General features: G+C 42.1%; 48 protein-coding genes, 2 tRNA genes and 2 pseudogenes. 20 read left to right on the forward strand and 32 right to left on the reverse strand.

What is annotated here, in order from left to right:
• The 5 genes from V7K25_RS01555 to V7K25_RS01575 form a co-directional block, all read right to left on the reverse strand.
• Positions 1 to 2877 (reverse strand): Hpt domain-containing protein (locus V7K25_RS01555; protein ID WP_335154453.1); only part of this gene is annotated, 2877 nt, incomplete at its 3' end.
• A 92-nt stretch (positions 2878 to 2969) separates the two neighbouring features.
• Positions 2970 to 5906: a methyl-accepting chemotaxis protein gene (locus V7K25_RS01560; protein ID WP_335154455.1), complete on the reverse strand. Its 2937-nt coding sequence runs from the start codon at positions 5904 to 5906 to the stop codon at positions 2970 to 2972.
• A 14-nt stretch (positions 5907 to 5920) separates the two neighbouring features.
• Positions 5921 to 6451 (reverse strand): chemotaxis protein CheW, encoded by a 531-nt coding sequence (locus V7K25_RS01565; RefSeq protein WP_335154457.1) that lies wholly within the window; start codon positions 6449 to 6451, stop codon positions 5921 to 5923.
• A 13-nt stretch (positions 6452 to 6464) separates the two neighbouring features.
• Entirely contained in the window at positions 6465 to 6830 is a 366-nt protein-coding gene (locus tag V7K25_RS01570; RefSeq protein ID WP_012412195.1) for a response regulator transcription factor, read from the reverse strand.
• 335 nt (positions 6831 to 7165) lie between these two features.
• A complete protein-coding gene (locus V7K25_RS01575) occupies positions 7166 to 8344 on the reverse strand; it encodes a response regulator (protein WP_335154459.1) in 1179 nt (392 codons plus the stop codon).
• Positions 8345 to 8705: 361 nt separating this feature from the next.
• On the opposite strand from V7K25_RS01575, the gene hmpF reads away from it, so the two are divergent.
• Together hmpF and V7K25_RS01585 are read left to right on the forward strand one after the other, a co-directional pair.
• A complete protein-coding gene (gene hmpF, locus V7K25_RS01580) occupies positions 8706 to 10466 on the forward strand; it encodes a pilus motility taxis protein HmpF (RefSeq protein WP_335154461.1) in 1761 nt (586 codons plus the stop codon).
• A 165-nt stretch (positions 10467 to 10631) separates the two neighbouring features.
• Complete coding sequence (locus V7K25_RS01585; protein WP_335154463.1) at positions 10632 to 11276, forward strand: hypothetical protein; 645 nt, start codon at positions 10632 to 10634, stop codon at positions 11274 to 11276.
• Positions 11277 to 11297: 21 nt separating this feature from the next.
• Here the strand turns inward: V7K25_RS01585 and tilS are convergent, their stop codons facing one another.
• The 8 genes and pseudogenes from tilS to V7K25_RS01625 form a co-directional block, all read right to left on the reverse strand.
• On the reverse strand, positions 11298 to 12311 hold the full coding sequence (gene tilS, locus V7K25_RS01590; RefSeq protein ID WP_335154465.1) for a tRNA lysidine(34) synthetase TilS: 1014 nt from the start codon (positions 12309 to 12311) through the stop codon (positions 11298 to 11300).
• Positions 12312 to 12568: 257 nt separating this feature from the next.
• Positions 12569 to 12664 (reverse strand): annotated as a pseudogene (locus tag V7K25_RS01595) (DUF4277 domain-containing protein); the annotation flags it as partial.
• A gap of 229 nt (positions 12665 to 12893) precedes the next feature.
• Positions 12894 to 13202 (reverse strand): KGK domain-containing protein, encoded by a 309-nt coding sequence (locus V7K25_RS01600; RefSeq protein ID WP_322648220.1) that lies wholly within the window; start codon positions 13200 to 13202, stop codon positions 12894 to 12896.
• Between the two features lie 317 nt (positions 13203 to 13519).
• The gene (ccsB, locus tag V7K25_RS01605; RefSeq protein ID WP_335154467.1) at positions 13520 to 14623 is read right to left on the reverse strand and encodes a c-type cytochrome biogenesis protein CcsB; all 1104 of its coding nucleotides are present in this window, start codon (positions 14621 to 14623) and stop codon (positions 13520 to 13522) included.
• A gap of 308 nt (positions 14624 to 14931) precedes the next feature.
• A complete protein-coding gene (locus V7K25_RS01610) occupies positions 14932 to 16719 on the reverse strand; it encodes a DUF3352 domain-containing protein (RefSeq protein WP_335154469.1) in 1788 nt (595 codons plus the stop codon).
• Positions 16720 to 17147: 428 nt separating this feature from the next.
• On the reverse strand, positions 17148 to 17711 hold the full coding sequence (locus V7K25_RS01615) for a Uma2 family endonuclease (protein ID WP_335154471.1): 564 nt from the start codon (positions 17709 to 17711) through the stop codon (positions 17148 to 17150).
• 182 nt (positions 17712 to 17893) lie between these two features.
• Positions 17894 to 18514 (reverse strand): chorismate lyase, encoded by a 621-nt coding sequence (locus V7K25_RS01620; protein WP_335154473.1) that lies wholly within the window; start codon positions 18512 to 18514, stop codon positions 17894 to 17896.
• Between the two features lie 126 nt (positions 18515 to 18640).
• Positions 18641 to 18721 (reverse strand) — tRNA-Leu (locus V7K25_RS01625).
• Positions 18722 to 18920: 199 nt separating this feature from the next.
• On the opposite strand from V7K25_RS01625, the gene V7K25_RS01630 reads away from it, so the two are divergent.
• Entirely contained in the window at positions 18921 to 19115 is a 195-nt protein-coding gene (locus tag V7K25_RS01630) for a hypothetical protein (RefSeq protein WP_335154475.1), read from the forward strand.
• Positions 19116 to 19191: 76 nt separating this feature from the next.
• Entirely contained in the window at positions 19192 to 20535 is a 1344-nt protein-coding gene (gene accC, locus V7K25_RS01635; RefSeq protein WP_335154477.1) for an acetyl-CoA carboxylase biotin carboxylase subunit, read from the forward strand.
• A gap of 114 nt (positions 20536 to 20649) precedes the next feature.
• Here accC and V7K25_RS01640 read toward each other — a convergent pair whose 3' ends face one another.
• Positions 20650 to 20943 carry a YggT family protein gene (locus V7K25_RS01640; RefSeq protein ID WP_229552109.1) on the reverse strand — a complete coding sequence of 98 codons (294 nt, stop codon included), beginning with the start codon at positions 20941 to 20943 and terminating at the stop codon, positions 20650 to 20652.
• A 280-nt stretch (positions 20944 to 21223) separates the two neighbouring features.
• Between V7K25_RS01640 and psbX the strand changes: the two genes are divergently transcribed.
• The 4 genes from psbX (at position 21224) to V7K25_RS01660 (ending at position 23775) form a co-directional block, all read left to right on the forward strand.
• Entirely contained in the window at positions 21224 to 21343 is a 120-nt protein-coding gene (psbX, locus tag V7K25_RS01645; RefSeq protein ID WP_012412183.1) for a photosystem II reaction center X protein, read from the forward strand.
• Between the two features lie 245 nt (positions 21344 to 21588).
• On the forward strand, positions 21589 to 22509 hold the full coding sequence (locus tag V7K25_RS01650; protein ID WP_335154479.1) for a Ycf66 family protein: 921 nt from the start codon (positions 21589 to 21591) through the stop codon (positions 22507 to 22509).
• A gap of 47 nt (positions 22510 to 22556) precedes the next feature.
• Positions 22557 to 23117 (forward strand): TolB family protein, encoded by a 561-nt coding sequence (locus V7K25_RS01655; protein ID WP_335154481.1) that lies wholly within the window; start codon positions 22557 to 22559, stop codon positions 23115 to 23117.
• Positions 23118 to 23250: 133 nt separating this feature from the next.
• Entirely contained in the window at positions 23251 to 23775 is a 525-nt protein-coding gene (locus tag V7K25_RS01660) for a TolB family protein (protein ID WP_335154483.1), read from the forward strand.
• 56 nt (positions 23776 to 23831) lie between these two features.
• Here V7K25_RS01660 and V7K25_RS01665 read toward each other — a convergent pair whose 3' ends face one another.
• Positions 23832 to 24839, reverse strand: a complete 1008-nt coding sequence (locus V7K25_RS01665; protein ID WP_335154531.1) for a succinate dehydrogenase/fumarate reductase iron-sulfur subunit — start codon at positions 24837 to 24839, stop codon at positions 23832 to 23834.
• A gap of 1453 nt (positions 24840 to 26292) precedes the next feature.
• Here V7K25_RS01665 and V7K25_RS01670 point away from each other — a divergent pair.
• Together V7K25_RS01670 and V7K25_RS01675 are read left to right on the forward strand one after the other, a co-directional pair.
• Positions 26293 to 26730: an AbrB family transcriptional regulator gene (locus V7K25_RS01670; RefSeq protein WP_335154485.1), complete on the forward strand. Its 438-nt coding sequence runs from the start codon at positions 26293 to 26295 to the stop codon at positions 26728 to 26730.
• 285 nt (positions 26731 to 27015) lie between these two features.
• Positions 27016 to 27885, forward strand: coding sequence for a CPBP family intramembrane glutamic endopeptidase (locus V7K25_RS01675; protein WP_335154487.1), 870 nt, complete (start codon positions 27016 to 27018; stop codon positions 27883 to 27885).
• 131 nt (positions 27886 to 28016) lie between these two features.
• On the opposite strand, the gene V7K25_RS01680 is transcribed toward V7K25_RS01675, so the two are convergent.
• The 4 genes from V7K25_RS01680 to V7K25_RS01695 all read right to left on the reverse strand — a co-directional run bounded on the left by V7K25_RS01680 (position 28017) and on the right by V7K25_RS01695 (position 31165).
• Positions 28017 to 29138 carry a geranylgeranyl reductase family protein gene (locus tag V7K25_RS01680; RefSeq protein WP_335154489.1) on the reverse strand — a complete coding sequence of 374 codons (1122 nt, stop codon included), beginning with the start codon at positions 29136 to 29138 and terminating at the stop codon, positions 28017 to 28019.
• Positions 29139 to 29275: 137 nt separating this feature from the next.
• Positions 29276 to 29824, reverse strand: a complete 549-nt coding sequence (gene frr / locus V7K25_RS01685; RefSeq protein ID WP_335154491.1) for a ribosome recycling factor — start codon at positions 29822 to 29824, stop codon at positions 29276 to 29278.
• Complete coding sequence (gene pyrH / locus V7K25_RS01690; protein WP_100898733.1) at positions 29811 to 30539, reverse strand: UMP kinase; 729 nt, start codon at positions 30537 to 30539, stop codon at positions 29811 to 29813. The genes frr and pyrH overlap by 14 nt, the downstream gene beginning before the upstream one ends.
• A 71-nt stretch (positions 30540 to 30610) precedes the next feature.
• Entirely contained in the window at positions 30611 to 31165 is a 555-nt protein-coding gene (locus V7K25_RS01695; protein WP_335154493.1) for a thioredoxin family protein, read from the reverse strand.
• A 446-nt stretch (positions 31166 to 31611) separates the two neighbouring features.
• Here V7K25_RS01695 and V7K25_RS01700 point away from each other — a divergent pair, with 446 nt between their 5' ends.
• The gene (locus tag V7K25_RS01700; protein ID WP_335154496.1) at positions 31612 to 32511 is read left to right on the forward strand and encodes an alpha/beta fold hydrolase; all 900 of its coding nucleotides are present in this window, start codon (positions 31612 to 31614) and stop codon (positions 32509 to 32511) included.
• Positions 32512 to 32544: 33 nt separating this feature from the next.
• Here the strand turns inward: V7K25_RS01700 and V7K25_RS01705 are convergent, their stop codons facing one another.
• Complete coding sequence (locus V7K25_RS01705) at positions 32545 to 33249, reverse strand: diacylglycerol/polyprenol kinase family protein (RefSeq protein WP_335154498.1); 705 nt, start codon at positions 33247 to 33249, stop codon at positions 32545 to 32547.
• Between the two features lie 61 nt (positions 33250 to 33310).
• Here V7K25_RS01705 and yidD point away from each other — a divergent pair, with 61 nt between their 5' ends.
• From yidD to V7K25_RS01730, 5 genes are all read left to right on the forward strand, one after another.
• Positions 33311 to 33547 (forward strand): membrane protein insertion efficiency factor YidD, encoded by a 237-nt coding sequence (gene yidD, locus V7K25_RS01710; RefSeq protein ID WP_012412579.1) that lies wholly within the window; start codon positions 33311 to 33313, stop codon positions 33545 to 33547.
• A gap of 202 nt (positions 33548 to 33749) precedes the next feature.
• Positions 33750 to 33977 (forward strand): hypothetical protein, encoded by a 228-nt coding sequence (locus tag V7K25_RS01715; RefSeq protein ID WP_335154500.1) that lies wholly within the window; start codon positions 33750 to 33752, stop codon positions 33975 to 33977.
• Positions 33978 to 34022: 45 nt separating this feature from the next.
• Positions 34023 to 35114, forward strand: coding sequence for a redox-regulated ATPase YchF (gene ychF, locus V7K25_RS01720; RefSeq protein ID WP_335154502.1), 1092 nt, complete (start codon positions 34023 to 34025; stop codon positions 35112 to 35114).
• A 295-nt stretch (positions 35115 to 35409) separates the two neighbouring features.
• Positions 35410 to 35652: an AbrB/MazE/SpoVT family DNA-binding domain-containing protein gene (locus V7K25_RS01725; protein ID WP_335154504.1), complete on the forward strand. Its 243-nt coding sequence runs from the start codon at positions 35410 to 35412 to the stop codon at positions 35650 to 35652.
• Positions 35646 to 36089 carry a type II toxin-antitoxin system PemK/MazF family toxin gene (locus V7K25_RS01730; protein ID WP_335154506.1) on the forward strand — a complete coding sequence of 148 codons (444 nt, stop codon included), beginning with the start codon at positions 35646 to 35648 and terminating at the stop codon, positions 36087 to 36089. Before V7K25_RS01725 ends, V7K25_RS01730 begins: the two co-directional genes overlap by 7 nt.
• Positions 36090 to 36203: 114 nt before the next feature.
• Here V7K25_RS01730 and V7K25_RS01735 read toward each other — a convergent pair whose 3' ends face one another.
• The 5 genes from V7K25_RS01735 to hisG form a co-directional block, all read right to left on the reverse strand.
• A complete protein-coding gene (locus V7K25_RS01735) occupies positions 36204 to 38504 on the reverse strand; it encodes a hybrid sensor histidine kinase/response regulator (RefSeq protein ID WP_335154533.1) in 2301 nt (766 codons plus the stop codon).
• A 5-nt stretch (positions 38505 to 38509) separates the two neighbouring features.
• Complete coding sequence (locus V7K25_RS01740; protein ID WP_442948047.1) at positions 38510 to 38935, reverse strand: response regulator; 426 nt, start codon at positions 38933 to 38935, stop codon at positions 38510 to 38512.
• An 8-nt stretch (positions 38936 to 38943) separates the two neighbouring features.
• Positions 38944 to 41514: a GAF domain-containing protein gene (locus V7K25_RS01745; RefSeq protein WP_335154510.1), complete on the reverse strand. Its 2571-nt coding sequence runs from the start codon at positions 41512 to 41514 to the stop codon at positions 38944 to 38946.
• Between the two features lie 540 nt (positions 41515 to 42054).
• The gene (locus tag V7K25_RS01750) at positions 42055 to 42231 is read right to left on the reverse strand and encodes a hypothetical protein (protein ID WP_335154512.1); all 177 of its coding nucleotides are present in this window, start codon (positions 42229 to 42231) and stop codon (positions 42055 to 42057) included.
• A gap of 173 nt (positions 42232 to 42404) precedes the next feature.
• Positions 42405 to 43049 (reverse strand): ATP phosphoribosyltransferase, encoded by a 645-nt coding sequence (hisG, locus tag V7K25_RS01755; protein ID WP_335154513.1) that lies wholly within the window; start codon positions 43047 to 43049, stop codon positions 42405 to 42407.
• A gap of 75 nt (positions 43050 to 43124) precedes the next feature.
• On the opposite strand from hisG, the gene rppA reads away from it, so the two are divergent.
• Positions 43125 to 43823 (forward strand): two-component system response regulator RppA, encoded by a 699-nt coding sequence (gene rppA, locus V7K25_RS01760; protein ID WP_335154535.1) that lies wholly within the window; start codon positions 43125 to 43127, stop codon positions 43821 to 43823.
• Between the two features lie 200 nt (positions 43824 to 44023).
• On the opposite strand, the gene V7K25_RS01765 is transcribed toward rppA, so the two are convergent.
• The 6 genes from V7K25_RS01765 to V7K25_RS01790 form a co-directional block, all read right to left on the reverse strand.
• A tRNA-Lys gene (locus V7K25_RS01765) sits at positions 44024 to 44095 on the reverse strand.
• Between the two features lie 57 nt (positions 44096 to 44152).
• The gene (locus V7K25_RS01770; RefSeq protein ID WP_335154515.1) at positions 44153 to 46399 is read right to left on the reverse strand and encodes a GAF domain-containing protein; all 2247 of its coding nucleotides are present in this window, start codon (positions 46397 to 46399) and stop codon (positions 44153 to 44155) included.
• Between the two features lie 340 nt (positions 46400 to 46739).
• Positions 46740 to 47303, reverse strand: coding sequence for a hypothetical protein (locus V7K25_RS01775; protein WP_335154517.1), 564 nt, complete (start codon positions 47301 to 47303; stop codon positions 46740 to 46742).
• A complete protein-coding gene (locus V7K25_RS01780) occupies positions 47303 to 48559 on the reverse strand; it encodes a glycoside hydrolase family 10 protein (protein ID WP_335154519.1) in 1257 nt (418 codons plus the stop codon). The genes V7K25_RS01775 and V7K25_RS01780 overlap by 1 nt, the downstream gene beginning before the upstream one ends.
• A 261-nt stretch (positions 48560 to 48820) precedes the next feature.
• A complete protein-coding gene (gene glcD, locus V7K25_RS01785) occupies positions 48821 to 50293 on the reverse strand; it encodes a glycolate oxidase subunit GlcD (RefSeq protein WP_335154521.1) in 1473 nt (490 codons plus the stop codon).
• Positions 50294 to 50400: 107 nt separating this feature from the next.
• On the reverse strand, positions 50401 to 50985 hold the full coding sequence (locus tag V7K25_RS01790; protein WP_335154523.1) for a nucleotidyltransferase domain-containing protein: 585 nt from the start codon (positions 50983 to 50985) through the stop codon (positions 50401 to 50403).
• 107 nt (positions 50986 to 51092) lie between these two features.
• On the opposite strand from V7K25_RS01790, the pseudogene V7K25_RS01795 reads away from it, so the two are divergent.
• Both V7K25_RS01795 and V7K25_RS01800 read left to right on the forward strand, forming a co-directional pair.
• A pseudogene (locus V7K25_RS01795) lies at positions 51093 to 51275 on the forward strand (Uma2 family endonuclease); the annotation flags it as partial.
• A gap of 89 nt (positions 51276 to 51364) precedes the next feature.
• Positions 51365 to 51943, forward strand: a complete 579-nt coding sequence (locus V7K25_RS01800; protein ID WP_335154525.1) for a Uma2 family endonuclease — start codon at positions 51365 to 51367, stop codon at positions 51941 to 51943.
• A gap of 60 nt (positions 51944 to 52003) precedes the next feature.
• Here the strand turns inward: V7K25_RS01800 and miaA are convergent, their stop codons facing one another.
• Positions 52004 to 52906: a tRNA (adenosine(37)-N6)-dimethylallyltransferase MiaA gene (gene miaA, locus V7K25_RS01805; RefSeq protein WP_335154527.1), complete on the reverse strand. Its 903-nt coding sequence runs from the start codon at positions 52904 to 52906 to the stop codon at positions 52004 to 52006.
• A 204-nt stretch (positions 52907 to 53110) separates the two neighbouring features.
• On the opposite strand from miaA, the gene gyrB reads away from it, so the two are divergent.
• Entirely contained in the window at positions 53111 to 55048 is a 1938-nt protein-coding gene (gene gyrB / locus V7K25_RS01810; RefSeq protein WP_335154529.1) for a DNA topoisomerase (ATP-hydrolyzing) subunit B, read from the forward strand.
• Positions 55049 to 55426 lie beyond the last annotated feature (378 nt).

A 55426-nucleotide genomic window follows, 5' to 3' on the forward strand; every position in this document is an offset into this window, starting at 1 on the left:
AAACAGCAATTGCGGATTTTCATCGAAAGAGCCGAACAAATCATCTGGCTGTGCTGAAAGTAATTCTAAATCTTCTGAACTTTCTTCAAAACTGAGACTTTCTATAGCCGATAGTTCATCCACAGTCTTATCTGTGGTTTCTATCTGAATATAGGTGGATGTAGCGACATTCTCAAACAGCAATTGCGGATTTTCATCGAAAGAGCCGAACAAATCATCTGGCTGTGCTGAAAGTAATTCTAAATCTTCTGAACTTTCTTCAAAACTGAGACTTTCTATAGCCGATAGTTCATCCACAGTCTTATCTGTGGTTTCTATCTGAATATAGGTGGATGTAGCGATATCTTCAAACAGCAATTGCGGATTTTCATCGAAAGAGTTGAATGAATCAAGTTCCAGATCAACAGCAGATATCTCTGGTGGCTGATTGGTAAATTCTGGAACAAAATCTAAAGCTTCTGGTTGTTGCGATCGCTTGATAATTTCTTCCCCTAGATGCTGCGCTAACAAAGGCATTTCAGACACGGAAGGCTGTATGCGATCGTTGATTGCAGAGGAAATAGTTGAGTTACTCGGTACTAACTCATCAAAGAAATCATCTCCAGAATCTGATGATAATATCAAATCTAGCTGGTCTTGCTGCTGGAAATTGATATCAAAATCTTCTTCTATGTCAAAACTAGCTATAGGAGAAGGTATTGGCTGCTGAATGTCGGCAAAAATGTCATTACTTGCAGCAAACAAACTCTCCTCTAACGCCCTTTCCACATTTTGCTCAATTAAGGAATTGAATTCGTCCTGTTCCTCTGTGGTTTCCTGGTTCCAGAAGTTGCTCAGATCATTTTCTGATTGAGAAAACTCTGGTGCTGTTACTGGAGATGTATCAAATAAATCACCGAGTTCTGATTCGGTTGTAGGCAGTAGTGACTGTTCTTCCGTTTCAGCAAATAGGCTGTCTAGAGACAAGCCTGTTTCCTGGGGTAATTCTATGTAGTCACTAGGGGTAATTTCTTCTACCCAATTTGCATTTCTAGTTTCTAAGAATAAGTTATCAAAACTGTTTTGTTGGTTGGTGGATAGTTCCACAGAGGCGTTAGCCTCAGTTTCTGGTTGAGTTACTTCGCCTGTAGATAATAGTTCAGTATCATCTATTGCCAGCGTCAATAAATCTTCAACTACATCATTTTTGTTGACATCAGGAGGCAGGTTTGTATCACTAGTATCAATAAATTCTTGTAAATCCTGGGAAGAAGAGTCTAAATTTATATTAAGTACGTTAATGTCGCTTAACTCTAAAGTCGTAGCAGATGTTTGTTGATTTTGCGATTCTGAATTCTCTTTTTCTAGGAAATTTTCGCCAAATAATAGAGATAAATCTTCTGTCGTGGTTGTAGTTGTTGGCTGCTGCTGGTTACTTGTGTCTTCATCAAAAGAGAGGAAATCGGATAAATCGCTATTAGCATCCTCAGTGTCTGTGCTGTTGAAATCAATCCCAAAATCATCGGTGGCAGCAATATCTAAGATTTCTTCTTGATGCCAGCTTTCATCTAGTTCGGGAGTATTTCCGTCAAATAAATCGGCAAGGGTATTTAACTCAGCTATTCCTACCTCTGGCCCATTGTGGTCAAGATTGCTACTGATTGGATGTACTTCGTCATGTGTGGTAAAACTAAGACTAGTGTGAATAGTAGCGTTTAATTGTATCCCTTGTTGAACATAAGCGCGATCGCCCTTGACGTTGGCGTAGTCAGACGCTCCAAGATGAGCTAATGCTGCGCGATCGCTAGTATCCTCTTCTAGATTAAGTTCTTCACTTGTCTGAGCTAGGTTAGCTAGAACTAACGGCTCAGTGTTACCAGATAAAATTGCCTCTGACGCAGTTGATGATTCTGTCAAAGGCGCAGACTGTTCGTTAAACAAATCTGTGGTAACTTCTAGCAACTCAATTTCTGCAAAGTTCAAAAGTGCTTCTAATTGCTGACTAATTGTAATTTCAGCTTCCCTACCTTGCAGGACTAACTCTTGAGCTTGCTTGATTTCGGTAATGACAATTTTAGCTAACGTCAGATAAGTATTTTCCGGATTGCCGATCGCACTGGCTGCTGCTTGACACAAACCACACCACTTGGACAAGTTCCAAGTTTCACCAAGCCTGACTAACTGGTAACAGCATTCCTGAAGGTTTTGTCGAGTTGAAGGTGTTGTTGTTTGCTTAAACAATTGCAGCATTTCCCGCAGTCTTTGCAGCACCTGGGCTTGAAATTCGCCCCAATTGGCGGTAACTAGCGATCGCACCTCTTGGGCTGCTACTGAGAAGGATATTTCTGGAGATTCCTGATGGGTGTCTTCTGCCAAACTGGGAATATTTGGCCGCAGGAAAATTTCTGTAAGTATGGAGACATTCTCTACAGAGGTTGTCTGTTGTTCTCTTGTACTATCTACTTCATTTTTTGCTTGTTCTACAAGTAGTTCTAGATGCTGATACAGCCATTGAAAAACTGGCTCAGTTTCTGACATCAAAGTATTAGCCGCATCTTCAGAAAGACCATAAGGCCCGCTCAAATGCTCTAATAGTGATTTCAGGGTATCAGATACACCAAGAAATAAAGACTCTAACTTTTGGTCAATCTGAACCGGATTATCTTTGAGAACTTTAAAACAATCTTCCAAACGGTGAGAGGTATGCTGGATGCTAGTCAATCCAAGCATCGCCGCTCCTCCTTTGATGGAGTGAGCCGCCCGGAAGACTTCACTGATCATTTCCGGGTCGTTCAGAGTACCCTCTAAATTCAGCAAGCCCTGCTCAATAGTATTCAGGTGATCCCTGGCTTCTTCGATAAAGTAACCCAAAATCCGCTGTTGTTGTTCCGGCAGCATAGTTTTTTAGTCATTAGTCATTGGTCATTGGTCATTGGTCATTAGTCATTAGTCATTAGCAAATAAGAATTGGACTTTGGACAAATGACAATTTATCTTGTTTCTGTAGTTTCCACTCGGAAACGTTCAACGGAGGCGATCAAGTCACGGGATACACCTACTAAGTGTTGTAGGGCACCTGAAACTCGCTGTGCTTCCTGGGAAGTTTCTTGGGCGGTGAGTTCTACTGATTGCATTACATGAGCGACAGCGCGGGAAGTTTCAGTTTGTTCCACAGTGTCGCTGGTAATCGAACGTACAAGAATATCGATGCGATTCGCTACTTGAATAATGTTTTCGAGCGATCGCTTGGCTTCTTCTGCCAATTTTGTACCTTTAATTACTTGTTGTGTGCCTTCTTCCATCGCGGTCATTACAGAGCCTGTTTCGCTTTGGATTTGCATCACAATTTGTTCAATTTCCTTCAGGGATTTAGCAGATTTATCTGCTAACTGGCGCACTTCGTCTGCTACTATCGCAAACCCGCGTCCAGCTTCTCCTGCCCTTGCCGCCTCAATACTAGCATTGAGTGCCAGTAAGTTTGTTCTGGAAGCAATTTGGGAAATCAACGCCACAATTTTAGAAATTTCTTGAGAAGATTCCGCTAACCGTTTCACTTTTCGAGTGGTTTCGGCAACGGTTTCTCGAATTTCCAAAATCCCCGCCACGGTATTTTCTACTGCTTCGCCACCTTTGAGAGCGATCGTACTAGCATCACGCGCAACCGTTTCAGCTTCCCGCGCCGCCTCTGCTACCCGTTGAATCGAGTCAGTCATTACCTGTACAGAATTTAGCGTCACCGCCAACTCTTCTGCTTGGCGCAAAGCATCACTAGATAAGGCTCTAGCAAAGGTTTCAGAATTGGTTGCACCTTTTGTCACATCCTTCGCCGCCACTTTTACCTGTTGCACAATATCCCGCAAGTTTTGAATTGTCAGGTTAAAAGCATCAGCTACCGCTCCTAGTACGTCGGCTGTGACTTCAGCTTGGACTGTTAAATCTCCTCTAGCAGCTCCTTCCACATCATCTAAGAGACGAATCACCTGGCGTTGCAGGTTTTCTTTGGCTTCCTCTTGCTCATCAGCTTTCCGTTGGGCTTCACTTGTGGTTGTGAAAATTACCCGCGCCATTTCATTAAAGCCACTGGATAAATGACCCAATTCATCTTCGGAAAACACTGTGGCTTGAGCATTCAAGTTTCCTTGACGTACAGCCTCAAACTGAGCTTGGAGATCGTCAGTTGTGCGCCGAATTTGTTTGAGTGCTAGATTCCCCATGACACCTGCGGTAGCAAAACCTGCAATCCCAGCTGCAAGTGACATTGCCCAACCTGTGTTTCGTACTGATTCTCGTTGTTGGGCTGGCGAGAATGTGGTGGCGACAAAGCTAACTGTGGCTACAACCAGTGCCGAGACAATGCCTACACTTCCAGCAATTAACCATTGTTTCCTTTCTATGGAGGCATTCTCTAATGGTGCTAACCATCCTTGCTCGACGTTAACGTTGGGTTCTAGTTTCGAGACATCTGTTTGGCTAAAGACTGGAACTCCTTCATGGGAACCAGTCATTGTGAATAGTTCCTCTTCGCGATCGCTGGCTGCACTACTCGCAGAAGCGTCCACGGCTGGAGAACGTCTACTGCCACTGGTTTCTGATGGAGCAGAATTCATTGCTAGATCGCCGAAGTTAGAATCTCCTTCGAGCAGGTCAAACCCTGGAATGTTACCTAAATCATCAAATTCCTCAAAGTCATCTAAAAATTCTATATTGCTCTTAGAATTTTCTCCATTTAGTATATTGTTTGAGTCTTCATAAGAGCTTAAACCCTCTGAGCCAAAGGCAGACTCAAATGCTTCCATATCAAAATTATCATCGTCATCAAAGCTATTTTTACCGATGATTTCGCCTGATTTAAACTGCTTGTCTTTTACAGGTAGATTGCTACTAAAAGAGGAAGCATCATCAGATACATCCGGCACAAAAGCTTCTTCTGCTGCATTTTTTTTTGACTTCAACCAATCATCGTGTGCTTCGGTTTCAGGCAAATCATATTGACTCTTGTTATTTGTTGACGAACTATTTTTAAGTTCTTCTTTAACAAAAACTAAAGTTTCGTCTCCCAAACTAGATTTTGTATATTCAAAATCCCCATTACTAACTTCTGGGGACTTTGGGTCCCTCAACAAATCAGGGAAATTATTCTCGTTATTCCCAGTTTTGGAATTAGAAGATGAAGAGTTATTATTGTCAATAGCTAAATTCTTATCATCAGAATTTATCTCATTATCTGAAAACTGACTATTTACTAATGATTCTTCGGAGTTCTCTTCTGATACATCTTCCTGCCAGAAAGCAGGTAACTCTAATTCTGTTTTTTCCTCAAAATTGCTGCTATTTAATTCTTGTTCCTGTAGTTCTTCATTGAAAGCAAAAGGATCGTCACTAAAAGCTGTAGAAGAATCGGATATTTTTCCTGTTCCAATATTATCTTCAGTTGGTATATCAAATGGGCTTTTTGAAGATAGTTCTTCAACGCCATTTACAGTTTCTTGATGCTCTCCAAAAAAGTTCAAATCAAGGTTATTGCTGTCAAAATCCTCATTAGCGCCCAAATCTTCTAATTCTTGTTCGCTATCTGCGAGTGCATCAGCCATCTCTGGGGAATTGATTTGCTCTTGACTATCTAATGCATTAATCTCCCCACCAAATGACTGTAAATATTGATTGATATTCTCAATTCCATTATTAGCAAAACCAATAATTTCTTGATCGTCAGTCAAATGTAATACTTGTTGATATTCTTCTTTTGCTACATCGTACTGCTGTAAAACATAGTAGATGTGACCCCTTAACAAATGGGAATTGGGGTCATTTGGTAAATTTTGCACCACTTGGTCAACTAAAGTGGCGGCAACCTCATAATTCCTTTGAACATAGGCGGTCATCGCCTGTTGATACGTTGGCTCGTAATTATCAATACTTGCTGCCATTTCCTCCTCCAATTTCATCCTGCCCACCTAGCACTCCGTAAAATTGCCATTTGATCGAGTAGTCGCAGACACTGTTTGTTTTTAGTATTTAATAACCACTCTCCACGTAAAAAGGGAGCCATAGTATCTGGAACACTAGTTGGTGGCATGAGATTTTGGACATCCAACCAGTCCATGCCACCAATTTCTTCTACTGCTAAACCCACTATCGTGTCTTGCTCTTCAATGGCAATCACCGAAATTTCAGCTCTATCCGTGTTTAATGCACTTGTTTCACCAAGAAATTGACCCAAATCAGCTACCCAAATAACTCGACCTCGTAAATTTAGAGTACCCAAAAGTAAAGGAGAAGCATTAGGAATCGGGGTGATTCTATCAGGACTTAGTTCAATTACCTCCCGAATACCAGTTGCTTGTAGTGCAAACTCCTGATGCGAGGGAATGTAAAACCTCAAATGTAACTCACCTTCAGGACTTTCTACTTGTAATTCTGGTCGGAAATGGTCTTGACCACTGCCACTTAAAAAGTCCGGTTTGCTGACCATATTGCTTTTGTCCTTATCCTCGCAGCAGTTGTTTGACTGTTCCCACCAACTCGGTTGGTTGAAATGGTTTAGCTATGTAAGCGTCTGCACCCTGCTTCATGCCCCAATAGCGATCAAATTCTTCGCCTTTAGAAGAACACATAACCACAGGGACATTTTGGGTTTTTGGATCGGATTTTAAGCGCCTACAGACTTCGTAACCGTTCATTCGGGGCATGACAATATCCAATACCACTAAATCGGGAGGTGCTACTTGAATTGCCTCCAATGCTTCTAATCCGTCACTGGCATGGGTTACTGTTAGTCCAGTCGCTTTCAGGAGGTCTGTAATCATCTCCCTTTGCGCGATACTGTCTTCCACAATCAGAACTGTACTCATAAGTGTCTATTTACCCCCTGATGTAGACGTTCCTATTTGGAACATTCTTGAATTCCCCACAATTATTAACTGTATAAATTAATTGTATGTTCTCACTATTTTCCAGGATATTGACGTTTCACTAAGTAGCTGACTCTGTGATAACATCTTTTAAGTGATCTTTTAGTAGATCAACAAATCTTTGATCTCTTTAAGAGTATGCCCATGCCCCCTCAATTTGCTCTCTTCGTAGCGTCAGCGAATCATTGAGCGTCTTTTAGATTTTAGAATTGTTCAATCCAAAATCCAGAATCTGTAATCTAAAATTATTCTGCCCAATTCCCAATGACCTACTTTCATTGGTTGTTAATATATTTCTCTACGAGCATAAGTAACTCAGTGTCTGTAAATGGTTTTGTTAAATAATCTGTTGCCCCGACCATACTAGCTTTGACTCGATCAATAAATCCATCTTTACCAGTGAGCATGATAATCGGTGTGAGCCGAAATGCTCTTGAATGTCGCAGCATGGCGCAAACCTCGTACCCCTCCAATTCCGACATGGCAATGTCGCATAAAATTAAGTCCGGTTTGAGTTTAAAAACCAGACTCAATGCCTCTAAAGGATTGGTGAGAGCGATCGCTTCATAACCTTGTGCTTGTAAGATGGAATTTATAGTCTCACCGATGGCGATCGCATCGTCAATACATACTATCCGCCCCCTATGTTTTCCCTTCAATTCCCCGTTAACAGTGTGGGTATCTATTTTAATAGTGTCTGAATATACTAGCTGTAGCCAACTCTGTTGCACGTATGGATATATTGCCTTAGCGACTGTCAAAATGTCTCGGTTAAGATAGCGAGCCAGTTGACGCAAGGATGTTTTACCATCAGCCCAATGTTGTAGCTTACTTACGGTTGCTTCTGGTAGGGAGGATTGTAGGTGAACTTTGTCAGATAACACTGGCAATTGTTCTGGAGACTGAATATGTGGATACAACTCCTTCCACTCTTGCACCTGCTTGGTAATTTTTGTAACAAATGGAGCAATCTCGAAAGTATTTAATTGCGGGGCAAGTGCCGCACCCTGATGGAAAATGAAGTTCCCTTGGTGTAAACTCAGCAGGTCAAAGAGAGTTTCATGTACCAAGCCGCGAATGATACTACCAGCGATCTTAGGGTTGATAATATTCCGCTCCAAAAGCGCCCACAGATAGGCATACTCTGGCGCGTCGGTTGATGGTAAGGAGGCAATTTGTTTGTCGGTAAGTCGCATCTCGACTCGATAATGACGTAAATAATCACTAATTCTGGATAAACTACTCTCACCTTCTTGGCAATAGATAATTTGACCATTGAGGAAAAAGACGAACCAAGACTGTTGTTTGAGGCGATAAATGCTTGCTCCCTCTGCACCCAGTTTGTTGCTCTGGTGAGAGCTACTAGCTCTCACCCATAGTTGCCCAGTTCGTTGTCCCAACTCAATCAATTGCAGGATACTGCAAATATCAATTTCATTTAGATTTCCCTGCATTTATCTAAAAAATACTCCTTGTAATGCCGTTAATATTATTTTTAAATGGGTTTGGGCTTAAATTGGCTACAATCTGTTGCATCCAAAGGAGAACTGCTATAGATTCAGCTATAAAGTTTAATCTTTCGTAATACACTTTGGCAAAGCTAGTGTTAACACGGAAGTCATCATGACTGTCATCAGTACAAAATATAAAGGCGCGACTGACTCACTTTTATAAATATCAAGACGTAATATCTCGCGTCTATAGTTTTGTCTGTCTTGTTTTCCTAAACTTCGGTTCAGTGAGACAAGTTAACAGAATTATTTAAGGTATATCCCAAAACATAAACTTTAAGTGCATCAATAAAGGACTAACGGTGTGCTGTATTTAGCAGAAGTACAAAAACAGAAGGGTGGTTTACTCAGCGGCAGTGGCAAAACTGAACTGAAACTACTAGCTTGTCAGCGAACTGACCAGAATTGGAACCCTGTGTCAGAAGAAGTGATTGCCGCCGAGGAGGCAAGCAAATTAAATGATGGTGCTTTGGTACTGGTTGAACTGAATCCAAATCGTCAAGTACAACGGATTCAAGAAGCAGGGCGGCCATTAGTCAACATTTTGCAGAATTTTTCCCGCCAATTGGAGAAATTTAAGCTCAAGGAAGATGAAATTGATCAGTGGAAGCAATCACTGACGTTTCAGGCGCAAGAGTTGAATCGCCGTGAAATGGACATGGAAGTACGCTCTGAACAGTTGCATAATATGGAGGATGAGTTGCAACAACTGGAGCAGCAAAAACAGGAAGTTGACACATCCCGCCAGGAAATTGAACGGTTACAAACAGAAGTTGAGCGCAACCGCCTAGAATTGGAAGGCGCTTGGGAGCATTTGCGGGGTGAGCAGCGCCGCTTGGAGCAACGTCTTGCGGATTTCCAACAGGGGACGGTTTTAGATGAGGAGCAAAGTCGGGTAATGGGTGAATTACTCGATCGCTTGTCTAGTCGTGTTGCTCCCACGGAAACAGTCAGAGAACACCTCCATCTGGCCTTTGAATTGGTCGAAAAGCAGCAAGCGACTCTTACCCCGCACTGGCAAAAACTGGAGGAGCAAAAAACTGCGATCGCACAACAGCAAGAAGAAGTCGAGCGTTTGTCACAAACCTTTAGCGATCGCCAAAATGCATTGCAACAAGGACAAAATTCTCTAGTCCAGCAAACAGCCCAATTGCAGATAAATACAGCAGACCTTAGCAGCAAGCAAGAGTATGCTCGGATAATCAAAGAGCAGTTACGAAACGCCGAAGAGTTATATCAACAGATTCACTCTTTAGCTACAACTTCTGGTGGTGTAGTTCTCGGCCAGCAAGCTAATGTGGAAGCTTTGGAGAAAATGCCTTTAGAAGAACTGCAAAAGATAGTCCAAGATTTACAGTATAAGTTAGAAATAGACGCTAGCTTTGTTCACGATCAAGAACAAGAATTGAAATATAAACAAGAAGCTATAGAAGAACTGCAAAATAAATTAAATCACGCATCTGACCATGACCATATCAATTTGGAACTGGAACTAACAGATGAAAAAGACCTCTATCAGATGCTAAACTCCAGCTTGGTGGGGCAACGCCGCAATATGTTACAGCATCAAAAGTTTCTCAAGCAACACCAAGCTGTATTGCTACGGCGACAAGGACATACTGTTGTTGATGAAGAAGAGGGTAATAAAGTTAATTTAGAACCGATTCTGTTACAACTTGAAACCCAGCGACAAGAATATTCACAGGAAGTCCAAAAGCTGGAACGTGAAATTGATCAGATTCGTTCTGGTATTGAGCTAAATCAGGGAATGATTGACAATCAAACTCACGATTTGGATGAAAAGCGCCAAGAACTGAAAACGATAGAGGAAAACTTGCTATCCCTAAGAAGAACAACTGCTGAATGCTGTGGTCGAGTGAATCTTTATCAAGAAGCACTACAACCAATTCAAGATTCTTTAGATGGATTACGGCAGAAGCTACAAGGAATTAGAGAATCTTTAGAGCAATTCCAGGAAACTGGTGATTATCAAGTCCAAGCGATCGCTCAGTTGCGTCATACTCTCCAGAGTTTAATGCCTCAGCCAGAATTACTAGCGTCTTAGGGGCTTTGGTAAGATAAGGAGTTTAAGCCCCTTGTACTATACAACGTCACAGGTAATCAGTAGACATCTCCAGAAATTAGCCGAAATCCTTGGTAGGCACAATTCATGAATTGTGCCTACGCTATTTTTACCAGATGTTTAGTATATTGGACTTTGAACAAAAAGATGAATCAACAAGAAGCTAAGTATTTTGTTCCTAACTATTATTGCGCTCAACTAAAATTAGTTTATACAGCTAAAGAATACCAAGGACTTAATGCCGGAAGACATGAATATACAAACTATGACGAAGTTTTAAATAGTATTCCTAGTTTCGTAAGAAGCAATCCCGATATTTATTTACAAATTTATACGTTAGTCAAAGCTCAAGCTAATGATTTGGTAACAGAGTCTTGGGCGGGAAAAATAAAATCGGAAGAAGATAAATTTCAGCAAGAGTTTTTAATTCCAATCCTTAAAAAACTTCTAGAAGATATCAGCCTTGCTAAAAACCAAGACTATCCGTACTATGTTTGTTATAAACTCACAACTTCAAACTGGCGGTTCCATAGCGATATAATTTCAAAATATGAAATAGCTGGAATTAAAACAAACCAAGAAGCTGAAAATCTAGCTAACAAGATAGTTCAATCTCTAGCAAATAAAGTTGTTAAAGAATGGAAAGATCATGAAAGACTTCTAATACCCTTCCTTTGTGAAGCTGCATATATTTACCCCCCGGCTACGCCGTCCCCCCTTGTGAAGGGGGGACTGATTATGTGCATCTTCATACAGAATTGGTATAAAACTAATAATGTACATTGTCCCTGATAACAAAAAGACTTTAAATAACTATTTCAAACAGATCCAGTCGCCTTCTACTTGAGCGATCGCACCACCAGGAAATGGATCGGTTTGCGATCGGTTGGGCGCTATAATTAAAGCCGTTAATTTCTCGATGTGTTCAAAATTAGGTGCATCAGTCAGTATTTGCTGCAATACCTGACGCATCACGCGACGTTGCAGTGCCAATGGTGCTTTCTGCAATACCCGACGATTTAAGCGTAAGGGAAAAGCAAAGGGGGATGAGGAGGATGAGGAAGATATTTCTCCCTCATCTCCCCCACTCATCGCCCCATCTCGCAACTCCTGGGCTGCGTTTTCTAAATATTCCACTTCCGCTTGGAGAAGTTCTGCTGTTTGCGCTAAGGCTGATTCTACTTGCGGATTGAAATTTTCGCGCAAATATGGTATTAATTCTTGGCGAATCCGGTTGCGGGCATATTGCAAATCTTGATTGGTGGAATCTTCCCAAATTGGCAATTTAAACTCTTGACAAAATTGCTCTGTTTGTGAACGAGTAATTTCTAAAAGTGGACGCACTAGCATAATGCCTGTAGTTAGAGGGCGTTGCCAAGTTAGGGCTTGTAAGCCATCAGCGCCAGTACCGCGAATTAAGTTGTAGAGAAGAGTTTCGGCGCGATCGCTTGCGGTGTGTCCTGTAACTATATATTGATATTTATTTGCTTTAGCGATCGCACTTAAAGCTTCATAGCGCCAATCGCGTGCAGCAGCTTCACTATTTATAGGTTCGTTCGCTGTTTCTAAATAAAAGGATGTATCCCAAGTTTTAGCTAAGTTTTCGACGTGATGAGCATTAGCTTCGGAGTCAGAACGCCAGCGATGATCGCAGTGAGCAATACCTAAATGCCATCCCCATTTGGATTGTAAATCTAAAAGTAATTTTATTAAACACAGAGAATCCTGTCCGCCGGAGACAGCGATTAATAGACGCTGGTTGCGCTCAAATAAGTGGCGCGATCGGATGGTGCGATGGATTTTTGCGTGTAGGGGAGTCCACACCATATTTGGAATTTCTCATACTAATTCGTAATATTCGCCTCCGGCGAGAAGCAAGCTACGTAATTTTTGACAGTCAGATTCAATTTGGGCTTCCAGATTTGAGTTTGTTGCTTTATTTTAGGCAATTCTTGCAACACAAAGTAAATAATTTTGTAATTGTCTCTTATTGGCATTGTGGGTGGTGCTGTGGCTTTAGCTGAACAAATTCGCAAATGGTATCAAGAATGGCATCAATCTCATCCAGGTAAGCAATTTGATGAGTTGATTATCTCAACTATTCCTATTTCATCAATTAGTCCAGCTACTATTCCTAAGTGATCTATATTTTTAATTTTTACAATTGAAGTTGTAGACAATTTTTCTACCTCTAAAATATTTTAGATTTTAGAGAATTTATCGCGTATTTGCCCCATTTTTCAAATAAGAGATAATCAGGAGCTACACGAGCGATGTCTAACGACAAGCCGCTCCGCGTCTACGCAATTGTTATGCTTTATTTCATTAATGAATTTTGATAGCAATTCAGGTGAGAGAATCAGATCCCCGACTTATTAAAGAAGTCGGGGATCTTTTGCTAATTAGATATTAATTTTCTACTTGTTTGAGTCTTTGAAAAATTTCATCAAGTGGTGATTCAGAATCCTCAGGACAAAATTCTAAAGCAAGTCTAACTTTTCCTTTTTTCCATCCCTGAGTACTAAATTGTAAAACCTCACAATTTAATCCTTCGGTATACAAATTTACTTCGTCTGTTTCTGCCGCTCCAATATATTCCTTAATTGCTGTAATCAAATCACGGACTTTAAAAGTTTTAGCAATATTTAACTTATTAAAAGTGTCTGGTTCTATAGATACAACTTCATCATGGTTTAGTCTCTCGAATCCATCTTCCATAAAAATCTCCTGTCAATAAATCTATATTTTCCAGGCATATAACAGTTCATCCGAAATAAAATGATGATTTTATAGATTTAGTGCTAGTCAAATAAAAATTTAGTAATAATTTGATGTCCGGTAAATTAGCCTATAATTCTCGCGTTACCCCTCCCCAACCCTCCCCTTGTGAAGGGGAGGGAACCGGAAATCTCATTTCCCCCCCCAATATATCGGGGGGATTAAGGGGGGTGATACGACTTGTGTGTGTCCACCATAGTCTTACCAAGGGGAGGGTGCGCGCTAGCACGGGTGAGGTAGTTTTATTTAAACGGTTCTTAAAAGAACCAACCGTAAGAATGCAAACCTTTACCCAAAAGATTCACACCGAGATAGCAAACCCAAACTACAACAAAACCAGTGGAGGCTAAAATTGCCGGACTACGCCCTTGCCAACCGCGAGTGATTCGGGCGTGGAGATAGGCGGCGAACACTAACCAGGTAATTAATGCCCAAGTTTCTTTGGGGTCCCAACTCCAGTAGGAACCCCAAGCTTCGTTAGCCCAAACGCCACCGGCAATAATACCAATTGTCAGCAGGGGAAATCCTAGCCCGATGATGCGATAGCTGATGTTGTCAAGAGTTTCGGCAAGGCTAAGGCGCTGGGGTGAAAGGGGTTCCGAATTTTGGATTTCGGATAGCGAAGCGTTAGCGAGTCCTCGAGCGTCTTGTGGATTTTGGATTGGGGTTGTTGTAACTAAACCCAAAACTGCGGTGTTACCGTTACCGTTGCCGTTGCTAGTAGTTTCAAAACGAGCAAAGCCGTTATTTTCGGCAGAAGGGGCTGATGGTTGAGAAATTAGCTCAGATGCTTTGTTTAAGCGGTAGCCGTTGCTGCGATAGCCACCAGTACCGACTGAACTACCTTGTAGTTGGATGTTTTGACCGCGAGTCACAACTAAAAAAGCGATCGCTAATAACGAACCCACCATCAAAGCAGAATAACTCAACATCATGACGCTGACATGCATCATCAGCCAATTTGACTTTAAGGCAGGTACTAGGGGTTCTGACGCTTGCATCTGAGATGGTAGTGTCATAGTAGCAAAAGCAGCAATCAACATTGCCACAGGAGCTGTAACAACTCCTACTAAGCGGCTACGACTACTACTTTCAGCAATTAGATGGACGGTGGTAATTCCCCAAGTTAAGAAAAACAGCGATTCATAGAGATTACTTAAGGGAAAGTAACCAGCTTCTATCCATCGTGCCCCTAGTAGAGTCGCCATGCACAAATTAGCGATCGCCATCCCAGCTGTCCCCAAAACGGCTAGATAAGGCAGATTCGGAAAAGCCGCTCCTCCCCAATACACCAGCATTGTTAGGAATAATATGGCAAAGGAGGCATTGTCCAGCCAGTTCTGGAGTACAACCAAATTCATAAAGTCTTCTCTCCGTGGATGATTTAAAATATGGATTCTGACTGTTATGATCCTATATGCTTAGAGGGTCATGGGACAGAGGAAAGTTAGGAGTTAGGAGTTATAACTTATTAAGTTATGAATTAATAACTTTTAATACCATTTCCTTTTAAGGTTGCTACAGATAATATTGCTCTGAAGTAAAGCCACAGCAGACGCGAAGATTGTTGTATGGCAAGATTTTTGATAATTGAGTACAACTTCTAACTTCTCACTCCTGTACAGACGCGATTAATCGCGTCTCTAACTTCTAACTTTTCCAATTGCTGTTATCGAGAAGTCGTAGATGGTATAGCAAAACTGCTCTTATTACTTTCTGGACTAGGCAAGGGAGTCGTGTTCCTAACTTTTTTAAGTGCTATAAAAATGTCGTAAAGATTACTGCGACTGTCGCTGACGGCGGATGTCATCCCAATTGAGCGCGTTGCATCAAGCAAAGCTTGTTGATTGGGAATTAGAGTTGGTAAAGGAAAATTTTTCACAGTTCGTTCCACATCCAGGAAAAATTGACCATTTGTCGGATTTGGTTGTGTAGGAACTGTTTGTTGGAAAGGGATCGTGCTAGCTAGTGTGGTGTTGGGTTTGGGAAGAATTTTATCAGTAACGGGAGCGCCTACTACTAGAAAAGCAACATCTCCATCTAACCAGCCGTGGGTGGCAGTTAAGGTACCATAGGGTGAAACCCAGTTAACAACGGGTTGTCCTGCGACTTTTGCCTGTTGGACTTGGAACTGGTATTGATTTTTTATCACCTCATCAAGCTGTTTTATTGATGTTTCAGCTGAATTACGTAGGCTTTGCCCGCCGTAGGCATCGCTTGTCTGTACCATGAAGAGTAAACCCAGACGAAAATCATCTGGTGAACCTTGTTTTGGAGTAGTAGGAATCAGTGATAAAGAAAACTCACCTTTCATCCAACTGAGCAAATCCTTATCTAAATCGAGAGTAGTAAGAGATTTTATACCACCTCTAAGTTGTTCTGGTGCGATCGGTGAGAGGGGATTTCCTTGAGATGTTAAAACGTAATCTCCCCACAACCTCTGTAAGTTTCCCCCCGAAAGCATCATTAAGGTTTCTGCTGGTACGCGGTTTTGCATTTGCCCAGCATTATTTTCTACCGCCAGCACCCGTTGACTATTCGGGTTTAACCAAGAAATGCCCTTGAAGCGGATTCCTTCTGTCTCTAAAGTCATTGTCCCCGCTAAAGCTTGGTTATTTTGCAGTTGAGCCAAAACTTGAGCAGGTAAAGGGCGGTTTGGAGAAGCTGCGGCTATTTTGGCTGCTGTTGGCACATTGACGTAAAACTGGCCAAAAGGTTGGTAGTCGGCAATTTTCGGAAAGTTCTCAGCAAAGCCCCCTGTTGTCGCTAGGGATGTTTGATTTTTGTAAGCATCAATTGCTCGTTCTGTGGCTTTGGGACTATCAGTTATAACTAAAAAACGCCCATCTAGTAATGCTGCAAAGAAGTTTTCTCCTGCTTGTCCCTCACTTTGTTTAATGGCGATCCCTTGATAAATACGGTCAATCCATCTGCCTTGTTTAAGGGTTTTGGGTTGTGCCAAAATATTTTTGGCGATTTCTGGGTTTTTTACTGGTAATACCATTACCATCGACTGCTGATCGCTGGCAGTATCTTCATTAGTGGTAACTGGTTTGGGTGCAGCTTTACTCGCTATTGCTGGGGCAAGAATTGCGATTGTAACCTCATTGCCTACCCAAGGAGCGATATCTTTTTGGAAGTCGTAACCGTTATTAGTGAGAAAGCGATCGCGCAATTCAACTAAATTTCTGTCCAGTTCTGCTTGCGTTTCTTTTGTGCCAAACTCCCGCAATTTCTGCCACTGCTGGGGATCTGTTGTCAGAGAAACCGCAAATAGGGCATCACCAGGAATAATATTTGCACCTACTAGCAAATCGCTAGAAGCTCGTTGTCTCTGGCTTAACAACCAGTATGCTCCACTCCCTGCACCAATCAATAGCCCAGCAGCCGAGAGCGTCAGCACCAGAGACGGTTTCTTATTTTTCTTCATCGGAACAGACACAAGAGGCGGTGCCATTGAAACCTATACCTTATACTTGCAAACTTATTACTTGCTTGATTGGTCAAGTACACCAACAGGTTTGACCATTCTTTAGAACAGCTAATTATATTAAATTTTTCCACCCTAGATGTTGATGATAGTTCGGTAATCAACCTTTCCTACTCTTTCAAAAGCTGTGTTTTTAGTTCAGTTACCATTTTTAACACGCTTTGTTGAATTTCGTAGGACGTTTCCCTGAGATTAATTCCTTTGTCGGAAAGTTTTCGCAAGTAAATCTGTTATGCCAAGCAATTTGAGAATATAACTAACTCGACAAAGCTGCAACTAAAGTTCAGCTACTTGGTTTTGCTCGGTTGGGATACGCGATCGCGTCACATCAAAAATGCAGTATTTTTTGGTATAATGCGGTATAGCTTTGCTATACCGTTAGGCTTATCATTTACCTATACTTGCAACTCAAATCCAGGTAATATATCTTCTCCAGAAACAATCGTTGGCATTTGCACAACTTCTACAGCTTTCAAAAGCCGGTAAATTTCAACTTGGCGATCTTGAGGATTAATCAGCCAACCCAAACGCAGACCATTTTTAATGTATTCTTGCATTTTCTCTTGAATTGGTGTAAGGCGATCTGTCTCCGAACGCAGTTCAATCAAAAAGTCGGGTACAAGTGGCGGAAATTTTTTTCGTTGTTCTGGTGTTAAAGCTTCCCACCGCTCCAATTTTACCCAAGCCGCATCAGGGGAACGTTTTGCACCATTGGGAAGTATAAAGGTAGTTGAAGAACTAAAAACTTTCCCTAATTTCGCTTGACGATTCCAATTATTTAAGTCTGTAATTAAATCTGCTTCTCGATTTCCGCTTTCTCCTCCTACTGGTGGCATAATTATTAATTCTCCGGCGGCATTCATTTCCAGGCTTAAATCACGATTGGCAATACACAATTGATAAAATTGCTCATCGGTTAAATGAGCAATCGGTTCTAGATTTAGCACAACAGTATTCATTAAACCTTTCCTCGTGTCTTTGTTGCTAACATCAGTAGGAAATTCTTGCTTGTTGGAAAATTTATTGAGGTGTAAGTTGATTTCGTGTTAGCTTAATTGCCCATTAAATTACTCAATTCCTACATCCAACCTCACTATCCAATTTTTTCTCCCCCTGCCCTCCAAAATGATTGATTATTTTTTTAGTTGGAAGTCCCTAATTGCATAGCCCCCAAATATTTAGTTAGATAAGGCGAAAAAACTTCATAAATTAAGGTTAGTGGTTGTCCATGATGCCAAAACAAGTAATGGCGACCCCAAAAAGGCCCAGTTACATCAAAACCAGACTCTAGCGCCGATGAGTCACCATAGTAAATTCCTCGAACATCCCGATACAACTCTGTGCGGAGACGAGCTAAACTCGCCCAAATTGGTAATGAACGATTTTGCAAATACTCATCTACATGACTAGCTTCCCACCACGAGGTAGCATAGGCTAATCGTTGACCAGAAGCAGTCCGCAGCCACACTTGTCGCCGTAGTCGCGGCTCCGGAACAGCTTGGATTAAGTCAGGTGCAGCATCTAAGTCCATGCCAATCAATGACATATCAATCACATCTACTTCTACAGGCTCACCTGTAAGCAATTCTAGGTGACGTGTTGGAGAGCCGTCACCCAAAAGCATTAGCTGCCAAGCAGGTGCGAGCTGAGTATGAGGTAAACTTTTTTGAATTACTTCCTCTCCTCCTTGCCAAATCGGAGTGAGGCGATGCCAAGCTGCTGGCTGTGTTAAGTTGTTTGTCGCCGTAAAAGTAATACTCAATGCTTTTTACAAAACTTTACGTATCTCTATAAAAGCATAAAAACCTTAGCTCTACCAAGATTTAAGGGTCAACAGTCTAAGGTCTATTGACCCTTGACTATTGACCCTTGACTAATCAACAAAATATGCGGATGGCGAGACTCGAACTCGCAAGGCAAAGCCACACGCACCTCAAGCGTGCGCGTATACCAATTCCGCCACATCCGCACGGTTTCTCTAAACATAAACTATATCATAAGAAAATAATTATAGTAAGGTGATATCTAAAGTTATATTTCTCAAAAATATAAATTTCCTCAAGGCGGTATCAGACTGACAGAAATCTAGCATCTGCACAAGTGATATTAAAAAGGGTAGAGCGACTGTAGGAGGTGCGGTGCGATCGCGTACCCACCCGTTTTAGGCGATGTCTACGACGGGCTATGACGCTTGCGGACTTGCTTTGCGCGTCGCTATCGGCGTCACCAAAACCCAGTTTAGTAAGCTAGCTAAGACTTACAGCAGCAATGTTGTTAGTCTAGTAAGACTCGTAGAGGCAGCAAGCCTGCAATATGCGAGTTTGCTTAGTAATCAGGGTGGCGAATCTCCTGTGATAATTTGAAATAATGCGAAAGCGTCGTTTCAAGTTGGATTCAGAGAAAATGTCAATCTACTGGTAATGATATCGAAACTAAAAAATGAAGTTTGACAAAATATTAATTGCCAATCGGGGAGAAATCGCCCTTCGCATTCTCCGCGCCTGTGAAGAAATGGGAATTGCGACAGTCGCGGTTCATTCCACCGTTGACCGGAATGCTCTCCACGTCCAACTTGCTGATGAAGCGGTTTGCATTGGCGAACCTGCTAGCAGTAAAAGTTATTTGAATATTCCCAATATTATTGCTGCCGCACTGACCCGCAATGCGACTGCTATTCACCCAGGTTATGGCTTTTTGGCAGAAAATGCTCGGTTTGCGGAAATCTGTGCCGACCATCATATTGCTTTTATTGGCCCAACTCCAGAAGCTATAAAGCTGATGGGGGATAAATCCACTGCCAAAGAAACCATGCAAAAAGCTGGAGTTCCGACAGTACCAGGTACTGAGGGGTTAGTAGAATCCGAGGAAGAAGGATTAAAATTCGCCAAGGAAATTGGCTATCCAGTGATGATCAAAGCCACAGCCGGTGGTGGCGGACGCGGTATGCGCCTAGTTCGTTCTGAAGATGAATTTGTCAAACTTTTCTTAGCAGCCCAAGGGGAAGCAGGAGCAGCATTTGGTAATTCTGGCGTTTATATCGAAAAATTTATTGAACGTCCCCGCCACATCGAATTTCAAATTTTGGCGGATAACTACGGTAATGTCATCCACTTGGGCGAACGGGATTGCTCAATTCAGCGCCGGAATCAAAAGCTACTAGAAGAAGCACCAAGCCCGGCTCTCGACCAAGACCTGCGTGAGAAAATGGGACAAGCTGCTGTCAAAGCTGCCCAATTCATTAATTACAGTGGGGCGGGTACTATCGAGTTTCTCTTGGATAGATCGGGTAAATTCTACTTTATGGAAATGAACACCCGGATTCAAGTAGAACATCCTGTAACAGAGATGATTACTGGAATAGACTTGGTTGCCGAACAAATTCGGATTGCTCAAGGGGAAAGACTTAAGCTTACGCAAGAGCAAGTAGTCTTGCGGGGTCATGCGATCGAGTGCCGGATCAACGCTGAAGACCCAGATCATGACTTTCGCCCTTCTCCTGGACGGATTAGTGGCTATCTTCCCCCTGGAGGCCCTGGTGTTCGCATTGATTCCCACGTTTACACAGATTACCAAATCCCGCCTTACTACGATTCTTTGATCGGCAAGTTAATTGTTTGGGCCCCAGACCGACCCACTGCTATTAACCGCATGAAACGCGCACTCCGGGAATGTGCCATCACTGGACTACCTACCACAATTGGATTTCATCAAAGAATTATGGAAACTCCACAATTTTTGCAGGGTAATGTCTATACAAATTTTGTCCAGGAGATGAACGGCTAGGGAGTGGGGATGTGGGGAGTAGGAAGTAGTGGGAGATGAGGGAGATAAGGAAGATGGAGTGTAACCAATGCCCAATGCCCGATGCCCCCCATCCCCAATGCCCATGCCCCATCCCTAATTAACACGAGATAGCATAGTCAACAATCCTTGCTGACCTAGTAATATTTCTCGCACCAGACTGAAGATACCAACCCAAATAATAGGTGTAATGTCCACTCCGCCTATAGGTTGCACCAGTTTTCGCAATGGCACTAAAAATGGTTCGGTGGGCCAAGCTATTAAATTAAAGGGCAAACGATTCAGATTCACTTGCGGATACCAAGTGAGAATGATCCGAAATATAAATAAAAATGTCATCAGCCCTAATACAGGGCCAAGAATCCAAGCAGTCAGGTCAACACCAGTCATCGGTTTAAGGTAGTATCTATCGTAAAGAAAGAAAAACTTAGGCGAACTGCAAGCCGTGCTTCGCGTAGGCGTAGCCCATCGTAGACATCGCTACAAAATTTGAAGCTTTGTAAAGCACTCTCATCATCATTTTAACCAAATGCTGCCACTTCCTTCTGGAATAGAAAAGCAAACTCCCTCACAACACTTACCAAGTTTGGCAGTTCAAAGTTAGAGGCTTCTCAAGAAAGTAATACACTATTAAAATTAGGATGAAGTGTGTAAAAAAAGGTTTAGAAGTATGACGCCTTCTTTAGCAAATTTTCTTTGGAGTCTGTTATGGGGTACTGCAATTGTTGTGATACCCGTTACAGTTGGTCTAATTTTCATTAGCCAAAAAGATAAAATTCAGCGTTCATAATGCTTATGAGAGTCAAAGTGACTCTCACAACTGATTGTCTGTCAGCTATTTATAATTGCATTAAAAGCAGCAGTGTTTGCCGCTAAAAGCAGTTGTAGATTACAGACATAGGTGTTTTTATTTTTCGGTGAACAGCTTCAGAGCTTCTTTGCCAGAGGCTTTGAAGCTTCAATATATCGTGACTAATTACAGTAGTGATTTTAATTGTGACTCGCTAACATAGATTTGATATTGGGAAAACAGCAATGATAAATTTTGGGCTGAACTCAGCCAGTTTTCTGGCTCAGGTAAATTTTGGGGCAAACTCAGCCAGTATTCTAGGAATTTTCCTGGCTGTGGCTGGGGCAGCACTGTATTTTCTCCGCACTGTGCGTCCAGAATTGTCACGGGATCAAGATATCTTTTTTGCGGCAGTCGGTTTGCTCTGCGGCTTCATTCTCGTGTTTCAAGGATGGCGCTTAGACCCGATTCTACAATTTGGTCAATTGCTTTTAGTCGGCACAACTGTGTTTTTTGCAGTTGAAAGTATTCGCCTGCGGAGTATAGCGACCCAGCAAGCAAAGCGCAACACTCCGATTGTGGATGATGAGCGAGAGGTAAGCGGAAATTATTCAATGAACCGCAATCGCAAGAAGTATGGGGCTGAGATGGAGGCAGACTTAGATCCACTGCCTTACGAAGAGGAGGAGGAACGCCCCGTGCGTGCCCGGATTCGCGGTAGCAGGGATGAGATTTCCACTCGTGATAACTACTACGAGGAGCAACCCCCCCGCCGTTCAGAACGCCGTAACAGCAGCAGCACTGAAAGACAGGCTCCAGCAGATAGAACGCGGCGGCGGACTTCTGGGCGTCCTGTGAATCGCCCTTCTGAAAGCTCTGAAGAAGAAAATTGGGGTTCTTCATCTAGGCAAGTTGATGATTGGGAAAGTTCGGCAGGGGAAGCCAGAAAACCCTCTCGGCGTAATAATAATGGATCTGGGCGTCCAGAAAGCCGGGAAGATGATGTCGCTCCCAGACCAAGAAGGCGTCGTCCATCAACGGACTCAACTCCTCGAAGACCGCGCGAAGATGATGAGGCGATCCCAACTGATTATGTGCCATACAACCCGGTTGAAATACCAAATGAGGGGCGAGATAATTCGACCGATTTTGATGACGATGTTTAAAACAGTTGGGGTGACAGTAGGTTTAAAGGCGACGGAAAACAGTTGAGGTGGAAAAATTTACGCCTACATTTTGGCTCCAAAGACCAATTCATTGGAGCCTGGTTTTTGGTTTAACCAGTTTGCTTGCATCATGTGGTTATAATGATGTTTCTATAGGGCCTACTTCCCTCAACAGTCGCTACACTGAGGAGCAACCTGCTTTGAGTGGAAATGGGCGCTTTTTAGCGTTTGTATCTAATCGGAATGGTAATCAGCAGCTACTGGTTTTTGATCTAGAGAGGCAACTGTTTATTGGTACACCGGGGATAAACCGAGCGGAGACAATTGCTGAAAGTCCTAGCTTGAGCTATACCGGGCGTTATATTGCTTATCTTACTAGTGACCAAGGTAGACCAGTAGTGGCGCTTTACGATCGCGCTACACAACAGTCGCAAATCGTCACACCAACCTATCGCGGCTGGGTCAGAAAACCAAATATCAGCCCCGATGGACGTTATGTTGTTTTTGAAACCGCCAGCCGTGGTCAGTGGGATATTGAAGTCCTAGACCGGGGCCCAAATATTGAGTTAGATATTCCTAATGGTGCAACTGTAGGTTCACCTCCGTAGAAGTTAGGAGTTAGGAGTCATTCAATTTTAGATTTTGAATTTTGGATTTTGGATTGAAGGAGAAATCTAAAATCCAAAATTGGCAGAGTTAGGAGTCATGAGACTATTGACTAATGACTAATGACTAAATTATATGAAACGTGTTTTTTTTATACCTGCATTTTTATCCTTTAGTTTATTGACTGGGTGTTTTGGCTACCCTCGGCTTTTGAGTTATCCCTTTGATCCGGGGGGGCGGAGTCTCAATAGTTTAGCGTCGGAATTAAACCCCCAAATTTCTGGGAGATACATTGTTTTTATTACTGACCGACGCGGTAGCCAAGATGTTTATATGTTTGATACAGTGACTCGTGATTTGGTTGATTTGCCGGGTTTAAATTCCTTTGATGCGATCGCAACTCATCCTAGCGTTACCCAAGATGGTCGTTATGTTGTGTTTGGTGCTAGCCGTCAGGGGCGATCGGCTATTTTTCTCTATGACAGGGAAACACGTCAATCACGCAATTTGACTAATAACCTACAATCTGAAGTCCGCAACCCTACAATTAGCGCTGATGGTAGTAGGATTGCTTTTGAATCCAGTAACAACGGGCAGTGGGATATTTTAGTATATGACCGTTATGGACAGCCGTTGAATATACCTCAAGAACCACGTTGAAGAATGGGGAGTGGGGAGTGGGGAGTGGTGAAAGAAAATTCCCTATTCCCTACTCCCTACTCCCTACTTTCTTCTACTTGTTGCACAGATTCAATGAGCGATCGCACTTGTTCTGTCCCTTCTGAAGGTTCAAAGGACAAGGGAAACTTACCCCGAAGAATCATCCGCAAACCGAGGGGTGCAAGACTGAGTAATCCTCTTAAATCTTTAAAGTAATTACCGACAACTTGTAAACCAAATTGACGTTCATCAATCCAACCACCTTCTTTAACTAAATCCACCAATACTTTTCGGTGACGAATTGAGCGACTATCACTGGCTTGTTTGTGGGTGAGAATTTCTTGTTTAATTTTGGTGATTTGTTCTAATGGTGCAACCTCCATTGGACAAACTGAATCGCAGTATAAACAACGGGTACAACCCCATACGCCTTTAGTACCTTCGTTGTAGCTTGCTAAACGATTTTCGGTGTCGCTATCGCGCGAGTCTGCTACCATCCGGTAAGCTTTAGCAAGGGCATGGGGGCCAACAAAGTTTGGATCAACTTCACGGGCATTGCATTCAGAGTAACATGCACCACACATAATACAGTTACCAGTTTGATCGAGGCGCGATCGCTCTTGTGGTGTTTGCAAAAACTCTCTTTCTGGTACTTGTCGTGCTGCCGTACTCACATAAGGAGCAACTGCTTCTAGATTATTCCAGAAGCTGCTCATATCTACAACCAAATCTTTAATCACGGGCATATTCCCTAGAGGAGCGATCGTGATTTCGGGAATGGGATTTACTTTACTTTGGGATGATGCTATTTGTTGTAATCTGGCAAGTTCACTGCCAACATTTTCCTTACAAGCTAAAGCCGAACGCCCATTAATTCGCATAGCACAGCTACCACAAATTGTATTACGGCAATTTTTGCGAAACGCCAAAGTTCCATCTTGCTCCCACTTAATATGATTGAGGCAATCCAGAATTGTATTACCTGCTTGAACCTCTAAAAGGTAGGTTTGCACCACTGGGGAGGAATTTTGTTGCTGTCGAATGACCTTAAAAATTACTTCCATGACCACTAACCAAAATTTTAAAATTGCTTCACCAGCCTTAAAAATCATGATTCAAGGCTGGTAGTTGCGAAAAATGAGCTATACTTTTTTGACCTTCATTCAAAGCCTAGTGTTAATAGGCTGACCATGAAAGAGCGACTGATTCTAGTTTAACGATAACCATTCAAACTTCACTTATAGCAGTGCTGTAGCCAAGATTTGTGTCAAATTCTCACATAAAACGCTAAAAATGTAATTATAGCTTTGCATTGAATTTACCTGTTTAGGAATGTAAAGGAAAGAGCGTTTTACCTTCATCTCTGACCTAGCGATCGTATCCCAATTAAATGCATGTCAGGTTAGCGACACCTCTTAATGTCAACTTCAGTCAGAGCAACTAACTAGAAAATTCAGCAGAAGCCACCGCTTGACGGAATTTTTTGATTATATAGAAGTGTAAAAGGGTATGTTCAATATATAGTAGTGGCAATCAAGCGATAGGCAGATGTTAAGAGATTTATTCTTCCCATAGACAGACGTACAAAATTCTCTGACTGCTTTTGAGCAAAAGATAATAAACCGAGGAAAAATCCTTACCGCTTTAAAATAAAAGTTATTGTACCGGGAATCCCGGATGCGTGAGACTTTTAGATTTTTGCTTCCTCTCAATCAAGAAAATCTTGAATTTAACACATTGGTCAAAACTGCTCGTCTAAATTAGATAAATTTTTATAAAAGGCATAGAGCAATACTCACGCTAGCAATAAAGGGTTAGGAAAATCCTCAGTGCTTTTTTCAAGCTTTCAGTCCAGGAATTTAAATAAAAATTTACTAGCAACTTTAATTCAAAATTAAACAACTATTTTGCTATTATTAGTCCATGCTAGTATTTAATATAAAATTACGAAAACACAAAACAGAATCAATAGCCGTATCAGCGCGGCTACTACTGCTTTGTTAAATCGTAATGTAGAGACAAGAAAATTCGCGTCTCTACTGGCAGGACAAAAGGGCATAAGCCCATAGGACTCTATTGAAATACTATGCTTTCCTAAGCTTGAGAGGATGAGTAGAAAAAACTCTACCTTTTCATTGGGCAGAGGGGCAAGCACTAGAAGTGAAAAACCTGCATTTATTGGGATCTACGACTTATTTGGAGTAGAATTAACCCAATTTGTAAAGGTTGCTGAAAGTTACACCGCTACAGTAGCGCCAAAAGAGAAAATAATTTCATTTCTGATGGCGAATAATGGTTAAAATTGCCGTGAAATCAGCAAAATTAATTTCTATGGCAACTATGACCTCTAATTGGTTGTGGACAACCATATATAGACGTGCTTTTGGCTCCTATCGGCAGGAATTGACCCGTTACACTAGAGTCCTAAGTAGCTCTATGCAAATGCTAAAAAGCCAAATGCTGGCATGAGACTACATCGTTTTTCAGTTTGGAGAGAGTAAGGAAAATTTGAGCATAATGACTGAAACTGCAACCGCGCCATTAACCGGAAAAGCACTACTTGCTAAAGTAAAAGAACTTTCCACTTTACCACGCCGAGAAAGAGCTAAACAGTGCGGCTATTACACTGTTACTAAGAATAACCAAGTTCGTGTCAATCTCACTGATTTTTATGACGCTTTGCTATCGGCTAGAGGGATTCCTCTAAGTCCAGAAGCACCTAAAGATGGTCGTGGTCGTGAACCGACATATCGGGTTAGCGTCCATCAAAATGGTCAGATTGTGATTGGTGCTACATATACCAAAGCAATGGGCTTAAAGGCTGGAGATGAGTTTGAAATTAGGTTGGGATACAAACATATTCACCTGATTCAGCTGGGTGAAAGTGACAAAAAACTAAGCTCACAAGATATAGATTCTGACGAATCGGACGAAGATTTGGAAGACGAAGAGTAAATTTGCTGACGGTAGGGATAAGTTTCAGGTGATGATAACTTATCCTTACCCCAACAAAAACTAGTGCAGGTCGGCGGAAATAAACTTATTATTTCATTACAACCATAAAGCTCAAAATTAAAGATTTTTGACTTTTGACGTTTGACTTCCGCTTTGCGGTACTAGTAGCTCTATTTAGAAAATTTTGTCACAAGTAAAGAATACGATTAGACCCCTTGCAGAAGTCACCAATTTTAGTAGAGTCTTGATTAATCAGCAAGAAATCTATAGTGCAAGAAGTCTATCGTGTTTTTTTTGTTTAGTTTAGTAACTTACTTTGAGTCTCCTATCAACGCTTTATTGGCGTTTATGGGAAATGCACCAGCACTAGTTGTAGTGATGGCATTTTTTATTTTCTGGATAGTTTGCTGGTTGCCAGTGGCAACAGTATCAGCAATATTGGTCAATTGGCAACCCCCTAAACCTTTACAGCCAGAGCAAAAGATGCCGTTATTGGTGTCACTCTACCTATTAGCTCCCCTAATTCTCTGGGGAGTTAGTTGGCTTACCAATAAATCTTTTTCAGATTACGGCTTTGTTGGGAATCTTTCAACTCTTGGTTCTTTAGCGCTAGGTTTTGCTTTGGGAGTCGTGAGCCTAGCTATTGTATTTAGTGGGCAATTTGGGTTAGGGTGGTGTTCTTTTGAAAAGACGAATTTCAAGTTAGCGCTACCCATCTTGCTACCGATTTTCTTGATAGCGTTATTAGTTGGTGGGATAGAAGAGTTAGTTTTTCGCGGTTTCGTGTTTACTGAATTAGCGCAGGATTATCCAGTTTGGGTAGCAGCAGCAATTTCTAGCTTGATATTTGCTTTGCTACACCTAGTTTGGGAGCAACGTGAAACCGCACCTCAACTCCCTGGATTGTGGCTGATGGGAATGGTGCTAGTGTTAGCACGCTTTGCCTCTAGCAACAATTTGGGTTTAGCTTGGGGATTGCATGCGGGATGGATATGGGCGATCGCTACAATAGACACAGCAGAACTGATTACTTATACAGGTAAAGTCTCTGATTGGTTCACAGGTAAGAATAAAAAACCCCTAGCTGGTTTGGCAGGAATTCTTTGTGTATTCGGAACTGGAGTGATTATCTGGCTTTTCTCTAGGTATTTTTAACTTCGCTTTAGGCTGCAATATTTGAGCATAGTTAAAGTGAAAATAGGGCGCGTGAGACGCCCACCCGATTAATTAATTTTTGTGGGATGGGCGTCTTGTCGATTAGAGATTCGTTACCTAATCCCTAATACTTAACCTCCAAAGCCAGGAATTAAACGCTTGAGGGCGCGATCGGTAACGTCGCTGTATCGCAGTTCTCCACAGAGAATCTTACCCATGATTTTGGCACCGGAGGGATGCTTAACACCAACTTTGTAGCCAATAGCAGGAAAGCGATAGAATGCTCCAGCTAATTTTTGTGCCCAAGCCATCTCAGTACCCCATTCTTCGTTAATAGCTTCAGTATATTTTTCTAAAGCGTTGGTATCACCAGAAAGGGCGTCATTAATAGCTCCTGCTGCAATCAAACCGCTAAAAATTGACGGACGAATACCTTCTGCTGTCATGGGATAAACTACACAAGCAGCTTCCCCAGCCAAAACTGCATTTTGAGTATGCAATTTTTGCTTTCCATTCCACAAGCAAAGGGGATAACCATACTGCTTGCTAGTTTTGATATCTAGATCAAAAGATCGCGCGTACTCATCTAAAATCTTTTTAAAATCTTGGGGTTGACCACCAACAAATGTACCGATACCAATAGAATAACCATCCGCCTTCGGGAAGTTCCAAATGTAGCCATTTTTCACCAAGCCCAACTCAAGGTGAATTGTAGATTTGTCTTTGACAGTTGCAGAAACTTCTGCTTCTAAAGCTGCTGCTAAACTGCGTTTACGGTCTTTGAAGCCTAGCCATTTTGCCATTGGCCCTTTAGCACCATCAGCCGCGATTAAGTAGCGACCTGTAACCGGCCCATTGGTTGTGTAAATTTGCCAATAGTCACTTTTAAATTCAATACTCGTTACTTCAGTATTATCTCGGAGTTCAGCCCCTTGCTTCTGCGCCTGCTGCACTAGGAAATGGTCAAAAATATCTCGTCGCACCATCCAGACTGGTTCTTCTGTGGCGATTTTTGCTTCCACTGGATCGCCCAATTTCCAGGTAAAGCGAAAGGAGTCGGCTTTTACAGAAATTGCAGGGCTAAAATCAAAGTCAAACCATTGAGCGATCGCTGGAGATACCCCACCGCCACAAGGTTTATATCTTGGTAGAGATTCTTTTTCTAACACTAATACTGAGCGGCCCTGTTTAGCTAAATGATATGCAGCTGTTCCACCAGATGGCCCAGCACCGACGATGATGCAGTCGTACATAAGGCTGAATTTTTGCTCCTGAATTAATTTATTTTCTATTGAGATACTCAATCAATTTTTATTAAATACCTAAGAAATGATAAAGGCTGAAGAATTTATCCATCATCCTTCAGCCTTTATGCTTCAGACATTAAACTTTAAACAGTCGTGATGTCTTTTTCTTTTTCTGCCAAGAGTGAGTCTATTTTGGCAGTGTACTCGTTTGTCAGTTTTTGCAAGCTATCTTGTTGGTCTTTTGATTCATCTTTGGAGATTTCAGAGGCTTTCTCCTGTTTGCGAATCGCGTCTATGGCATCGCGGCGGATGTTGCGAATAGCAACACGACCTTCTTCAGCATATTTAGATGCCATTTTGACAAATTCTTTACGGCGATCGCTGGTTAAAGGCGGAATATTCAGCCGAATTACAGAACCATCGTTGCTGGGGGTTAAACCCACATCTGAGAGGGAAATCGCCTTCTCAACGATGTTTAGGGTATTACGCTCATAAGGCTGAATCAGAATTGTTGAGGCATCTGGCGTGCTAATATTTGCCAGTGATTTTATGGGCGTGGGCGAACCGTAATAGTCCACTAATACCTTATCTAATAAACTCGCATTGGCGCGACCAGTGCGAATCGTGTTAAAAGCTCGTTGAGTTGAATCAACAGAACTTTGCATTTTACTTTTCGCGTCAGCTAATATCACAAGAACCTCCCACAAGGGTACCGATGGATTCTCCCAAGACGGCTCGGTGGATGTTACCTCGCACCGTTAAGTCAAATACCAGAATTGGGATATTATTTTCTTTACACAAGGCGATCGCAGTACTATCCATCACCCGCAAATCTTTCGCTAAAACATGCGCGTAGGTAAGGCTATTGTAACGCTTGGCGTCAGGATAAATGTGAGGATCGGCATCATACACTCCATCTACTTTGGTGGCTTTAAAAATCACTTCTGCATCAATTTCTGCGGCTCTTAATGCCGCAGTAGTATCCGTAGTAAAGAAGGGATTTCCAGAACCAGCACCAAAAATTACCACCCGTCCTTTTTCAAGATGGCGGATGGCACGACGACGGATATACGGTTCTGCTAATTCTTGCATAGCGATCGCAGTTTGCACCCGCGTCTGTACTCCTATGCGTTCTAGTGAATCTTGCAACGTCATGGCATTCATTACCGTGGCAATCATCCCAATATAGTCAGCGGTTGCCCTGTCCATCCCCGCCGACGCTGCTTTGACGCCACGAAAAATATTGCCGCCGCCAACAACTATGGCAATTTGAGTGCCAGTGGCTATCACCTCTGCTAATTCTTGTGCTATGCCTTTGACCACTTCGGGATCAATACCATAGCCCATGTTGCCCATTAAGGCTTCACCGCTCAGTTTGAGTAAAACCCGTCGGTAATTCGTTCCCATGAAGTTCCGCTTTATCAAAAAAGTTGCAATTGCCTCCAATTTAAGATAGCAGTTACAGGGACTATCTATGTCTAGTTACGCCAAATCAATGTAGTACCTATTGCTTCTGTTTGTGGTATATCTATTTCTTCACCAAGAAACAGAGAAGCGATCGCAGTTCTTAAATAATCCTCTCCCGCTGATAATGGGTCTTGGGGATGGTCGTCAATTTTACCTTTGTAGCGTACTATACCATTACTATCTATTAAAAATGCCATTGGTGTTTTTATAGCACCAAAACTGCGCGTTACATCTTGCGTCGAGTCCCACAGGTAAGGAAAATTCAAATCGTGACGCTGGGCAAAAGCTTTCATATTTTCAAAGCTTGGCCTAGTGACGTGATTACCATCACTGCCATTCATACCAATTAATGTGAAGCCTTTGGGGGCAAATTCGGCTTGAATGTTTTTTAACCTGTCTATATACCACTCTACATAAGGGCAGTGGTTACACATGGAAATAACGCCCACTGCTCGGAACTTCTCAAGATAACGCCTGAGATGGTGTACTTGATCGTCAATTCCTGGCAGTTCAAAATCAGGTGCATAGCTCCCAATGGGAGTATCGATTGTTTCTAGTAGATTCATGATTTCTGGCTCGCAGAACTAGGAACAAGAAAAATATTGTTAAACTCAGCGTCAGTTTCCAGTTGCAAACCACTCCTTAGCCGATGCCTCATCTTCGACAATGTTATATACCAAATTTGCGATCGTAAATTGTGAAACTACTGAATCTAGCATTGATGCTAATTCTCTCACATCTAAAAATAGCAAAGATATTACTCACATTATTGTAGAAGTTATGACTTCTAATACTGACATAATCTAAGTTGTGAGTAAATTACCTCTATCAACAACACGAAAATCTATGCTGGATAAAACTATCAGCATAAAAGTTTTCGTGGTGTCTGTCTAAGCTATCACTAAAGTAAAGGATTTACTTTGAAAATTTGATAAATTTTATTCAAATTCACAACAATTTTACTTGCGTCTTCCTGCTGAAAGGCTTTTACCCTTGTATTCATCAAATTTTTATGACAACCTCAAGTTCAAAAACAGCACTTAACTCTACAAAAACCTGGATTTGGCAAGATTTCCCTATCTGCTATCAAACCCAAGGAACCACTGGGCCAGCTGTTGTTCTGGTACATGGATTTGGCGCTTCTTGGTGGCATTGGCAAAAGAATATTCCCGTATTAGCACAAAGTTGCCGTGTTTATGCGATCGATTTAATTGGTTTTGGTGCTTCTGCAAAACCTCAACCTGGAGAAAAAATTGCCTACACATTAGAAACCTGGGGACAGCAGGTAGCAGATTTTTGTCGTGAAGTAGTGGGTGAGCCAGCTTTTTTAGTCGGAAATTCTATTGGCTGTATTGTAGCCATGCAAGCAGCAGTAAGCAACCCAGATATTGCCTTGGGAGTTGCTTTGCTCAACTGTTCTTTACGGCTGTTGCACGATCGCAAACGGGTAACTTTACCTTTATCTCGTCGTTACGGAGCGCCTCTACTGCAACGCCTGTTATCTATCAAACCAGTTGGCGATTTCTTTTTCAATCAACTCGCCAAACCGAAAACGGTGCGGAAAATTTTGTTGCAAGCTTATGCAAATGCTGAGATGGTGACAGATGAGTTGGTAGATATTCTCACTTCACCAGCAAGCGATCCGGGGGCTGGGGCTGTGTTTTTGGCTTTTACTTCTTATTCTACAGGGCCATTACCAGAAGACCTTTTGCCATTGTTACAGTGTCCGGCGATTATCTTGTGGGGAACAGCCGATCCGTGGGAACCAATTAAATTAGGGAGAGAATTAGCTAACTTTGGGCAAGTAGAAAAGTTTATTCCTTTAGAGGGAGTGGGGCATTGTCCGCAGGATGAAGCGCCGGAGTTAGTCAATCCAATTTTACTCGATTGGATTTTGGAGCGATCGCGGTAATAGACTTGGCTCAATTTTAATGTAATGGAAAGATTAGTAACTCAAAACTAACTGACTTAAAAAGTAGGCAAGGGCTGCACTACCCAAAGGAACTGTCAAATTGTCAATACCTAAAAATGAAACAGCTTCTAAAGCAGTAGCTATAACTGCTACTAATATTGATACTGCCCAAGTTTGCCAACTGTTTCCTTGAGTTCCAACTAAAATCAAACTACTGACGATATAGCTAACGAGCATCATAGTTAGGGAGCCTTCCCAACTTTTTTCTGTCCCAAAAACTTTATATTTATGTTTACCAAAACGTTGCCCAATTAAGGCTGCTAGTCCATCTCCCCAAGTCATCACCAAAATTCCTAGTGCTGCGTACTGGGGTTGTTGCAAGTACCAGAACCAGGCAACTAAAATACCGAAACTGACAGAGTAAAAAAATGTTCCTAAGCTTTGCCGTCCAACGCTATTAATACCAGGAAGAATGGGTAATCGGTAGGATAATAAGGTGATTGCACTCGCTAAAATAGAAGCTGTAATCCCTACGCTGGCGGGAATATCTAACCACCAAGCTATTAAAATCACATTACCAGTGCCAATATGAACTATCTTCCGCACGATTTCTGGCTTGTCGGCAAAGCGGTTTACCACCCCTGCAATCAGAAGGATGAGTAACACCCAAATTGCAGCGATCGCAATTTGCAGCCAGAAAACCGGAATTGAGGTGAAGTCAGAAAATGTAATTAGCAAAGATGCAAAAAAATGAAAAGTTTTACCTCTGTTACTAATTTATAAGATTTGGGTAGCTGCAATGAAATTATTATTTATTTGGCTGATTCGGGGCTACCGAATGTTTATCTCGCCGTTGTTTCTCCCGACTTGTCGCTTTCAACCAACTTGTTCGATGTATGCTATTGAAGCTATTGAACGATTTGGAGTGTTGCGTGGTAGCTGGATGGCAACTCGGCGGATTTTGCGCTGTCATCCGTTTCATCCAGGTGGTTACGATCCAGTGCCGGAGGTGGTGGAGAAGGTTAAGGAGGAGTAGTTTTGTGCAAATGGTGGGGAATTGAGGGGTGGAGTTTAAACGCAGAGGGGCGCAAAGGGAAGCGCAGAGGGACGCGGAGGATGAGAAGGGCGGTAAATTATTAAAGGATGTGTTCGTGGGATAGATAGCTATTTGGGGAGATGTCAACAGATGAGGTTGTCATCTAGCGTGGGAAGGTTGAATAATTTAATTTAGATCTACCATGATTAATCCGACTGCGATTTCTATACCTGAACCACAAATTCCTACTCCTGGGCCGAGTCCGCTACCTAGCCCCAATCCTGGGCCGAATCCGCTACCTAGTCCCGAGCCTGTACCGGGGCCAGCGATTCCTCAACCGTTACCTGGGCCTGTACCAGAACCAGTACCTGCTCCCATTCCTCAGACGGTTCCAGGGCCGATTCCCCAAACCATACCAGAACCTGTTTAGATTAACTTGGTAATGTAATCTAAAATCCCAAATCTAAAATCCAAAATGCTAAGAGCCGGAATTGTCGGACTTCCCAACGTCGGAAAATCTACTTTATTTAATGCTGTAGTTGCTAATGCCAAAGCAGAAGCAGCTAATTTCCCTTTTTGCACGATTGAACCGAATGTCGGCGTTGTCGCAGTACCGGATGAACGGTTAAATGTTCTTGCTAAGATTGCCAGTTCGGCACAAATCATCCCGGCGCGGGTTGAATTTGTCGATATAGCTGGTTTAGTTAAAGGTGCTAGTCAGGGTGAGGGACTAGGGAATCAATTTCTGTCCCACATCCGGGAAGTTGATGCGATCGTCCATGTGGTACGTTGTTTTGAAAATGACGATATTATCCACGTTGCTGGTTCTGTTGATCCAGCGCGAGATATTGAAATCATTAATATAGAACTGGGTTTATCAGATTTAGCACAAATTGAGCGGCGAATTGACCGCACTCGCAAACAAGCTCGTACCAGCAAAGATGCACAGTTTGAAGTCTCAGTCTTAGAAAAATTAGCTGCGGCTTTAAATGAAGGTAAATCGGTGCGTCAGGTAAGCTTGAATGAAGAAGAAACAGAAATTATTAAAGGTTTAGAACTGCTCACTTATAAACCGATTATCTACGCCGCCAATGTATCTGAGGATGAGTTGGCAACTGGTAATCATTTTGTGGAAACAGTGCGGCAAATTGCATCGACAGAAAATGCTCAAGTTGTGATAGTTTCGGCCCAAGTTGAAGCTGAATTAGTGGAATTACCAGAGTCAGATAAAGCTGATTTCCTCGCATCTTTAGGTGTGGAAGAAGGCGGTTTGAAATCGTTGATTCGAGCAACTTATATGCTTCTAGGCTTGCGGACATATTTCACTTGTGGCCCTAAAGAAACCCGCGCTTGGACAATTAATGCCGGAATGTCTGCACCTCAAGCTGCTGGTGTAATCCACAGTGATTTTGAGCGGGGATTTATTCGCGCCGAAACTGTTGCTTATAAAGATTTGGTAACAACTGGTTCGATGAATGCTGCGAAGGAAAAAGGGTTGGTTCGCAGTGAAGGGAAAGAGTATGTTGTGCAGGAAGGGGATGTAATGTTGTTCCGATTTAATGTGTAGGGGTAATTAATCAGTGACCGTTATCGATAAGATAATGGTCAACTTACACTAGGTTGCGTAGGCTTTGCCCGCCGTAGGCATCGCACTCTAAACGTTGACAAAATGCTCAATAGATGCATCTGCTTTTAAGGAAGTTGCTAGGCGATCGCAAATAAAGCTACAAGGGAACGTTGACACCCGCTAATAAAACGTGTATCTTCAATGTATATACGTTAGAAAAATTTTTAAAAGTGTTTCACTCCGAAAATCTAAAGTTCGGGCGTGTAGATCGCTAAGAAAATTTTTGGAGATAGGTATGACCGCAGTTGTTGCTAAATGGGGAAATAGTTTAGCTATTCGGATTCCAAGAGCGGTAGCTGAACAAGCACATGTAACCGAAGGGACAGCTATAGACCTTAGTGTGGAAGGTAATAATATTATAATTACACCACAAAAAAGAAAAAAGTATACTCTTGATGAGTTGCTTGAAGGCATGACTCCCGATCAATTCCATTCGGAATTTGAAACTGGAAACGCTGTGGGGAATGAAGATTGGTAGTTAATCCATACTTTCCCAAAAGAGGAGATATTATCAAATTAGAATTTGGAGCTACACAGCAGTTTACGGTTGATTCAATTCAGCGTACATTTGCCCTCTACACATCAGGAATGTCATTTGATGACATTGCTAGGACAATGAACAATGAACTACAACAGCAAGGGCGGGAGCAAATGGGCTACCGCCCTGTTCTTGTTATATCTCCACTTAAATACAATCGAATCGCTTCTTTAGTTTTAGCGTGTCCTATAACTAGCAAGGCAAAAGGGCTTAATTTTGAAGTTCCACTTGTTGAAGGAATGCAAACAAAAGGAGTTGTGTTATCCGACCAAATTAAAACACTCGATTGGAAAGCAAGAAAGGTAAAATTTGTTGAAAGTGTTTCACAAGATTTAATAGAAGAAGTACAGGCAAAGCTCGAGACATTAATTTTATAAAACTAATTTTATTTGAATTTAGAAGTGCGATCGCACCCCAATACGGTTCGGATAAGCAGGGGGAGGAGGAGAGACAATCTAAAATCTAAAATCTAAAATCTAAAATTGTTTGACTCACGATAGTACTTTCTGTAAAGAAAGCAATAATTCGTTGACAGTATAGGGCTTTGGCAAAAACGTATTGACACCAATGTTAGTTAATGAACTGAGCTTCTTCTCAGACATAAGTCCACTGCTGGCAATAATTCTGGCTTGGGGATTGATTTTTCGCAGGGTACGGATGGCAGTTAAACCATCTAACGAAGGCAGCATAAGATCCATTAGTACAGCACTAATTTTGTCCCTATTTTTAGCGTACAGCGCGATCGCCTCAATGCCATCACTGGCAACTAAGATTTTATAATTGTGAGTTTCTAGTGATGTTCTGGTAATCTCAAGAATTGCAACTTCGTCATCCACAACCAAAATTAATTCTCCATGTCCTCTCTGCGGTGGCAATTCTTCTGGAGTGAGTGTTTCCATTCCTTCGACTGCTGGTAAGTAAACCTTAAAGCTAGTGCCACTTCCCACTTCGCTATACACGTCCACAAAACCTCCGTGGCTTTTAACTATCCCCAGCACGGTGGAAAGTCCTAAACCAGTGCCTTGTCCCACATCTTTTGTGGTAAAGAATGGCTCGAAAATTCTATCTAAGATTTCTCTAGGAATCCCACTTCCTGTATCGGAGACAGTAATCACTGTGTAAGGCCCCTCTTTGGCTTCCAGGTTCATCCGGGCATAATTTTCGTCAATTAACAGATTCTCAGCAGAGATACTCAAACTACCGCCATTGGGCATAGCATCGCGGGCGTTAACGCAGAGGTTCATCAGCACTTGATGCAGTTGGGTGCTATCTCCAGAAAGCATCCACAAATCCTGCGGTACATCGGTGCTAATTTCTATGGATTTGGGAAATGTCTCTTTGAGAATCTTGCCAAGTTCCACAATTATATGTCTGAGTTGCAAAGTGATTCGCTTCCCTTCTACACCCCGCGCAAAGGATAGCACCTGTTTGACTAAATCAGCACCGCGTCTAGCGTTAATTTCCAAAATTTCTAGTAGATGACGAGTTCGCTCATCTGCATTAGGAAATTTGAGCGGTAATAATTGCGCTCCTGCCAAAATCGGTGTCAAGATATTGTTGAGGTCGTGAGCAATGCCACTAGCTAAAGTGCCAATACTTTCTAGGCGTTGGGCGCGAAACAATTGGGCTTCTAAGTGTTTTTTCTCGGTAATATCTGTGTCAACTGTGAGAATAGATTTGGGTTTCCCTTGTTCGTTGCACACCAAACTCCAGCGACTAGCAACAAGGATTTCCTTGTCAGTTTTAGTAAGTTTAGTTAACTCGCCCTGCCACTTTCCTTTACTAAGAACTTGTAAAAGAGCCGCTTCGATTTCTGGTGAAGGTTCGTCATACAAAAGCTCAGTGGCATTTTTGCCCCAAGCTTCTGCCGCTTTCCAACCGTAAAGTGTTTCTGCACCTTTGTTCCAGAAGATAATTTGATTGTTTAAATCTCGCAGGCAAATGGCATCTGTGGTGACATCAAGTAATGCTGCTTGTTCGCGGATTTTTTCTTCTGCCAATTTGCGATCGCGTAGCGCAGCTTGCTGTTCGCGCAGTGCGGCTTGTCGTTCGCTAATATCAATACTGGCGCATGTCACGCCAACAACTTCTTGCGACTCATTCCGCAATGGCTCAACTGTCAAATCGTAATATCGAGTTGTATCTTTGATTGTTATTGATACTTCCTCTCGCGTTCCTATGCCAGTGGTTAACACTCCGCGTTTAATTGTGGTGAGATGTTGAGCATCTTCAACTGGGATAATATCTAAATCTTGTTTGCCCAACATTTCTTCAACCGTCAATCCATAGGAAGGATTGTAAACCCAGGTATAGCGTAACCCGCAATCTTGGTTGTAGACAAAAATGGGAGAATTTTTTAGGGCCACCCGAAATCGTTCTTCACTCTGTCGCAGTGCGTTGTCGGCCCGTTGCCGTTCAATAGCATAACGCATTGAGCGCACCAGCAAATCGCCAGTTACTTGCCCTTTCACCAAATAATCTTGCGCTCCTTCTTGCATTGCTCTAATTGCTAGGGTTTCATCGTTTATACCCGTTAGCACAATTATCGGGGTGGCTTTTGCTTGATGGTGAGCAATGACAAAGGTTTCCAGTCCCTGGCTATCTGGCAGCGAGAGGTCTAACAAAATTACATCAAAAAGTTCCTTAGCTAAGTAGTTGAGTGCTTCGGAAAGTCGCTCAACGGGCGACAAATCAACTACAACTGTAGTAACTTCTTTTAAAAACTCTTGTAATAAAAATACATCACCAGGATTATCTTCTACTAATAAGACTTTAATATTTTTACCTGCCATTTCCACTACTCCGGTGGCAGTTTTACGATCGCAAACCAAAAATTTTCTATTGATTGTACAATTTTAACGAATTGATCGAAATCTACGGGCTTTGTTATATAACAGTTTGCACATAAATTATAGGCTTTGAGGATGTCTTCTTCAGCTTGGGAAGTAGTCAAAATTACTACAGGAATTCGCTTGAGGTTTTCATCTCCTTTAATTTCTGCTAGTACTTCTCGCCCATCTTTTTTGGGGAGATTTAAATCAAGTAGCACAATATCTGGATGGGCTGCTTTGACATATTTTTCCTGCTTTCGCAAGAATGCCATTGCCTCTACACCATCTTCGACCACATTCAAGTGAATGGAGATTTTGCTATCTTCCAAGGCGATGCGTGTGAGTTGGGCATCGCCTGGATTATCCTCTACCAACAAAACCTCAATAGGCATAATCGCTTTTATGGTGTCCACAATTGCTTACTTGCTCTATCTGGAATTGTGAAGTAGAAAGTCGAGCCTTGACCCGGTTTTGACTCAACCCAGATCCGACCGCCGTGGCGTTCTATAATTTTCTTACAAATTGCCAGACCAATTCCAGTACCCGGATACTTATCTCTACCGTGTAATCGCTGAAAAATTATAAAAATACGTTCAGCATACTGGGATTCCAAACCAATACCATTATCGCGTACCCAGAATAACCATTCATCTACCGACGGGATAACATTTAAACTTTCCCCATTTGGATTTGCATCTGGCTTCCCTACTCCGATGTGAATTCGTGGCTGCTGATGACGGCAAAATTTGATCGCATTGCCAATCAGGTTTTGAAATACTTGTATCAATTGGGTAGCATCAGCCATTACTTCAGGTAGAGAATCGTGAGTGACAATTGCTTTACTATCTGCGATCGCAATTTCAAGATTAGCGATCGCCTGCTCTAAGACAATACTACAATTTACGGACATAAAGGGCTGTCCACGGGTGCTGACGCGAGAATAATTCAACAAATCATTTATCAGCGTCTGCATCCGCCTGGCCCCATCTACTGCATAGTTGATAAACTGATCGGCATTAGCATCAAGTTGACTTTTGTATCTTCGCTCTAGTAGTTGTAAATAACTCGTTACCATCCGTAATGGCTCTTGCAAGTCATGGGAAGCCACATAAGCAAATTGTTCCAATTCCGCATTAGAACGAGCGAGTTCATGACTTTGCTGGGTTTCTTTTTCTAATAGTTGCGCTTGAGATAAAGCAATCCCAATTTGATTACCTAGTTGCTTTAACAACTCCGTCTCAAAGTTATTCCACTCTCGAGGTGCAGCACACTGATGAGCCAGCAATAAGCCCCAAATGCTGTCCCTGACGAGAATTGGCACTACGAGGTTAGCCCTGACAGCAAACTGCTGAAGAAATTCTCGATGGCATGGTTGAATGTGAGCAGCTTGAATGTCTTCCATCGCACTGACTCTGCCCTGGCGATATCTTTCTATGTATTCTTCCTTAAAACAGGGGTCAAAAATATTTTTTCCCAGAATTACCGGCCAACCGGGTAGCACCGCCTCTTGCACTACTGTTCCCGAACCATCAGGCCACAGTTGAAAAATTAAAACTCGGTCAGCTTGTAGTAGTTTTTGTACTTCTGTTACCGTGGTTTGGAGGATTTCGTCTATTTGTAATGATTCTCGAATTTTCAGAGTGATTTCAGCAAATAATTGCGATCGCAAATTCTGCCACTTTAATTCCTCATCTGCCTGCTTGCGATCTGTTATATCTGTATAAGAACCCACCATCCGCACTATATCACCCGATGCGTCCCAAAGTGCCTGTCCTCGATCTAGAATCCATTTATAGCTGCCGTCTTGGCATTGGACTCGATATTCACAGACGTAAAACGGTATTTTCTTGGCAAAGTGGTCTTGGAAGGCTTGAAGTACCCAATCTCGCTCATCGGGGTGGATTAGTTTTGTCCATTCATCCCAACCGTTGGAAACTTCGCGGTCTTTATAACCGAGCATTTCTTTCCAGCGAGTTGAGAAGAACACTTCATTAGTCTTGAGGTTCCAATCCCAAATACCATCATTATTACCATTTAATGCTAATTGCCAACGTTCTTCACTCTCTCGTAGTGCTTCTGCTGTTCGTCGTCGTTCAGTAATGTCTTGGAAATAAACAGATAAGCCGTCTTTTGCAGGATAAGCGTGGACTTGAAGCCAGCAGTTTAGTGGCTGATAAAACTCCTCAAATTCCACACTCACCTGTTCTAACATTGCCCTGTGATACTCATGATAGAATGTTGTGTCTATGAGTTCTGGAAATACCTCCCAGATGCTTTGACCTAATAATTCATTCTGGGTTTTTTGCAACAGTAGTTCTGCTTGACCATTAATGTAGGTGAATCGCCACTTTTTATCTAAGGCAAAAAACGCATCACTGATGCTTTCTAGCATATTAGCAATGCGGATTCTGGCCGATTCTGACTCGACGTGTGCTGCTTGCTCATACGCCACGAGCTTCTCGGTAATTTGAGATACTTCAGTTACATGACGCCTGAGTTCTAATTGGTCGATTACCAAGCGACTTAGAGCTACAAGCGCTTCCACTTGTTTTTGGCTCAATTCTTTTGGGGCTTGGTCAATTACACACAGAGTTCCCAGCATATCTCCCTTGGGAGTAATTAGGGGTACACCTGCATAAAACCGTATATATGGATAGCCAGTTACTACCGCATTATTTGCTAATGTTTCATCAGCTAGGGTGTCAGGAACCACCACAACATTACGCCGCTCTTGGCAAAGGTAAGATAACCCAACACACCGGGGCATTTCTGATACATCTAAACCTACTTTTGCCTTAAACCATTGGCGGTTTTCATCAATGAAATTTACCAAAGAGATGGAAGTACCACAAATAAATGCCGCTAACTGAGCAAGATTGTCATAAGCTTCTTCGGGTTCGGTGTCAAGAATTTGATACTGGTGGAGGGCTTCTAGCCGCGCCATTTCTGTATCAATTTGTCCAGCGTTCATTAACTTTTATTAATCAATTTAAATGTAATATTCAGTCATCAGGGTGGCTATCTCAAGAATAGCTTAACCTCTTGTAATAATTCTTAGTCTTTTCCCCGCCTCTGGCTGTTCAGGAAAGCCTGTTAAATTCTGTCAAAATGCTAAATTCGCATTATTAAAGTGATTTTTAGTAGCAAGCATTCCCTGTACACGCCGCAAAATTATTGCTTAGGCGTAGCCTGTTGTACATATCGCGCTGATTCTAGTGTAAACAAATTTAGTTTGTATGAGGAGATTTAATTGTTGCAGACTATCTACTAATCATTAAAACCTCACCTTGTCCTCACAGACATCGCTCTCCTTAAGGGACTTCCAAGAAATAAATTATTCCAAGAAACGAACCACAGAGACAAGGCAGCGCGGTCTTGGGGGTTTCCCCCATGAGCGACTGCCGCGCAGAGAACGCAGAGAGAAGAAATAGAGAGAGTTTTTGCCTCAGTTTTGGAACATTTTTTTATTTGGAAGTCCCTAACAAGGCTACGTTGTACACACACAAGTCTCTTAACCTGCAATGCCATTGTATCGAGTGACAATGCCATTGTATCGACTGATAATGCCATTGTATTGACTAGCAACACCATTGTATTGACTGGCAACGCCATTGTATTGACTAGCAATGCCATTGTATCGACTGGCAACGCCATTGTATCGACTGACAATGCTATCTATTTCTCTCATTTCCATGCTCTACATGAGAATAAGGAAAGCGTCATCAAGCTAGCTTTTTAGGACTTGTGTGTACACTGTAGCCTTACTAAGGAGAGAGACAGGTTTTGCCAAGTAAAATCAGGGTGAGGTTTCTTTGGGTTATTCGATAAACCGTGAATTACGTTACCTTGACAGCACTACTATTACACCTCTACCAAAACTATTTCTCGCAGCTTGGCAATTACATCACTTAAATTACCCGTGTTCATGCGGTAACTCAAAGGATGGGCAATCAACCGCGCCGTACTTTCATAGAGAGTAGCAATTTCAATCAAACCATTTTCGCGCAAAGTCCGCCCTGTAGAAACCAAATCCACGATCGCTTCTGACATTCCCGTAATCGGGCCTAGTTCAACTGAACCATACAACGGCACTATTTCCACAGGTAAATCTAGACTGTGGAAATATTCACGAGCGCAATTTACATATTTTGAAGCAACTCTACCATGCGGAGGTAAATCTAAAGGCGATCGGTAAGAACTGGATGCCTTTACCGCCACCGACATCCGACAATGCCCAAACTGCAAATCCACCAAGTGGGCAACTTGCGGCTGCTTTTCTCGCAGCACATCATAACCAACAACACCCAGTTGTGCCTGACCATATTCCACATAAACAGGCACATCCTGCGCCCGCACCAACAAAGCTTTTGCGACTCCCTTAGTATCAGGAATTTGAAGTTGGCGAGTTCCAGAATCTAAAAAAGCACTAAAATCTAACCCGACAGATTGTAGCAGGCGGATGCTATTTTTAAGGAGTTCCCCTTTTGGCAATGCAACAGTCAGCATTCTTTTTTTAATATCCTTGGCGTTCTGGCAGTTGAATAATATTGAGAATATCTCTATATGCTTACCACAAGCAGCATGAGAATTTTATTAGTTGATGATGAAGTTGAACTAACTGAACCCTTGAGTCGTTTATTAACTCGTGAGGGTTACACTGTCGATGCCGCTTACGATGGCACAAGTGGCAACGAACATGCACAAACAGGTAGCTATGACCTACTAATTTTAGATTGGATGCTGCCAGGAAAAACGGGGTTAGAAATTTGTCAGCAATTGCGACGCCAAGGCAAAACTACTCCCGTGCTGTTTCTCACAGCCAAAGATACTCTAGATGACCGCGTACAAGGTTTAGATGCTGGTGCTGATGACTATTTGGTTAAACCTTTTGAACTGCGAGAGTTACTAGCCAGAGTCCGGGCTTTATTGCGTCGTTCCGGTTCCCAAACCTATGAAACCACCACCGGACGTTTAACCGTCGCTGATTTAGAACTCGATTGTGAAAATCAAGTAGCCTATCGCCAAGGAAGAATAATTGAGCTATCGCAAAAAGAAGGCCAGTTACTACAATATTTTATGGAACACACTGGGCAACTAATGACTCATGCCCAGATTATGGAAAATTTATGGCAAGAAGAAGAACAACCCAGTAGTAATGTAATTGCCGCATTAATTCGTTTGCTACGCCGTAAGATTGAGGTAGGTAAAGAAACTACACTGATTCACACAGTCTATGGCAAAGGCTACCGTTTCGGTGCTTCCTCAGTGGAGTCAGTTTAACCGCCTGTTTTCAATACAATCATCTTGAAAAAATATTAGTGCAAATTAAAGACGCAACAGCTTACACTTGAATGCTAAGAGAGGGTTTTTATTTAAATTAGTCAAAGCCTTAGTGGTATTTATCCCTGAAAATAGGGGTTTTCCTAGCCTGGCACTTGCTCGATTTATGCAAGGGCTTTTTTCTGTAGGGCTGAAATTAGTGGGTGACGAGGGATTTGAACCCGCAACCAATAGATTAAGAGTCTACTGCTCTACCGTTGAGCTAGTCACCCGCACGAATAATAATCATAGCAGACTTCTGACAATTTAGCTAGTACCGTGCCAAAAAACTAATTAAAGGGGAATCTGATAGTGAAGGTGGTTTGACCGGCTCCAGTCTCTACATAAATTGAGCCGCCTAAATGTCTGACCATTTTCTGCACTAATGCCAATTCCAGTCCAGTGCCGCTATGTTTCCAAGGATCGTGTTTGGAAAGGTGATAGAAAGGCTCAAATATCCGTGACAGTTCGTTGCTGGTAAGCTCTAGTCCCGAATTGCTAATATTAAGCTCTACTGCGTCCGTTATCAAGTGAGCAGAAACTGTGACAGACTCACCTGCTGGGGTATATTTGCAGACATGGTTGAGTAGTTCGGTGATAATTCTCTCCATATCTGTGATATCTGTCTCTAAAAGCGGGAGTGTGGGATCAATACTCAGGTTTAACTGCTGTCGCTGGCAACTGGTAAGGTCTCGAAAAGACTCAATAATGGGGTTAAGCCAGCTTTGTAAGTCAATGGCAATCAAAGTTGGGGGATCGGGTTCGGCTTCTAGATATGTAAGTGTGAGTAGGTCGTTAATTAACTTGCTTTCTCGCGCACACTCGTTATGCAGAATCTGCAAGAGTTGTGGAACTATTTCTATCTCTAATATTTCTGCTGGTGTCAGGACACTTTCGAGGGTTTGGACTGCAAGGCTGATGCTAGTTATTGGTGTCCGCAGTTCTTGGGATAGGTTTCTGAGAAATTGGTTTTTAAGCCGATCGCTTTTTTCTAGTTCTTTTACCTGTGCCTGGTTTTGTTGGTAAAGTTGGGCTTGACGAATAGCGATCGCACATTCACTTGCAACCTGCTGCACTAACTCGATTTCAAATTCATCAAATGCCTCTTGTGTCGGTCTTGTCAACCAAATGTTTCCTAAAATCCCTTGAGTATCGAAAATTGGACAAGCCATCTGGGACATAACCAATAGGTTTGGTTGCCATCCTGGGACAATTTCTAAAAATTGCAAAGGTTGTTTTTGCAATAAGGGCTGATAAACTTCAAGTCGGTCTGCAATCTGTTTAGTCAATCCTTGACACCGAGGTAGGTTAATGCTGTACTCGTAGGTAATAGTAACCAGAGTTTGACAGGTGTTATAGAGTTCGATTTGACAACGGTCAAGGTTGAGTAACTCTGCTAATTCTTGGGTGAGTGTCTGCAATACCTGACTTTCATCCAGACTATCGCGGATTTGTTCTGTCATGCGTCGCACCAAGGCTTGAAAGTTTCGCACCTGCTGCAACTGATTTTTTTGCTTCTGTTTTTGCAACTCCAACTTTGCTTTGAGATCCTTGAACTGCTGACGAAGTTCTGCCTGTCTGGCAGCAATGCCAATTTGAATTGCCAACTGTTTGAGTAAATCAGTTTCTGTTTGCTGCCATTGACGCGATTGGTGGCAATGCTGGGCAATCAATAGCCCCCACATATCTTGCTCTTTGAAAATCGGCACGGCTAGATTGGCTCTCACCTGCAAAGATGCCAGAAAATCTATATGGTAAGGATGCAAACCATCAGCATAAATATCCTCGACAACTTGAATGCAACCTCGCTCGTAGTGTTCTGGATGTTTGCCACTGAAGCAGGGATCGGTAATATTTTTTCCCAACAGGGGATCAGTCACAGTTGATTCGGCAATGATTACCCCACTGCCATCAGCCTTGAAGCGATAAATAAGGACGCGATCGCAATTCAAAAATTGCCGCAGTTCAATTGTTGTCTGATGCAGAATTGTCTCAAATTCTAGAGATTGATGAATCCGTCCGGCGATCGCTTCTAGCAGTTGTTCCCGTTCAACCTGGAGTCCAACTGCCTGTTCTGCTTGCTTCACAGGAGTAATATTTCTACTAGTACCAATCAGTCGATAAATCCTGGAGTTAGCATCCCTTAACGGCGTGAGAGTCGTACTCCACCAAGTCTGAACCCCCTGGAATTGCAAACATTGTTCGTAAGAAATAGTTTTGCCAAATAGCACACATTCAGCATAATGTTGACGCACCTTAGCAGCATCGATGGGAGAGAGAATATCCTCTGGTTTTTTACCCCGGAGATCATCTGAGCGAATGCCTATCCACTGCTCATGAGTAGGATTAAGTGCCACATACCGAAAATCTCCGTCCTCCAAAACATCAACTACAAATATTGATGCTTGCACAGAATCGTACATGCTCAGTATAAACTGCTCACTACTGCTTTTCTCATCTACTTCTGTGCCGAAGAGAATCTGAGGTGGTGATAATTTTGTCAACTCCATAGTTGATTCCGTTGGATTTATAGTCATGCGAGAGTCCCTGTCTGGTATTACTGACTCTTCTAGGCGCTCTCTTGTCGTTACGCTTATATTAAATGCACTTCAGCGCCTATAGCAAAGTATTGTCAGCTATTGCTCATCGAAATTTGGATCTTTCTCTACTTCTTGTCAGAAATCTAGGAAAGCTAATAAAAGTCAGCTTAACAAATCCTGCTTTTTGAAGGCGAAAATACATTTGCAGGTTAGGGCAAACTTATTGAAGTTGATTTTTAACAGTTTTTCAAGATTGTTGCATATAGCTAATTGCAAACCTCATTATATATCAATTAAATTTATAATTCTTAATATAGGGAATAGGGACTGGGGGAATTCACAATCGCAATTTATGAGCATTCATTCCGGTGAAGATACCAACTAGCAGCCAAGTGATGGCTAATCCCATGACTTCGCCTAAGAATAGCTGCATCAGGCGATGTAAGATCATCCCGACAGCAGAACCCACGGGGACAGCAACAGCCCAACTTGCCGAAGAGACAAATATCCATCGCCACGGCATAGGCTGGGGAATTGCCAACCACTGTGCCAATCCAATGCCTAAGCCGCCAAGCGCACCAGAAACCGCCCCAGACAGGATTCTCATGGGAAGAATTTGAGTGCTAGGTACTATCCAACCCACCGCACCAATACCGATAGCGGTGATGATAGTCCAACCCAAAAGACTTGACAAAATCCACCTGATACAATAAATAGGTTCTTTGAGAAGGCAACCTTGAGGAATTGCGATCGCAATTCCACCGATAGCCGCCTCTACCACTCCAATATCTGGTTTATCGCCAACTTCAATAAAGAGTAAACTTAATAAAAAACCGCCAAAAGTAGCGAAAGTCCACAGCAATATAAAGCCAAATCTAGTATTTTCCGAGGCGAATGGCATTAAAGTTTCTTTGGTTGTAATAGTCTGACAGTTTTAGCATTAAACAGATCAAAAAAACCTTTGCGTCGCTGTTGGGGTGATTCGGGTACAATGTAACCCCAGAGACTCTCCCAGTAAAAAAAGGAGATACCGTCAAAATTGCGATCGCGTACAACCTGAACTTGTTCTCTAATTTGTGCCATTTTCACAGGATTACGCACCGTTCCCGTTGATATACCAATACCTACAGGAATTAGACTTTGAGCCAATTTTATCGATGATTGTTCCAGTTGAGCGATAAAAGAGTTTTTATCATTTCGATACACCTGTAAAATTAACTCATTAACTAAACCTTTTTTTACCCAATTTTCCCAATCTTGCAAATAGTATTTGTAGGCAAAAGCTTGATAGTTAGGAGACAGAGATATTCTAACTTTAGGTTTTACTGCCTTGACAGCTTGATAGATTTCTGCCATAAAATCAGTAATTTTGTCTGCCCGCCACCGCATCCATTCTGAGTTAAAAGGATCAGTTGGGGGACTTTTGCCTTGATGCTCTTTCTGGTAGAGTTCAATAGTGAAGCGATCGTAGCCAAACTGTACTGGCATCCCAAAATGATCGTCAAGCTGAATACCATCCACATCGTAATCTCTGACTACTTCTAAAATTAGCCCTTGGATAAATTCTTGCACTTGCGGATGTAGGGGATTCAACCAAGCCACCTTACTTACCAAAACATTATCGATTTCTTCTGGTGGAGCATCTTGGGTAGACTTTATACCTTCTTGCCCAATTGTCAACCAGTCGGGATAACGCCTTGCTAATTGTGAATAATGCGGCGTCATAAACCCGTATTCAAACCAGGGAATGACTCTTAAATCTTTATTATTGGCAAGTGTTACTATCTTTGCTAAAACATCCTGTCCACCGTGCATGAAGTTGAGCAAAGGTTGAGTTTCCGAACCTGTAGTCATTTTAGCTACAGCACTCTTATAAAAAGTATGTCCTCGGTTCCAAACTACAGGATAAATTGTATTAAAGTTGAGAGTCGATAATTGGTTGATAGCACGGTTAATACCCCAAGGAATAAATAGTACACCACTAGCAACATTAGTGAGCCAAACGCCGCGGATTTCTGTAGTTAATGGACTTATGTTTTGGGAATAAACTGGCAGCGAAGAGACTGAAGAGACTGAAGAGAGCGAAAAAATTGTTAAAATGGCTACTAATCCCAAACATATTAAGTAAGAAACATAACGGCGAGCAACCCGGTTCATTTGTAAGCGTGACCTAGTGCGATCGGAATATATATAACTACAAAAAAAAGTTGTAATCCTCCGGATGATGTAAAGGAATGATGATTCAAAATTCAGGAGTCAGAACTCAGGAGTTAGAGGTCAGAATAATTAAAATAATACGGAGCTAATTTTGGTCATGAATCTACTTAAGGATACCAGAACCTGATAAATTATGACTCCAAACTCTTAATTTTTGTAGAGACGCGATTAATCGCGTCTCTACTCCTAACTCCTAACTTTTTAAAATCTTTCCACACCTTCAAATTGTTTGAGTGCCGATGCATTCGCTGCTTCACCACAAGTTCGTGGTGTGGGGAATATCTTTTCAGGATTTGCTAAACCTTTAGGATTAAAAACTTGCCGCACCCACTGCATAGTTTCTAAATCAACTTGGCTAAACATCTGTGGCATATAGCACTTTTTCTCTGCACCAATCCCATGTTCGCCAGAAATACTACCACCAACTTGGACACAAAGTTTAAGAATTTTCCCACCCATTTCTTCTACTTGCTCTAATGCTCCATGCACAGAATTATCATAAAGAATTAGCGGATGAAGATTGCCATCGCCAGCATGAAATACATTAGCAACCCGATAACCATATTGTTCACTTAAAGTCTTAATCTCGTGCAGAACATAAGGCAACTGAGTCCGAGGAATTACACCATCTTGTACATAATAATCTGGGCTTAAATGCCCAGCCGCAGCAAAAGCGGCTTTGCGCCCTTTCCATAATTTCAATCTGGTTTCTGGGTCAGTAGCAGAAGTGACATTTCGTGCCCCATTCTTTTTACAAATTTCAATAACTCGTTGCTTATTTCCTGCAACTTCCACTTCTAAACCGTCAATTTCTATTAGCAAAATGGCAGTAGCATCGCGGGGATAACAATTAGTTGCTACAACATCTTCAACTGCATTGATGCTGAAGTTATCCATCATTTCCATACCACCAGGAATAATTCCGGCGCTGATGATGTCAGAAACAGTTGCTCCCGCAGCTTCAATGCTAGTAAAATCTGCCAACAGCACACAAATTGATTCTGCACTTTTGAGAATTCGCAAAGTAATTTCTGTGGCAATTCCTAATGTGCCTTCGGAACCAACAAACACACCTGTTAAATCATAACCAGGCATTTCTGGGATTTGTCCGCCTAAATCAATAATTTCTCCTTCTGGCGTGACAATTTTTAATCCTAAAACGTGGTTAGTAGTAACACCGTATTTGAGACAATGTACGCCACCAGAATTTTCGGCAATATTGCCCCCGATAGAGCAGATAATTTGGCTAGAAGGGTCAGGAGCGTAGTAAAAACCAGCACCACTGACAGCTTGTGTTACCCAACTATTAATCACCCCTGGTTGGACAACTGTCCGTTGATTTTCCAAATCAATGCTGAGGATTTGCCGCATTAAGGAAGTGACAATTAAAACAGAATCTTTTAATGGTAAAGCGCCGCCAGATAGACCAGTACCAGAACCGCGTGCTATGAAGGGGATAGAATATTGGTTGCATATCTTTACAATTTCTGCAACTTGTTCTGTAGTTCTGGGTAACACCACCACAGCCGGACGTTGGCGGTAACCAGTTAAACCATCGCATTCATAGGTAATGAGTTCTTCACGGCGTTGCACCACACCATTTTTGCCAAGGACAGCCTCGAATGCTTTGAGAATGGGTTTCCAGTTGCGTTGTTTTTTATCTTGGGTAAGCATAGTTTTTTAAAGTTCAAGGTAGATGTTGCAGGCTGGTTAATATAGCTGTAATTACTATTGTTGCAAGAATAGCAGTCAAAAGTACGTAAAAGCGATCGCACTCATTTTCAGCTAGCATGAATTTCTGCAAGCCAATGATGTCCGGGGTGACACACAGTTATTGCTTGTTTAAGCCAAACTTGACGTTCTTTATCTAGTAAGCTGCATATACGATAAAAATCATCTTCGTCTTTAGACCTGGGATTCTTAGCTTTATATAAGAGTACAATTTCTGGAGTAAGGAACGGTATACCAATATCAGAACGTAAAATAATCATTGATAATGGACGTGCAATATCAAGATTTCTGCGAAATCTCCACTCCCTTTGTGAACACTCATCCAAAAGAATCTCTAGTTCTGATAATAAGTTATTTTTAGTATGAGCATGAATCTCATGTATTGGTAACTCTAGCCATTCGTTTTCATTCCAAGGCTGCATTTTTCCATTAACAACATTAGTAAATTTCCAGTCAAATAAATATTCTCTCAGCCTGTTCTGGTCTTTCCTAAATATTGCAATTTCTATATCTTTATGCACCCTAGTTACATCTCCTATAAAAAGGTCTATTGCCCATCCACCCGCTACAAACCAGGGTTGTCTGAAATCATTTAGTAGCCCAGAAAATTTCATAAGTTCTGAGAAATATTCCATTGATGACTACTCCTCAGAATTTTTCAGTATTAAATATTGATTCAATGCACCCTCCTATCCCCAATCTAGTAACCTAGAAATAATGCTCTCAAATACTGGATAAAATCATGGTTCAGCAAGTTCTAATCAATGATGATGATTACTATGTGCCAGATGCCAACCAGCTAGTCACTGAAGATGATACACCTGTAGACAATTTTGCTTCTGCCAAACAACAACGCCTTTTAGTGAGTTCTCTTTACAGTTCTCTACAAAGCCAGACTTTTTTAGCTGAAGCTAATGTGGGCATTTAGGGACTTCCAAATAAAAAAATGTTCCAAAACTGAGGCAAAAACTCTCTCTATTTCTTCTCTCTGCGTTCTCTGCGCGGCAGTCGCTCATGGGGGAAACCCCCAAGACCGCGCTGCCTTGTCTCTGTGGTTCGTTTCTTGGAATATATTTCTTGGAAGTCCCTTACTACACAGACCTTCAGCCCCCCATTGTACCTGATGTCTTTCTCAGCTTGGATGTGCAAGTACCTGAAAAATGGTGGGAAAAACAAAATCGTTGTTATATGGTTTGGCGTTTTGGCAAACCTCCAGAAGTTGTCCTAGAAATTGTCTCTAATAAAGAAGGTGATGAACTGGGCAAAAAACTGAAAATTTATGAACAAATACGGGCTAGCTACTACATCGTATATGACCAGAATCAGCAATTAGGAGAAAAAATCCTGCGCGTTTATGAACTTAGGGGAACACGCTACTTTGAAACTTCAGAAATTTGGTTAGAACAAGTTGGTTTAGGTGTAACTCTGTGGGAAGGTGAATTTGAAGGCAGACAGGATCATTGGTTACGCTGGTGTTACCAAGATGGCAATGTTTTATCGACTGGAGATGAACGAGCTTCCCAAGCCGAACAACGCACCCAATTACTAGCAGATAGACTACGGGCTATGGGCGTAGATACCGACACTCTTTAGGACACGCACTGTAAAGACGCAAAAAATATTTGCGTCTTTGCATGAGCAAAAAAAATCTCACTAAATTGTGCGACTTATAAACTCATTTATACGCCGCCAAACCTTCTCTAATAAATCAGGATCATTGGCATCAAACCATTCAATTTTTGGATATGCTCGAAACCAAGTGCGTTGTCGTTTGGCAAATTGTCGCGTATGCAAAATTGTTAATTCTTTCGCCTCATCTAAGGAAATATCCCCAGCCAAATATTGCTTAATTTCTTGATAGCCCAAAGTATTCAACAAAGACAAATCAGCGCCATATTTTTGACAAAGATACTCCACTTCAGCGACCAAACCATTTGCTATCATTTGCTCAGTACGCAGTTGAATACGAGCAAGCAACTTTTCGACATCGCAATCTAAACCAATTTGCAAAATCGGATAATTTGGTGGATTCTCCCCTTGCTGTTCTGAAATGGGATATCCAGTAACATAATATACTTCTAAGGCTCTTAAAGTTCGCACAGAATCATTGCCATGAATTTTTCGTGCTGCAACTGGGTCAACTTGTTGTAACATTGCGTAGAGTTGTGGTTGACCGAGAGATTCAAGTTGCGATCGCAATTCCATCTGTGGCGCAACTCTCGGAATTTTCATCCCTTGGACAATGGAACGTATATATAAACCAGTGCCACCAACTAAAAACAGTGGTGTAACACCAACAGAAGCAATTAAGGCTTGTGTTTGCTCCTGATAGTCTGCTACTGTCATGATATCTGCTGGATTGCAGATATCTATTAAATAGTGTGGCACCAATTTTTGTTCAGCTACAGTTGGTTTTGCCGTTCCAATATCAAACTCACGATAAACTTGACGAGAATCAGCACTGAGAATTACAGAACCAAACCGCATTGCCAAAGCCAAAGCCAAACCCGATTTACCCGTTGCCGTCGCCCCACAAATCACGATTAATTTAGTCATTAGTCATTAGTCATTAACCTATTCTCCCCCTGCTCCCCTTGCCTCCCCTGCCCCTGCCCTCTTATACGGTAGTGCAACCCCAGTATAAACTTCTCTTGAAAATGCCCTACAGACGCCAGCAAGGCTTTTGTGTTACAATTTTGGAGTGTTTTTACTTTTATTTGCCTTTAGGCGATTTCAACCCCACGCATCAGGAGAGTTTACATGACGAGCAGTTACAGTGCCGATCAGATTCAAGTTCTGGAAGGTCTGGAAGCCGTCCGCAAAAGACCAGGAATGTACATTGGTACCACTGGGCCGCGAGGACTCCACCATTTAGTTTACGAGGTGGTGGACAATTCAATCGATGAGGCTTTGGCAGGTCATTGCACTCATATAGAGGTGGATATCAACGCTGATGGTTCAGTAACTGTAACAGATGATGGTCGCGGTATTCCCGTTGATACTCACTCGCGCACCGGAAAATCGGCTTTGGAAACCGTGATGACGGTACTGCACGCTGGTGGTAAGTTTGGCGGCGGTGGCTACAAAGTTTCTGGAGGATTACACGGGGTTGGTATTTCTGTTGTTAATGCCCTATCTGAGGTTGTAGAAGTTACAGTTTGGCGAGATAAAAAAGTTCATCTCCAACGCTATGAACGCGGTATCCCGGTTACCGAACTGCAAACAAAGCCTTACAAAGAAGCTAGAACTGGAACTTCTGTCACCTTTAAGCCAGATACTCAAATCTTTACAACTAGCATTGAGTTTGATTACATCACTTTATCAGGTCGCCTACGGGAATTGGCTTATCTGAATGCAGGTGTCAAAATTACCTTTACTGACCACCGTTTAGAACTACTAAAAAGCGATACACCAAAAGTAGAATCCTACAATTACAAGGGTGGCATTAAAGAATATATCGCTTACATGAACCGCGAGAAGCAGCCACTGCATGAAGAAATTATCTATGTGCAGGGGGAACGCAATAACGTACAAGTGGAAGTTTCCTTGCAATGGTGTACTGATGCTTATACGGATAATGTTCTAGGTTTTGCTAACAATATTCGCACCGTGGATGGTGGTACACACTTAGAAGGGTTGAAGGCGGTTCTGACTCGGACATTAAATGCGATCGCTCGCAAGCGCAATAAAATTAAAGAGAATGAACCTAACCTCAGTGGCGAACACGTTCGCGAAGGTTTGACAGCCGTAATTTCCGTTAAAGTCCCAGATCCAGAATTTGAAGGACAAACTAAAACCAAACTCGGTAACACTGAAGTTCGAGGGATTGTCGATTCTTTGGTAGGAGAAGTCCTCACCGAGTACCTAGAATTTCACCCGGCGATCGCAGACTCAATTTTAGATAAAGCCATCCAAGCTTTCAAAGCCGCAGAAGCAGCGCGTCATGCGCGGGAATTAGTTCGGCGCAAATCAGTACTGGAATCTTCGCCATTACCTGGTAAATTGGCAGATTGTAGTTCTCGCGATCCTAGCGAATCCGAGATATTCATCGTGGAAGGGGATTCAGCCGGTGGGAGTGCCAAACAAGGACGCGATCGCCGCACTCAAGCTATCTTGCCTCTACGTGGTAAAATTCTCAACATTGAAAAAACTGACGATGCCAAAATTTATAAAAATAACGAAGTTCAATCGTTAATTACAGCCCTCGGTTTAGGTGTCAAAGGTGATGAATTCGATTCCACCCAATTGCGTTATCACCGCATAGTCATTATGACCGATGCTGACGTAGATGGGGCGCACATTCGGACTTTGTTGTTAACATTCTTCTATCGATATCAACGAGCGCTGATCGAACAAGGCTTTATTTATATTGCTTGTCCCCCACTGTTTAAAGTAGAACGGGGACGTAATCATGAGTACTGCTATAGCGATCGCGAAAAAGATCAAGTGATCGCCAAATTCCCTGCTAACGCCAACTACACCATCCAACGCTTCAAAGGTTTGGGTGAAATGATGCCACAACAACTCTGGGACACCACAATGAACCCAGAAACCCGCAAAATGAAGCAAGTCGAAATTGAGGACGCTGCCGAAGCCGATCGCATCTTCACAATTTTAATGGGCGATCGCGTTGCTCCCAGACGGGAATTCATCGAAACCTATGGTTCTAAACTCAACTTTACCGATTTAGATATTTAATATCGATTCTCTGGCACGACTCCAATAATTTGTAACATTGGTAATGGGTGAAAACGTATCACCCATTACCTTTTTTATATCCAAAACTGCTATAAAAACTATTTCTTTCGGTGGATGTCAAACTACGAAACATTCAAATCTTTTGCATTAATATTTTTCAGACTACAAACTATGTCGTTAGATGAGTGACTATATCCATAAATTCATTAGATATTGTCAATAATTCCTTATTTAACTGGATTTTAGACAAAGCTATGAAAGTGAGCAAAGGCATAGTAGAAATATTGGTATCGGCTCAATAATCAGGGGTAGGCAGTTATTCAGTCTGCCACGACCAACCAAACAGATTAGGAGCAGTCTTGTTGCGAATTATTTGGG

This window comes from Nostoc sp., assembly GCF_036919495.1.
Classification (GTDB): Bacteria; Cyanobacteriota; Cyanobacteriia; order Cyanobacteriales; family Nostocaceae; genus Nostoc.

Bases quoted from the DNA above. Each gene is read 5' to 3' on its own strand.
- pyrH (WP_100898733.1), bottom strand. From the start codon at position 30,539: ATGGGAACGAATTACCGACGGGTTTTACTCAAACTGAGCGGTGAAGCC.
- V7K25_RS01750 (WP_335154512.1), bottom strand. From the start codon at position 42,231: ATGAGAGAAATAGATAGCATTGTCAGTCGATACAATGGCGTTGCCAGT.
- V7K25_RS01650 (WP_335154479.1), top strand. From the start codon at position 21,589: ATGATAAATTTTGGGCTGAACTCAGCCAGTTTTCTGGCTCAGGTAAAT.
- V7K25_RS01735 (WP_335154533.1), bottom strand. From the start codon at position 38,504: ATGGCAGGTAAAAATATTAAAGTCTTATTAGTAGAAGATAATCCTGGT.
- V7K25_RS01660 (WP_335154483.1), top strand. From the start codon at position 23,251: ATGAAACGTGTTTTTTTTATACCTGCATTTTTATCCTTTAGTTTATTG.
- V7K25_RS01745 (WP_335154510.1), bottom strand. From the start codon at position 41,514: ATGAACGCTGGACAAATTGATACAGAAATGGCGCGGCTAGAAGCCCTC.
- V7K25_RS01670 (WP_335154485.1), top strand. From the start codon at position 26,293: ATGACTGAAACTGCAACCGCGCCATTAACCGGAAAAGCACTACTTGCT.
- V7K25_RS01575 (WP_335154459.1), bottom strand. From the start codon at position 8,344: ATGCAGGGAAATCTAAATGAAATTGATATTTGCAGTATCCTGCAATTG.
- yidD (WP_012412579.1), top strand. From the start codon at position 33,311: ATGAAATTATTATTTATTTGGCTGATTCGGGGCTACCGAATGTTTATC.
- accC (WP_335154477.1), top strand. From the start codon at position 19,192: ATGAAGTTTGACAAAATATTAATTGCCAATCGGGGAGAAATCGCCCTT.
- psbX (WP_012412183.1), top strand. From the start codon at position 21,224: ATGACGCCTTCTTTAGCAAATTTTCTTTGGAGTCTGTTATGGGGTACT.
- V7K25_RS01600 (WP_322648220.1), bottom strand. From the start codon at position 13,202: ATGGAAGATGGATTCGAGAGACTAAACCATGATGAAGTTGTATCTATA.
- V7K25_RS01770 (WP_335154515.1), bottom strand. From the start codon at position 46,399: ATGACTATAAATCCAACGGAATCAACTATGGAGTTGACAAAATTATCA.
- V7K25_RS01615 (WP_335154471.1), bottom strand. From the start codon at position 17,711: ATGAATACTGTTGTGCTAAATCTAGAACCGATTGCTCATTTAACCGAT.
- V7K25_RS01800 (WP_335154525.1), top strand. From the start codon at position 51,365: ATGGGGGAAACCCCCAAGACCGCGCTGCCTTGTCTCTGTGGTTCGTTT.
- rppA (WP_335154535.1), top strand. From the start codon at position 43,125: ATGAGAATTTTATTAGTTGATGATGAAGTTGAACTAACTGAACCCTTG.
- V7K25_RS01695 (WP_335154493.1), bottom strand. From the start codon at position 31,165: ATGAATCTACTAGAAACAATCGATACTCCCATTGGGAGCTATGCACCT.
- V7K25_RS01700 (WP_335154496.1), top strand. From the start codon at position 31,612: ATGACAACCTCAAGTTCAAAAACAGCACTTAACTCTACAAAAACCTGG.
- V7K25_RS01725 (WP_335154504.1), top strand. From the start codon at position 35,410: ATGACCGCAGTTGTTGCTAAATGGGGAAATAGTTTAGCTATTCGGATT.
- gyrB (WP_335154529.1), top strand. From the start codon at position 53,111: ATGACGAGCAGTTACAGTGCCGATCAGATTCAAGTTCTGGAAGGTCTG.
- V7K25_RS01680 (WP_335154489.1), bottom strand. From the start codon at position 29,138: ATGTACGACTGCATCATCGTCGGTGCTGGGCCATCTGGTGGAACAGCT.
- miaA (WP_335154527.1), bottom strand. From the start codon at position 52,906: ATGACTAAATTAATCGTGATTTGTGGGGCGACGGCAACGGGTAAATCG.
- V7K25_RS01560 (WP_335154455.1), bottom strand. From the start codon at position 5,906: ATGGCAGCAAGTATTGATAATTACGAGCCAACGTATCAACAGGCGATG.
- V7K25_RS01715 (WP_335154500.1), top strand. From the start codon at position 33,750: ATGATTAATCCGACTGCGATTTCTATACCTGAACCACAAATTCCTACT.
- V7K25_RS01665 (WP_335154531.1), bottom strand. From the start codon at position 24,839: ATGGAAGTAATTTTTAAGGTCATTCGACAGCAACAAAATTCCTCCCCA.
- V7K25_RS01780 (WP_335154519.1), bottom strand. From the start codon at position 48,559: ATGAACCGGGTTGCTCGCCGTTATGTTTCTTACTTAATATGTTTGGGA.
- ccsB (WP_335154467.1), bottom strand. From the start codon at position 14,623: ATGAATTTGGTTGTACTCCAGAACTGGCTGGACAATGCCTCCTTTGCC.
- V7K25_RS01775 (WP_335154517.1), bottom strand. From the start codon at position 47,303: ATGCCATTCGCCTCGGAAAATACTAGATTTGGCTTTATATTGCTGTGG.
- tilS (WP_335154465.1), bottom strand. From the start codon at position 12,311: ATGGTGTGGACTCCCCTACACGCAAAAATCCATCGCACCATCCGATCG.
- V7K25_RS01640 (WP_229552109.1), bottom strand. From the start codon at position 20,943: ATGACTGGTGTTGACCTGACTGCTTGGATTCTTGGCCCTGTATTAGGG.
- glcD (WP_335154521.1), bottom strand. From the start codon at position 50,293: ATGCTTACCCAAGATAAAAAACAACGCAACTGGAAACCCATTCTCAAA.
- ychF (WP_335154502.1), top strand. From the start codon at position 34,023: ATGCTAAGAGCCGGAATTGTCGGACTTCCCAACGTCGGAAAATCTACT.
- V7K25_RS01565 (WP_335154457.1), bottom strand. From the start codon at position 6,451: ATGGTCAGCAAACCGGACTTTTTAAGTGGCAGTGGTCAAGACCATTTC.
- hisG (WP_335154513.1), bottom strand. From the start codon at position 43,049: ATGCTGACTGTTGCATTGCCAAAAGGGGAACTCCTTAAAAATAGCATC.
- V7K25_RS01740 (WP_442948047.1), bottom strand. From the start codon at position 38,935: ATGCCTATTGAGGTTTTGTTGGTAGAGGATAATCCAGGCGATGCCCAA.
- V7K25_RS01790 (WP_335154523.1), bottom strand. From the start codon at position 50,985: ATGGAATATTTCTCAGAACTTATGAAATTTTCTGGGCTACTAAATGAT.
- V7K25_RS01585 (WP_335154463.1), top strand. From the start codon at position 10,632: ATGAATCAACAAGAAGCTAAGTATTTTGTTCCTAACTATTATTGCGCT.
- V7K25_RS01570 (WP_012412195.1), bottom strand. From the start codon at position 6,830: ATGAGTACAGTTCTGATTGTGGAAGACAGTATCGCGCAAAGGGAGATG.
- V7K25_RS01630 (WP_335154475.1), top strand. From the start codon at position 18,921: ATGTCTACGACGGGCTATGACGCTTGCGGACTTGCTTTGCGCGTCGCT.
- V7K25_RS01610 (WP_335154469.1), bottom strand. From the start codon at position 16,719: ATGGCACCGCCTCTTGTGTCTGTTCCGATGAAGAAAAATAAGAAACCG.